This window comes from Streptomyces sp. NPDC051172 (genome assembly GCF_040682555.1).
Taxonomy (GTDB): domain Bacteria; phylum Actinomycetota; class Actinomycetes; order Streptomycetales; family Streptomycetaceae; genus Streptomyces.
On record NZ_JBFBBE010000018.1, the window covers coordinates 1 to 56,800 of the forward strand.

The 56,800-nt window shown below is 67.5% G+C and carries 63 protein-coding genes, 1 tRNA gene and 2 pseudogenes (1 of these 66 cut by a window edge); 56 read left to right on the forward strand and 10 right to left on the reverse strand.

Going from position 1 to position 56,800, the window contains the following annotated elements:
• Nucleotides 1-120 precede the first annotated feature (120 nt).
• The 8 genes from AB0N07_RS13510 to AB0N07_RS13545 all read left to right on the forward strand — a co-directional run bounded on the left by AB0N07_RS13510 (nt 121) and on the right by AB0N07_RS13545 (nt 5,753).
• Nucleotides 121-645, forward strand: coding sequence for a hypothetical protein (locus tag AB0N07_RS13510; RefSeq protein ID WP_365834395.1), 525 nt, complete (start codon nt 121-123; stop codon nt 643-645).
• 145 nt (nt 646-790) lie between these two features.
• Nucleotides 791-1,159: a hypothetical protein gene (locus tag AB0N07_RS13515; protein ID WP_365834397.1), complete on the forward strand. Its 369-nt coding sequence runs from the start codon at nt 791-793 to the stop codon at nt 1,157-1,159.
• Complete coding sequence (locus AB0N07_RS13520; protein ID WP_365834399.1) at nt 1,152-1,574, forward strand: DUF6093 family protein; 423 nt, start codon at nt 1,152-1,154, stop codon at nt 1,572-1,574. The genes AB0N07_RS13515 and AB0N07_RS13520 overlap by 8 nt, the downstream gene beginning before the upstream one ends.
• A complete protein-coding gene (locus AB0N07_RS13525) occupies nt 1,571-1,972 on the forward strand; it encodes an HK97 gp10 family phage protein (RefSeq protein WP_365834401.1) in 402 nt (133 codons plus the stop codon). Before AB0N07_RS13520 ends, AB0N07_RS13525 begins: the two co-directional genes overlap by 4 nt.
• Nucleotides 1,969-2,208 (forward strand): hypothetical protein, encoded by a 240-nt coding sequence (locus tag AB0N07_RS13530; RefSeq protein ID WP_365834403.1) that lies wholly within the window; start codon nt 1,969-1,971, stop codon nt 2,206-2,208. The genes AB0N07_RS13525 and AB0N07_RS13530 overlap by 4 nt, the downstream gene beginning before the upstream one ends.
• 14 nt (nt 2,209-2,222) lie before the next feature.
• Nucleotides 2,223-2,630: a hypothetical protein gene (locus AB0N07_RS13535; RefSeq protein WP_365834405.1), complete on the forward strand. Its 408-nt coding sequence runs from the start codon at nt 2,223-2,225 to the stop codon at nt 2,628-2,630.
• Between the two features lie 70 nt (nt 2,631-2,700).
• Nucleotides 2,701-4,656 (forward strand): ATP-binding protein, encoded by a 1,956-nt coding sequence (locus AB0N07_RS13540; RefSeq protein ID WP_365834407.1) that lies wholly within the window; start codon nt 2,701-2,703, stop codon nt 4,654-4,656.
• 221 nt (nt 4,657-4,877) lie between these two features.
• A complete protein-coding gene (locus tag AB0N07_RS13545) occupies nt 4,878-5,753 on the forward strand; it encodes a hypothetical protein (RefSeq protein WP_365834409.1) in 876 nt (291 codons plus the stop codon).
• 195 nt (nt 5,754-5,948) lie between these two features.
• On the opposite strand, the gene AB0N07_RS13550 is transcribed toward AB0N07_RS13545, so the two are convergent.
• From AB0N07_RS13550 to AB0N07_RS13560, 3 genes are all read right to left on the reverse strand, one after another.
• Entirely contained in the window at nt 5,949-6,692 is a 744-nt protein-coding gene (locus AB0N07_RS13550) for a ComF family protein (protein ID WP_365834411.1), read from the reverse strand.
• Entirely contained in the window at nt 6,689-7,654 is a 966-nt protein-coding gene (locus AB0N07_RS13555; RefSeq protein WP_365834413.1) for a DNA-processing protein DprA, read from the reverse strand. The genes AB0N07_RS13550 and AB0N07_RS13555 overlap by 4 nt, the downstream gene beginning before the upstream one ends.
• Before the next feature lie 174 nt (nt 7,655-7,828).
• Nucleotides 7,829-9,079, reverse strand: a complete 1,251-nt coding sequence (locus AB0N07_RS13560) for a phosphoribosyltransferase (RefSeq protein WP_365834415.1) — start codon at nt 9,077-9,079, stop codon at nt 7,829-7,831.
• Nucleotides 9,080-9,604: 525 nt separating this feature from the next.
• Here AB0N07_RS13560 and AB0N07_RS13565 point away from each other — a divergent pair.
• The 9 genes from AB0N07_RS13565 (at nt 9,605) to AB0N07_RS13605 (ending at nt 22,646) form a co-directional block, all read left to right on the forward strand.
• Nucleotides 9,605-10,102 (forward strand): hypothetical protein, encoded by a 498-nt coding sequence (locus tag AB0N07_RS13565; RefSeq protein ID WP_365834417.1) that lies wholly within the window; start codon nt 9,605-9,607, stop codon nt 10,100-10,102.
• A gap of 5 nt (nt 10,103-10,107) precedes the next feature.
• The gene (locus AB0N07_RS13570) at nt 10,108-10,695 is read left to right on the forward strand and encodes a hypothetical protein (RefSeq protein ID WP_365834419.1); all 588 of its coding nucleotides are present in this window, start codon (nt 10,108-10,110) and stop codon (nt 10,693-10,695) included.
• A gap of 125 nt (nt 10,696-10,820) precedes the next feature.
• Nucleotides 10,821-11,027 carry a hypothetical protein gene (locus tag AB0N07_RS13575; RefSeq protein ID WP_365834421.1) on the forward strand — a complete coding sequence of 69 codons (207 nt, stop codon included), beginning with the start codon at nt 10,821-10,823 and terminating at the stop codon, nt 11,025-11,027.
• A 63-nt stretch (nt 11,028-11,090) separates the two neighbouring features.
• A complete protein-coding gene (locus tag AB0N07_RS13580; protein ID WP_365834423.1) occupies nt 11,091-16,055 on the forward strand; it encodes a phage tail tape measure protein in 4,965 nt (1,654 codons plus the stop codon).
• Nucleotides 16,052-16,963, forward strand: coding sequence for a hypothetical protein (locus AB0N07_RS13585; RefSeq protein WP_365834425.1), 912 nt, complete (start codon nt 16,052-16,054; stop codon nt 16,961-16,963). The genes AB0N07_RS13580 and AB0N07_RS13585 overlap by 4 nt, the downstream gene beginning before the upstream one ends.
• A gap of 62 nt (nt 16,964-17,025) precedes the next feature.
• The gene (locus AB0N07_RS13590; RefSeq protein ID WP_365834427.1) at nt 17,026-17,892 is read left to right on the forward strand and encodes a hypothetical protein; all 867 of its coding nucleotides are present in this window, start codon (nt 17,026-17,028) and stop codon (nt 17,890-17,892) included.
• 6 nt (nt 17,893-17,898) lie between these two features.
• Complete coding sequence (locus AB0N07_RS13595; RefSeq protein ID WP_365834429.1) at nt 17,899-18,993, forward strand: hypothetical protein; 1,095 nt, start codon at nt 17,899-17,901, stop codon at nt 18,991-18,993.
• 15 nt (nt 18,994-19,008) lie between these two features.
• A complete protein-coding gene (locus AB0N07_RS13600; RefSeq protein ID WP_365834431.1) occupies nt 19,009-21,294 on the forward strand; it encodes a hypothetical protein in 2,286 nt (761 codons plus the stop codon).
• Between the two features lie 20 nt (nt 21,295-21,314).
• On the forward strand, nt 21,315-22,646 hold the full coding sequence (locus AB0N07_RS13605; protein WP_365834433.1) for a glycoside hydrolase family 6 protein: 1,332 nt from the start codon (nt 21,315-21,317) through the stop codon (nt 22,644-22,646).
• Between the two features lie 86 nt (nt 22,647-22,732).
• Here AB0N07_RS13605 and AB0N07_RS13610 read toward each other — a convergent pair whose 3' ends face one another.
• Nucleotides 22,733-23,422, reverse strand: a complete 690-nt coding sequence (locus tag AB0N07_RS13610) for a hypothetical protein (RefSeq protein WP_365834435.1) — start codon at nt 23,420-23,422, stop codon at nt 22,733-22,735.
• A gap of 74 nt (nt 23,423-23,496) precedes the next feature.
• On the opposite strand from AB0N07_RS13610, the gene AB0N07_RS13615 reads away from it, so the two are divergent.
• From AB0N07_RS13615 to AB0N07_RS13630, 4 genes and pseudogenes are all read left to right on the forward strand, one after another.
• Nucleotides 23,497-23,856, forward strand: a complete 360-nt coding sequence (locus AB0N07_RS13615) for a hypothetical protein (RefSeq protein WP_365834437.1) — start codon at nt 23,497-23,499, stop codon at nt 23,854-23,856.
• Nucleotides 23,857-23,915: 59 nt separating this feature from the next.
• A pseudogene (locus AB0N07_RS13620) lies at nt 23,916-24,698 on the forward strand (N-acetylmuramoyl-L-alanine amidase); the annotation flags it as partial.
• Between the two features lie 278 nt (nt 24,699-24,976).
• A complete protein-coding gene (locus AB0N07_RS13625; protein ID WP_365834439.1) occupies nt 24,977-25,192 on the forward strand; it encodes a hypothetical protein in 216 nt (71 codons plus the stop codon).
• Between the two features lie 107 nt (nt 25,193-25,299).
• The gene (locus AB0N07_RS13630; protein WP_365834441.1) at nt 25,300-25,641 is read left to right on the forward strand and encodes an Lsr2 family protein; all 342 of its coding nucleotides are present in this window, start codon (nt 25,300-25,302) and stop codon (nt 25,639-25,641) included.
• 106 nt (nt 25,642-25,747) lie between these two features.
• On the opposite strand, the pseudogene AB0N07_RS13635 reads toward AB0N07_RS13630, so the two are convergent.
• Nucleotides 25,748-26,218, reverse strand: a pseudogene (locus AB0N07_RS13635) (NUDIX domain-containing protein).
• Between the two features lie 271 nt (nt 26,219-26,489).
• Here AB0N07_RS13635 and AB0N07_RS13640 point away from each other — a divergent pair.
• From AB0N07_RS13640 to AB0N07_RS13775, 28 genes are all read left to right on the forward strand, one after another.
• Entirely contained in the window at nt 26,490-26,990 is a 501-nt protein-coding gene (locus AB0N07_RS13640) for an ATP-binding protein (RefSeq protein WP_365834443.1), read from the forward strand.
• A gap of 39 nt (nt 26,991-27,029) precedes the next feature.
• Nucleotides 27,030-28,433 carry a hypothetical protein gene (locus AB0N07_RS13645; protein ID WP_365834445.1) on the forward strand — a complete coding sequence of 468 codons (1,404 nt, stop codon included), beginning with the start codon at nt 27,030-27,032 and terminating at the stop codon, nt 28,431-28,433.
• A 94-nt stretch (nt 28,434-28,527) separates the two neighbouring features.
• Complete coding sequence (locus AB0N07_RS13650; protein WP_365834447.1) at nt 28,528-29,091, forward strand: hypothetical protein; 564 nt, start codon at nt 28,528-28,530, stop codon at nt 29,089-29,091.
• Nucleotides 29,092-29,250: 159 nt separating this feature from the next.
• Nucleotides 29,251-29,589 (forward strand): hypothetical protein, encoded by a 339-nt coding sequence (locus tag AB0N07_RS13655; protein WP_365834449.1) that lies wholly within the window; start codon nt 29,251-29,253, stop codon nt 29,587-29,589.
• A 46-nt stretch (nt 29,590-29,635) separates the two neighbouring features.
• Entirely contained in the window at nt 29,636-30,748 is a 1,113-nt protein-coding gene (locus AB0N07_RS13660; RefSeq protein ID WP_365834451.1) for an AAA family ATPase, read from the forward strand.
• A 70-nt stretch (nt 30,749-30,818) separates the two neighbouring features.
• On the forward strand, nt 30,819-31,964 hold the full coding sequence (locus AB0N07_RS13665) for a hypothetical protein (protein ID WP_365834453.1): 1,146 nt from the start codon (nt 30,819-30,821) through the stop codon (nt 31,962-31,964).
• Nucleotides 31,965-32,055: 91 nt separating this feature from the next.
• Nucleotides 32,056-32,940, forward strand: coding sequence for a hypothetical protein (locus tag AB0N07_RS13670; RefSeq protein ID WP_365834455.1), 885 nt, complete (start codon nt 32,056-32,058; stop codon nt 32,938-32,940).
• A gap of 142 nt (nt 32,941-33,082) precedes the next feature.
• A complete protein-coding gene (locus AB0N07_RS13675) occupies nt 33,083-33,391 on the forward strand; it encodes a hypothetical protein (RefSeq protein WP_365834457.1) in 309 nt (102 codons plus the stop codon).
• Nucleotides 33,392-33,454: 63 nt separating this feature from the next.
• Nucleotides 33,455-33,883 (forward strand): hypothetical protein, encoded by a 429-nt coding sequence (locus AB0N07_RS13680; protein WP_365834459.1) that lies wholly within the window; start codon nt 33,455-33,457, stop codon nt 33,881-33,883.
• Nucleotides 33,880-34,404 (forward strand): hypothetical protein, encoded by a 525-nt coding sequence (locus AB0N07_RS13685; RefSeq protein WP_365834461.1) that lies wholly within the window; start codon nt 33,880-33,882, stop codon nt 34,402-34,404. The genes AB0N07_RS13680 and AB0N07_RS13685 overlap by 4 nt, the downstream gene beginning before the upstream one ends.
• 30 nt (nt 34,405-34,434) lie before the next feature.
• The gene (locus AB0N07_RS13690; RefSeq protein WP_365834462.1) at nt 34,435-34,899 is read left to right on the forward strand and encodes a hypothetical protein; all 465 of its coding nucleotides are present in this window, start codon (nt 34,435-34,437) and stop codon (nt 34,897-34,899) included.
• Nucleotides 34,900-35,044: 145 nt separating this feature from the next.
• Nucleotides 35,045-35,392, forward strand: a complete 348-nt coding sequence (locus AB0N07_RS13695; protein ID WP_365834464.1) for a hypothetical protein — start codon at nt 35,045-35,047, stop codon at nt 35,390-35,392.
• A 78-nt stretch (nt 35,393-35,470) separates the two neighbouring features.
• Entirely contained in the window at nt 35,471-35,779 is a 309-nt protein-coding gene (locus tag AB0N07_RS13700) for a hypothetical protein (protein WP_365834466.1), read from the forward strand.
• A gap of 82 nt (nt 35,780-35,861) precedes the next feature.
• Complete coding sequence (locus AB0N07_RS13705; protein ID WP_365834468.1) at nt 35,862-36,170, forward strand: hypothetical protein; 309 nt, start codon at nt 35,862-35,864, stop codon at nt 36,168-36,170.
• Complete coding sequence (locus tag AB0N07_RS13710; RefSeq protein WP_365834470.1) at nt 36,167-36,352, forward strand: hypothetical protein; 186 nt, start codon at nt 36,167-36,169, stop codon at nt 36,350-36,352. Before AB0N07_RS13705 ends, AB0N07_RS13710 begins: the two co-directional genes overlap by 4 nt.
• Nucleotides 36,349-37,041, forward strand: coding sequence for a hypothetical protein (locus tag AB0N07_RS13715; protein ID WP_365834472.1), 693 nt, complete (start codon nt 36,349-36,351; stop codon nt 37,039-37,041). The genes AB0N07_RS13710 and AB0N07_RS13715 overlap by 4 nt, the downstream gene beginning before the upstream one ends.
• Nucleotides 37,038-37,274, forward strand: coding sequence for a hypothetical protein (locus tag AB0N07_RS13720; protein ID WP_365834474.1), 237 nt, complete (start codon nt 37,038-37,040; stop codon nt 37,272-37,274). Before AB0N07_RS13715 ends, AB0N07_RS13720 begins: the two co-directional genes overlap by 4 nt.
• Nucleotides 37,271-38,275: a DUF3560 domain-containing protein gene (locus AB0N07_RS13725; RefSeq protein WP_365834476.1), complete on the forward strand. Its 1,005-nt coding sequence runs from the start codon at nt 37,271-37,273 to the stop codon at nt 38,273-38,275. Before AB0N07_RS13720 ends, AB0N07_RS13725 begins: the two co-directional genes overlap by 4 nt.
• A 171-nt stretch (nt 38,276-38,446) precedes the next feature.
• Nucleotides 38,447-39,241 carry a hypothetical protein gene (locus AB0N07_RS13730; protein WP_365834478.1) on the forward strand — a complete coding sequence of 265 codons (795 nt, stop codon included), beginning with the start codon at nt 38,447-38,449 and terminating at the stop codon, nt 39,239-39,241.
• A gap of 23 nt (nt 39,242-39,264) precedes the next feature.
• Nucleotides 39,265-39,786, forward strand: coding sequence for a hypothetical protein (locus AB0N07_RS13735; protein WP_365834480.1), 522 nt, complete (start codon nt 39,265-39,267; stop codon nt 39,784-39,786).
• Between the two features lie 26 nt (nt 39,787-39,812).
• Nucleotides 39,813-40,283 (forward strand): hypothetical protein, encoded by a 471-nt coding sequence (locus AB0N07_RS13740; protein WP_365834482.1) that lies wholly within the window; start codon nt 39,813-39,815, stop codon nt 40,281-40,283.
• Nucleotides 40,284-40,345: 62 nt separating this feature from the next.
• Nucleotides 40,346-40,915 carry a hypothetical protein gene (locus AB0N07_RS13745; RefSeq protein ID WP_365834484.1) on the forward strand — a complete coding sequence of 190 codons (570 nt, stop codon included), beginning with the start codon at nt 40,346-40,348 and terminating at the stop codon, nt 40,913-40,915.
• Between the two features lie 177 nt (nt 40,916-41,092).
• Nucleotides 41,093-42,163: an N-6 DNA methylase gene (locus AB0N07_RS13750; protein WP_365834486.1), complete on the forward strand. Its 1,071-nt coding sequence runs from the start codon at nt 41,093-41,095 to the stop codon at nt 42,161-42,163.
• Between the two features lie 113 nt (nt 42,164-42,276).
• Nucleotides 42,277-42,693 carry a hypothetical protein gene (locus tag AB0N07_RS13755; RefSeq protein ID WP_365834488.1) on the forward strand — a complete coding sequence of 139 codons (417 nt, stop codon included), beginning with the start codon at nt 42,277-42,279 and terminating at the stop codon, nt 42,691-42,693.
• A gap of 46 nt (nt 42,694-42,739) precedes the next feature.
• Entirely contained in the window at nt 42,740-43,357 is a 618-nt protein-coding gene (locus AB0N07_RS13760) for a hypothetical protein (protein WP_365834490.1), read from the forward strand.
• Nucleotides 43,358-43,429: 72 nt separating this feature from the next.
• Nucleotides 43,430-45,052: a ParB N-terminal domain-containing protein gene (locus tag AB0N07_RS13765; protein ID WP_365834492.1), complete on the forward strand. Its 1,623-nt coding sequence runs from the start codon at nt 43,430-43,432 to the stop codon at nt 45,050-45,052.
• A gap of 92 nt (nt 45,053-45,144) precedes the next feature.
• Nucleotides 45,145-45,747 (forward strand): hypothetical protein, encoded by a 603-nt coding sequence (locus tag AB0N07_RS13770; RefSeq protein WP_365834494.1) that lies wholly within the window; start codon nt 45,145-45,147, stop codon nt 45,745-45,747.
• A gap of 16 nt (nt 45,748-45,763) precedes the next feature.
• Nucleotides 45,764-46,579 (forward strand): hypothetical protein, encoded by an 816-nt coding sequence (locus AB0N07_RS13775; RefSeq protein ID WP_365834496.1) that lies wholly within the window; start codon nt 45,764-45,766, stop codon nt 46,577-46,579.
• A 335-nt stretch (nt 46,580-46,914) separates the two neighbouring features.
• Here AB0N07_RS13775 and AB0N07_RS13780 read toward each other — a convergent pair whose 3' ends face one another.
• Nucleotides 46,915-47,097: a hypothetical protein gene (locus tag AB0N07_RS13780; protein WP_365834498.1), complete on the reverse strand. Its 183-nt coding sequence runs from the start codon at nt 47,095-47,097 to the stop codon at nt 46,915-46,917.
• 45 nt (nt 47,098-47,142) lie between these two features.
• Here AB0N07_RS13780 and AB0N07_RS13785 point away from each other — a divergent pair, with 45 nt between their 5' ends.
• The 7 genes from AB0N07_RS13785 to AB0N07_RS13815 all read left to right on the forward strand — a co-directional run bounded on the left by AB0N07_RS13785 (nt 47,143) and on the right by AB0N07_RS13815 (nt 54,137).
• The gene (locus AB0N07_RS13785; RefSeq protein ID WP_365834500.1) at nt 47,143-48,186 is read left to right on the forward strand and encodes a YgjP-like metallopeptidase domain-containing protein; all 1,044 of its coding nucleotides are present in this window, start codon (nt 47,143-47,145) and stop codon (nt 48,184-48,186) included.
• A gap of 187 nt (nt 48,187-48,373) precedes the next feature.
• Nucleotides 48,374-49,753, forward strand: coding sequence for an NUDIX hydrolase (locus AB0N07_RS13790; protein ID WP_365834641.1), 1,380 nt, complete (start codon nt 48,374-48,376; stop codon nt 49,751-49,753).
• 314 nt (nt 49,754-50,067) lie between these two features.
• Nucleotides 50,068-50,140 (forward strand) — tRNA-Arg (locus AB0N07_RS13795).
• A 410-nt stretch (nt 50,141-50,550) separates the two neighbouring features.
• Nucleotides 50,551-50,829 carry a polyprenyl synthetase gene (locus AB0N07_RS13800; protein WP_365834502.1) on the forward strand — a complete coding sequence of 93 codons (279 nt, stop codon included), beginning with the start codon at nt 50,551-50,553 and terminating at the stop codon, nt 50,827-50,829.
• Nucleotides 50,819-51,874, forward strand: a complete 1,056-nt coding sequence (locus AB0N07_RS13805) for a polyprenyl synthetase family protein (protein WP_365834504.1) — start codon at nt 50,819-50,821, stop codon at nt 51,872-51,874. The genes AB0N07_RS13800 and AB0N07_RS13805 overlap by 11 nt, the downstream gene beginning before the upstream one ends.
• Nucleotides 51,875-51,906: 32 nt before the next feature.
• Nucleotides 51,907-53,067, forward strand: coding sequence for an oxygenase MpaB family protein (locus AB0N07_RS13810; protein ID WP_365834643.1), 1,161 nt, complete (start codon nt 51,907-51,909; stop codon nt 53,065-53,067).
• Between the two features lie 632 nt (nt 53,068-53,699).
• The gene (locus AB0N07_RS13815) at nt 53,700-54,137 is read left to right on the forward strand and encodes a hypothetical protein (RefSeq protein WP_365834506.1); all 438 of its coding nucleotides are present in this window, start codon (nt 53,700-53,702) and stop codon (nt 54,135-54,137) included.
• Nucleotides 54,138-54,178: 41 nt separating this feature from the next.
• Here the strand turns inward: AB0N07_RS13815 and AB0N07_RS13820 are convergent, their stop codons facing one another.
• The 4 genes from AB0N07_RS13820 to AB0N07_RS13835 all read right to left on the reverse strand — a co-directional run.
• On the reverse strand, nt 54,179-54,817 hold the full coding sequence (locus tag AB0N07_RS13820; RefSeq protein ID WP_365834508.1) for a hypothetical protein: 639 nt from the start codon (nt 54,815-54,817) through the stop codon (nt 54,179-54,181).
• A gap of 118 nt (nt 54,818-54,935) precedes the next feature.
• Nucleotides 54,936-55,181: a ferredoxin gene (locus AB0N07_RS13825; protein ID WP_365834510.1), complete on the reverse strand. Its 246-nt coding sequence runs from the start codon at nt 55,179-55,181 to the stop codon at nt 54,936-54,938.
• A gap of 5 nt (nt 55,182-55,186) precedes the next feature.
• Complete coding sequence (locus AB0N07_RS13830) at nt 55,187-56,542, reverse strand: NADH-ubiquinone oxidoreductase-F iron-sulfur binding region domain-containing protein (RefSeq protein WP_365834512.1); 1,356 nt, start codon at nt 56,540-56,542, stop codon at nt 55,187-55,189.
• Nucleotides 56,539-56,800, reverse strand: the end of a protein-coding gene (locus AB0N07_RS13835; RefSeq protein ID WP_365834514.1) for a ferric reductase-like transmembrane domain-containing protein. The gene runs 479 nt beyond the window's last position; only the last 262 of its 741 coding nucleotides appear in the window; the start codon falls outside the window, past its right edge; it ends in the stop codon at nt 56,539-56,541. The genes AB0N07_RS13830 and AB0N07_RS13835 overlap by 4 nt, the downstream gene beginning before the upstream one ends.

Here is a 56,800-nt window from a genome sequence, read left to right on the forward strand (position 1 = left end):
CACGACCTCAACCCCCTGACCGTGCTCCGCGACCTCTTCGCCGGAAACCCCTGGCTGCCACCCGCTCACGCGTAATCAACGACCTGAGCAGTCACCGCTGGCGCTTCCATCCTGGCCTCGGTGGCCTTCATGGAGGCATCGGTCAATGAGTTGGTCGCATCCTCCTCGCATTCCAACCTGGAACTGGGAGGTGCCCTCGGCGGACTGGGCCAGGATGAGCGGGAAGCGTTGACTGCCCTGATGAAGGCTTGGGGGGACAGAAGAGGGCCCTCGACTCTGGATCGAGTCCAGTTGGTGCTTCACCTGCTCCGGAGACAGCCCTTCGATACCGGAAAAGGCCCCTTCCAGAACGCGCCACAGGTCGTGAAACTACGCAATGCACTGGTGCACTACTCGCCTGAGTGGCAGATCGGTGTAGGGGCATCGGAGGACGAGGCCGTCAAGGGCATCGCTAGGCAACTGGAGGGGAAGTTCCCTGGGAATCCTTTCTTCCCGAAGGGAAACCCGTTCTTCCCTGACCGCTGCCTTGGCCACGGCTGCACCGAGTGGGCCTGGAACATTGTCTTCGACCTCATGGGAGAGTTCTTCAAACGGGTCGGAGTCACGCCGGTCTACAACGACGTGCGAGATCAGCTCAAGCCCTGAACTCTCCACCTGCCGTGCCGTGCGTCCCTGGCTGGTGATGCCCAGGATACGGAGTGCACCGCTCATGTTCGTGCCGCCGTGACCCGTACAGTACTCCCCTTTTCTCCTGGGAGTGGCTGAGCTTCGCGCACCTAAGGTCGGCTTCATGAGCACGTACCTGGAGCCCCGCCGCGTTCGGATTGCTGCCCGCCCCGAGGAGTCCGCGGTCATCGAGATCGACGGTCACGATGTCGCCTCGGCTGTAGAGGCGTACCGGATCACGCAGACCGTCGACGAGGGCCCCGAGGTCACCCTGTACGTGCAACAGGGCTGGAAGGGTGTGGAGTTCGACGGTCTGGCTGAGGTGACCGTGGAGCCGGCGGACGTTCGGCATGTGGTGATCGGCTTCCTTGATGCGGTGAACTGGCAGAAGCTCGACGAGGCCGTTCTCGACCGAGACGATCTGGATGGGCGCCCGGGTGAGCTGACCCGCGGCATGCTGGCGCAGCTGAGGGAGTGGGCTGAGGGTGCTTGATCAGTCCGGGCTCGTCCGCTTCGCGGAGCGCCATCTGATGCCGGACAAGGTGAAGGTCAGCCGGGGCAGAGGCGAGGACATCCTCGACCCGGGAACGGGTGACCTTGTGCCAGCCACACCAGTGGTCGTGTACGAGGACAAGGCCGGTCTGTACGCGCACCAGGAGCGGATCCGCAGCAAGGGGTCAGGGCAGGACGGCGCGTACGTCCAGGAGGCGCGTGCCGGGTACCGGATGCTGCTGCCTCTTGGGGCTCCGGAGGTGTGGGAGAACGACACCGTGTTGATCGTTGAGGCCCGTGACGAGCAGGCCGTCGGCCGTACGTATCGGGTGTCGGCGTTGGGTGAGGTGTCATCGTTCCCTGTGCTGCGCACGGTGTGGCTGGAGGAGCACAACCGGAAGCCTGTGGCGCGGTGAGCGGCGGCACGTTTCAGAGTCCAGCCCAGTTGGCGGCAGCGTTGAACCGTGGCGGCAAGGAAGCGGTGTCCGCGGCTGAGACCGCGATGCGGCACGGGGCGAAGACGCTGGTGGTCCAGGTACAGCGCAATGCGTCCGGTAGGCCCGGACCGCGGGTGATCACCGGCAAGTACCGGGCGTCGTGGCAGTCCGATGTGCACAGGGCAGGGACCGTGATCGTTGCCGAAGTCGGCACCAATGCTCCACAGGGCAGGCGGCTGGAGTTCGGGTTCGTCGGCGTCGACAGCCTCGGCCGCCACTACAACCAGCCGCCGTATCCGCACCTGGGACCGGCTGTTGAACAGACCGGGCCAGTACTGGTGCGCGCACTCGGGCACGCCGTGACGGAGGCGCTGTGAGTGCGCTGACCGTGGACATTGAGCAATCGCTCGCCGAGGTCCTGGCCGAGCACGAACGGGGCATGCTGGCCCGAGCTGTTGTCGTCGCCGAGCTTCTGGACGACGAAGGCGAGCGATCGCTGTCCGTGCTAACGACTCCCGGCATGCCGGAGTGGGATGCGCTGGGCCTGTGCCCCTACGGCGCGCTGTCCATCGACGGGCCCGCTGCCGCGTTCTTCACCGAGGCCGACGAATGATCGACCGTGCGCCAGTGTCCAAGGCGCTCCAGAGCCTGATCGTGAAGGCGACGGGCCGACCGTGCGGTCTGGGGTCTCTGCCTTCGGTGGACGGGGGGCCTGCCGATGTTCCGTACACCATCTTGTATCCGCTCGGCGGGCCGGTGGGCGGTGCACCGCTGGCTGATACGTCCGAGGATGCCGAGTTGGTCTACCAGTTGACGTCGGTTGCTGGACGTACTGATCAGGCGGAGTGGATGGCCGACCGGGGACGACGAGCAATCCTGGAGCGGACGGCCTCAGGTGACTGGCGCTACCCCCTCGACGTATCCAAGGTCGAGGTGTGGGCGCGAGAACTGGACTCCGATGAAGGCACCGATACAACCGCCAACGTGGCGACGAGCGTACAGCGGTACCGAATCAGCGCCACCTCGCGCGAGTAGGTCGCCGTGCTCTCGGAGACTTGTTGACGACTTCGTCCCTTGTCGTTCCCATTCGTGCGATGCTTGCCGGGTGCGGATCCCGGTCAAGGTAATGCCCGATTTCCTGGAGAACGTGGCAAGACGTCACGATCCCCTGGGGGCAGTCGAGGAACTCATCTGGAACGGCTTGGACGCCGACGCCAATGACGTGAGTGTCGACGTGGAACTGAACGAGTTCGACGGTGTCGAAGCTGTCGTGATCAAAGATAACGGGCACGGCATCCCCGGCGAATCCGTGGCAGCAGCGTTCAGCGGGATGGGAGGCTCCTGGAAACGCGGAGCCGCCGGCACCCACAGTGGTAGGCAGCTGCATGGACGCCACGGCTACGGGCGTTTTCGTGTGCTGGCCCTCGGGTCTACTGCCCAGTGGACCACTGTTGCTGACGGTTCGGCTGGACATCGAGAACGCACGGCCGTTCGGTTTACCGATGGCGCCACCGACTTCGAACAGGATCCTCAAGGGGCCACCACGGAGCCCGCCGGAACCGTCGTACGGGTCACAGGCGACGCCCCACGCAAGAACAGGCTGACCAAAGCGCGGGTTCACGACGAGATGACATGTCGGTTCGCCATCTACCTGAGCAAGTATCCCGACGTCACAGTCATCTGGCGAGGAAGCCCCCTCAACCCGTTGGAAGCCATTGAACACCAGGAGCAGCTTCCTCTAACCCTGGACGACGAAGTCGACGCCGCCGCTTCCCAGCCGCAACTGCGCATCGTTGAGTGGAAGATCAAGCCGCCCAAAAGGGAACTGCTGATCTGTGACGCCAACGGTGTCCATCGCATGACACTGAGCGCCGGTGTCCAGGCACCAGACTTCCACTTCAGCGCCTACCTGATGTGGGACAAGTTTGCCAATCTCACCGATCACGAAATGTTGGAGGGCGAGTTCGAGCACAGCGACTCTGCCCTCGGACGTGCCGTCACTGCCGCAAGGGAGCAGCTTCGGATCTATTTCCGCAAGCGCGAGCGAGAGATCACTCAAGACCAGGTCAGGCGCTGGATCGAAGAGGAAATCTACCCATACAGCGGAGAGCCCGCCAGTGAGACCGAGGCGGCAGAGCGAGAGACCTTTGATGATGTGGCGGTCACCGTCAGGCGGCATCTGAAAGGAACAAAGCTCAGTCGTAGAACCCAACTCACGCTCCTACGCGAAGCTCTCCGACGCCAGCCGGCTGCCATGCCTCGCATTTTGGATGAGCTGTTCCATCTCACCGTCTCCGACCGGGAGCGGCTAGAGGCTCTCGTCCACCAGACCACACTGCCTCACCTCATCTCCGCCAATGCTCTGGTGGTCGACCGAATCGACGCGCTTGCTCTATTCAAGCAGCTGTTGTTCGATCCGGAATCACGCCGTGGCATGCGCGAGAAGGACCAACTCCACCGCATGCTGGAGAAGGAGCTCTGGATCTTCGGTGATGAGTACGCGGAGGCCGTCTCCGAGACCGGCCTGACGGATGCCCTTAATCGCCACCTGGCTTTCCTCGATGGCCCAACCGTCCCTCGATCACGGCGCCCGGTCCGGCGTACTGACGGACGAAACGGACGCTTGGACCTAATGCTCTCCGGCACTATCGGCGCCGGATCCACCAAGCGCCATCTTGTCGTCGAGCTGAAGCGCCCTAGCGTTCGCCTCGGAGAGACAGAAGCCGGGCAAGTGCGCTCCTACGCCCGAGCCGTCATCAAGGACGACCGATTTCGGCACGACGAGGGCACACGCTGGGACTTCTGGCTCGTTGGCAACGAGATCGACGAGGACTTCGCCTGGACCATGGACAGTAACGGGCTGCCGCCGAACTGCATCCATGATGACGGGCGCATCCGCATCTGGGTCTACGAGTGGGGACAGATCATCGACGCCTGCGAACAACGACTCCAACGACAGCGTGAGCGACTTGACTACGCCTCGAGCCAGCGGCACCTGGCGAACTATGCCGAACGCGTACACGCTGACGCAGATGTCGTCGCTCTGCTTCCACCGGCGTGAGTCCTTCCTCACCTCAATCCGCAGCAATCCAGAATTCGGCACAAACGATAGGGATCAGGGTGGCAACAGAGATACCCCGGTACGACGAGACCCTCGACTCCCTGAGCAAGGACCTACCAGTCTTGTCGAGGGTGCTAAGCCGGGCTCACACACGCAGGACGGCGACTTCTGCTGCGCTCGCTGGGGATGCGCGTTTGAGCGGTGCCGATCAACTGCTACGCATGATGGCAGTGCTGATGCTGGCCTTCCACCGTGACCCCAAGTTGAGAACCCTGGCCCCACTAATCAAGCGTGCACTGGCCGACTTTGAAACTGCGCTGGAGGCCACATTCTCCGGCTATGTGGCCGTAGCACTCGATGCCATGCGCGATGTCATGGAGATCGAAAACCTGCTCCTGGACTTCTCTCGGGAGGCAGGACAGGCTGAGAGGTGGCTGGCAGCCGACGACCGTTTGCTACGGCGAGAGTTTTCGCCAGTGAATGTGCGCCAGCGACTCAAGGCAGCGGGACTTGGCCATTTCGATGAGAACGCAGGATCGCTCGATTACAAGGGCCACAGTATGTCGCTCCATGTCAGCCCACAGCAATCACTCATGCCGGAAAAGGGATTCCTTTCCGACGATCCAGTCCAAAGTGACATGGGTTTCTGGGAGATGTTTCAGCATGCGCGCAACCTGTGGTCGGCAATCGTGAAGCTCACATCCACATTGGCTCCCGGCAGTGCCGCCGCCGAGCTGGCAAAGAAGGAGCCTACGAAGCTGGCGCAGGCCTGGAGAGCGACGCAAGGCGCTCAGGGTCTTTTTACTGCATACTTCGAAGGCAGAGTGAAGCGGCTGGAGGGTGACATTGAGGGAGCAGTGGAGGTACTGACTCGTGCGCTCTTGCGGACCGGCTCGCTCCAAGGGACTTCCAGTGCTGGCACTGGTGAGGTGGTCGACCAGTTGAGGCGCCTTGCTGAGGCGAAGGAAGATCCTTCTCACCAGGTCGCAGGTGAACTGCTCTCAATCCTCGAGGACTCCGATACTGCCGGGGAGCCCCTCACAGTCGAATCGCCGCGAGGACAAAGCTCTGCCGACGCGAGCGACGACCAGGCTTAGGTCCTTCCGGCGGATCATGTGACTGCCTCAGTCGTTGGCATGTCCATGGAGTTGGGAGATCTCACGGACGCCCCGGCAGGTCCAGAGCCTGTGTTGGTTCGGGCTCCTTGGTCTCCAGGCAGACCGCTTCCGCGGCCCGTACGGGCACCGCTGGCCTCCATGCCGACCCCTGTCGGGAGCGATGTTCGACCAGGGTCATCCGCCCCAGGGGACGCGCGCGAGGACAAGCCCGCGGACCTCGGCGGCTCCGGACGCCTGGAGCCGGAGAGCGACGTGCTGGAGCTGGGACCCGCTGGTGAAGACATCGTCGACAAGCAGGATCGTGGCCCCTTTGATGTCGGCCCTGTCCCCGGTCCACGTCAGCGCAGTTGCGTGCGCGGTCGCGGCGGCGCGTTTGTCGTCCAGGCTCTTGTTGGCCGAGCGGGGCGTCTCGGTCTTCTTGATCAGACGGTGCGCGCCCGGCGGACTGAGCGGGAAGGCGCGGGTGACGTCCTCGGTGTAAGCGGCGTCCATGATCGCCTCGATGTGCTGGATCGGCTGACGGCCCGGAGCGGTCGGGTTGCCGACGACGTGGTCGACGCCCTCCATCTGCTCGGGGTGGCTCTCCATCCAGCCGACGAGGAGCCTGCCAAAAATGAGCGCCCAGCCATGCGCTCCATCGTATTTGAGTCTGTGGATCTTGTCGCGGAGGGCTCCGGAGTACACGGCCACCGCGTCGACGCGGGAGAACCCCCGCTGAGAGACCGGCAGCGCACATAGCCGGTTGCCGCACGGTCTGCCGGGCGCGACGGCCTGGGAGCAGACCGGGCAGCGGCTGTCGGCGACGGGCCGGAGAGTGCGCCCGGCGCAGTCGGAGCACAGGCGTGCGGTGCCGGTGACGGCGTAGGCGCACACCGGGCAGTCGGGGAAACCTGCCGGGTCGGGAAGACCTGCGGTCACAGATCGGCCAGGGCGAGCTGCTGACGTTGTTGGCCGGCGCGCTGGATGTCCTCGGCCTGGCCGAGGCGGTCGGTGATGTCGCTGGAGGCGGTAACCAGGATCGCCCGGCCCTCGTCCAGCATCTTCTTGGCCCAGGGCTGGGTGTCGGCGAGGGAGCGGATCAGGAAGACGAGCTTGCCGTGCTCGGCGGCCAGGCGGGCCTGCATCTTGGCACCGGAGGTGCTGGAAGCTTCGATGACGACGCTGCCCAGGGTGGTGCCGGACGTGACGACGTTGCGGCGCGGGAAGGTGTATTTCGCCGGCGGGCTGGTGGGCCAGAACTGGCTCAGCAGAGCCCCGCCCGCGCCCAGGATGGCTTTTGCGAGCGGGCGATTCTCCGCCGGGTAGATGGCGGCGGCGATGCCGGTGCCCATGACGGCGAAGGTCCGGCCTCCGGCGGTGAGGGTGGCCTGATGGGCGGCGGCGTCGACGCCTTTCGCCAGACCGCTGGCGATCACGACGTCGTGCTTGGTGAGCTCGCGGGCCATCCGGGCGGCCCGGCGCAGGCCGTCCTCGGATGCCTGGCGGGTGCCGACGACTGCGATGGAGCGGGCATCGCGCTCATCGAGCTCGCCGCGGTAGAAGAGGAACGGCGGCAGGTTGCCGATCACGCGGAGGTTCGCCGGGTAGTCCTCGTCGAGGACCGTGACCAGGCGCGCGCCAGCCTTGCCTGCTGTTGCCAGCTCGTCGTCGACGCGGGCACGGGCGTCGTCCAGGCCCGCGGCCAGGGCCTGCTGCAGCAGGGGGCGGTTCTTGGTCGCGGCACGCGAGTCCTCACGCAGCTGTCCGTCCATGAGCGCGGCCAGGCCCTCGGGGCTCTGGGCGCTACGGGCGAGCAGGCTCCAGTCGAGGGTGGCGTCGCCGGTGCGTAGCGCGCACAGTGTCAGCAAATCGTGCTGGTCAGCGGTGATATCGAGGTCCATTAGGTGTCCTTCTACTCGTGGCCCCGGGATGTTCGAAGGATGAAGCGGTGTCTCGGGCCACTTCCATCATGGCGTATACGGACCTCGTACGGGCGGGAAGGGTGCGGCCGGGTGGATGGTCGCTCCGGCTTCCCTGGTCGGGCGACGACTCCGAAGGCCGGATGGCCCGCAGGATCAGTTGGTGCTCTGCGCGGCGGCGATGAAGTGGGACATCGTGACCTTCAGAGCGTCGTCGGGGCCCGGGCCCGCGGCTCCCGTGACGGGCGTCGTCACAAAGTTCGTGGCTGCTAGGTGGTAGTTGACCTTGTAGGGGTCGATCGTCGTGCCGGGGCGCAGCTGGTAGGCGGTGTGGCGGGAGGCGCCGTACTTGCCGATGGTCAGGGCGATGACCTGTTCCGCTTGGGCGCTGGCCAGGAGAGTGCGGGCCCACTCGATGGACTTGCCCTCGGTGGTGAAATCGTCGAAGACGATCACCGTCTTGCCCTTGAGCTTGCCCCGGTACTTGGGGTTGATCCGGACAGTGCGGGCCTGGACGCCGATCGAGATGTCCGCCGTGCTCGCCTCGCCCCTGCTCCTCCTCCACCGCTCCAGGCTGGTGTCCGGGGCCTGCCCGGCGCGCTCGAGGAGATCTTCGCGGTAGTAGGAGCCGACCATCACCTTCGCTTTGGTGAGGAAGCCAGCGAGCTGCTGGCTGACCTGGCCCGGGGAGCTGCTGGGGTAGACGCAGAAGAGGCTGCGGTGGGGCAGGGTGCCGTCGAGGTAGGCGGAGGAGAGCAGGCGCAGCATCAGGATGTCGCGGGCGTCCTGGGTGCCGACGGTGACGGTGCGGCCGCGGGTGAAGACGTCCTGGAGCTCGAAGGTCCGGCCGGAGGCCTGGGGGAACCGCACGTTGGGAGGCAGCAGCGAGCGGATCTTGAAGGAGCGGGCGGCGTCGTCGTGGCGGAAGGCCCAGCGGGGCTCGTCCAACAGGAAGTGCTCCAGGAGCTCACCGACGTCGTCCGGCTCATCGGCCGCCAGGGTGATCATGCCCTTCGCGTTCCGCACATGATTGGCCCAGCGGGCGAGGACGTGGACGACGCCAGCGTTGATGCCTGTGCGCCAGTCCAGCTCCGAGGTGCCGATGAGCACGATCTGGTTCAGGCGCAGCTTGAGGCGCTCGGCGACCGTCTGGAGCCACGCGCCGCTGCCGCGGTTCGGCGTGCCGGGGATGTCGTCGCGGGACAGGTGGAGGACGGGTGCGGGCAGGCCGGCGGCCGTCATGGCGGCCTCGGCGTCGATCGGGTCGGTCGTGAGCAGCACGAAGGAGATGTCGTGCTCGTCGAGCCACTGGAGGAAGTCGGGGATGCCGTTGTGGGCGCGCCCGGGCGAGCGCAAGACCGCCTTGTGGTCGATCGCGACCGCGCGCACCGTGCTGCTGTCGTCCATCCCCGCCCCTTATGCCGCGCCGTAGTCATGGTCTGACCCTCTTGCCATGATCTCAGCCTGTCTGACCGTGCACCTGAGGTTTCGGCTTCTCTGTGAGGTTCCGGGCGGGGTACGCGGGTTGCCGTCGTCGCTCGGCTGGAGCGTCGGTGACTGTCGGTAGCAGAAGTCCCGGCTAGTCCAGCTGCGTTGGCAGATGGCCCTCCGCCGGCCACGTTGGCATAACGCCGCCGTGAGCTTCGCGCGGTGCAGGTCCCGCATCTCCCGACGCCTGATCTCCGATTTTCAGGCGGGCTGACTGCGGCCTCACAGAGGGGGCTGCCTACGCCACACCGGACGAGCGTCGCGTAGGCGACAGTATCGTGATCACCATGTAGCAGCCCTCCCTGTGAGGGCTCCTGCATCCTCACCGTGGAGGCCCCGCGCGGACGCCCAACCAGCCACTGGTTTGGGCCGGTTCCCCGACAGTCGTCGAGGGACGGGGCCTCTCGGATGTGTGGCTGCCGTCCCGGAATCGGACAGCAGACCTTGCAGGTAAAGAAGTTCTCCCGGCGCGGAGTGACCCGCGTCCTGTGGCTTAAGACCGTCGCCGACACCGGACACGTCCCTACCCGCGCCGAGCTCACGGCCGGCACCGACCTGACGGATGCGATCGCGGCGATCGACGGCTGGACGCTGTCGAATCAGGCCATCGAAACACCCGACCTCGGCTCGACGTTCGAGTCGAAGATCCCCGGCACCGATCAGGCCGACGACTCCTCCCTCGGCTTCTACGAGGACAAGGTGTCCGACGAGATCGAGCAGCTGCTGAAGAAGGACGACACCGGCTGGGTCGTCTTCCTCCGCAAGGGCGACGTGGCGGGCTCCCGGTCCATGGACGTGTTCCCGGTCCGTATCGGCTCGCGGTCGCCGAACTATTCGACGGACAACGAGGCCGCCAAGTTCACCGTGAACTTCTCGATCACGGAGAAGCCGACCCAGGACGCCGCTGTGCCGGTCGCCTCGGCGCCGAAGGTCGAGAAGTGATGCCGGTGGCCACGGAGACCAAGACCGCGCCTGCCCCGCCGGCCAAGGCTGTTGCCCGTGATGCGCACTGGGCGGCCAAGCTGGCCCGGCTGCGTGCCCGTCAGCTGCCCGAGTACACGCTGGTGATCTGCGACGACCAGGACGCCAAGCGGCACCTGGACGAGACGCTGCGAGATCTTGCCCGTTGCCGTATGGCGGATGCAGAGAACGGTCGCGAGTACGGCGATGCGACGGCGAAGGCCGAGGCTGAGGTCGAGACCGCGCAGGAGATGTTCGACTGCGTCGCGGTGGAGTTGACGTTCAGGGCACTGCCGCGGCCGATCTTGGACGGGCTGATCAAGAGGTTTCCTCCGACCGAGGCGCAGGCTGAGGACGGGGACGCGTGGAATCCGGAGACGTTCCCTGCGGCTCTGATCGCTGCCGCGCACATTGAGCGCGACGACGAGTACAACGTCGTGGAGGGCATGAGCGAGGAGGACGCACAGGATCTGCTCGACTCGTGGCCGGTTGCCGAGTCGAACGCGCTGTTTGCGGCGGCGTGGCAGGCCCAGCAGATCGTGCGCACCAGCACCGTGGAGCTGGGAAAAGGCTGATCACGGACACACAGCTCCGCACTGAGTTGGAGCTGTGCGACCGCTGGGGCATTCCGCACTCGCAGTTCCTTGGTGCGGGTGATGGCCGCTGGACGGAGCTGGATAGGGCGAAGGCGCTGGCGTTCGTGGCCTATCAGCGGACGGTGTGCGATCAGTGCGGGACTCGGGCCGCGGAGTGGGACGAGGAGCAGGGCGGTGACCGGTTCGCGTACGTCACCACGAGTGTGCGCTGCACCGGCTGTGAGCTGATCGCGCACGAGCAGGATCAGGTGCCGGACGGCCCGGACGGGTACGGGGTGCGGATCGGCCTGGTGCCCCGCGACGTGCCGTAGCGGGTGGTTGAGGGTGGCAGGGGGCTAGGAGGAAGGGGCGCGGGGAGGTAGGGGCACCGGCAGGTGTCGTCGTACACGCTCAGCGTTCAGGCGCGAGCGGACTTCTCCCATCTCCTGTCGGAGATCCGGCAGGCCTCCCGCGCCATGCGCGGCCTTGGCAGCGACACCGCCACCCTCAACCGGCACCTCACCCAGATCGGGACCGGCGCCCGCGGATCGTCCACGGGTCTGCGTGCGCTGACTCGTGACTCGGATCGTGCCCGTGCCGGGCTGCGCCGTGTCGGCGCGGACGGGCACGCGTCGATGCGGCAGCTCCGCCACGGGCTGCTCGGCGCCCGCCAGGAAGCCCACCACCTGCGCGGCCTCCTGGTCGGCGGCGGCATCGTCGCCGGTCTCGCCGAGATCGCGAAGGAAGGCAACGAGTACCAGCGGGCCATCAACAAATGGGGCGCGGTCACAGGCGCGTCCGGCCTGGAGATGGTGCAGGCCGCGGCGAAGGCCCGCGAGCTCGGCGCCGACCTCAAGATCCCCGGTACGTCTGCGGCGAAGGCCGCGGACTCGATGCTGGAGCTGGCCAAAGCCGGCCAGACCAGTACGTCGTCCATCGCGAACGCGCGGGCTGCGATGCAGCTCGCCGCAGCCGACAACCTCTCGGCCGCGGACGCCGCCCGGTATCTGGGCGACGTCATGGACCAGTTCGGGCTCAGCTCGAACAACGCCGGGCGTGCCGCAGACGTGCTCGCGGCGTCGGCGAACGCCGCCTCGGGCGGGCTGCAGGACATCTACTACGCGATGTCCTACACCGGGCCGGTCGCCGCCCAGCTCGGCATCTCCATCGAGGACACGTCGGCGGCGGTGGCGATGCTGGCCCGCTCCGGCATCCTCGGCTCCAAAGCAGGAACGTCCCTGCGCGGGATGCTCACCAACCTGTCCCGCCCGACCGCGCGAATGAAGCAGGGCCTGGCCGAGCTGGGCATCGAGGCGTGGGACGCGCAGGGCAACTTCAAGGGCCTGCGCACGGTCATCGAGGGCTTCGAGCAGGCCCAGCACCGCATGTCCCAGAAGGACTTCCTGGGTTCCCTCGCCGACGTGGTCGGCAAGCCTGCGCTCGCGGGTGCGTCGGCGCTGGCGCATCAGGGTGTCGAGTCTTTCGACCAGATGCACACGGCGATCGCCCGTACCGGCGCGGCCGGGGAGATCGCCGCTTCGCAGACCAAGGGCCTTGCGGGTGCGGTCACGCAGCTCAAGACGCAGGCGTCGAACACCGGGCAGGTCTTGTACACGGCGGCCGCGCCCGGGCTGGAGAAGGTCACGCGGCTGATGACCTCCGGGATGGCTGCGGCCACGCCCGGCATGGCAGCTGCCATCGACTACGTGCATGACCTGTACACGTTGGCCCGCCCGTCCGTGTCCAAGGCCGTCTCGGCGGGCTTTGACGAGGTCGGTGATTCGCTCGGCGGTTTGGGCGGGCCGCTGAAGGATCTTGCCTTCGACACCGCGGCAGCGGGGTTCAACGTCCTCATCAACGGCGGCCGCGCTCTCATCGACATCCTGCGCAACGTCGGCTCCGCCGTCTCGCCCGTCGCTGACGCCATCAGCGATGTGGCCGAGGAGGCTGATGCGGGCGGAACTGCACTCGACATCATCGTCACCGCGCTGAACCTGGTCTCCGCCGCCGCGGGCACCGTGTCGGGCGCGCTGGTCCCGATCGGGCATGTGGTGGCCGGTCTGGTGCGCGGGTTCGGGGCGCTGCCGGGGCCTGTGCAGACGGCGGTCATCGCGATGCTCATGGCACGTCGTGTCGCGCCCATGATGTCGCGGCTCGGTCAGACGGTGTCCGGGCCTGTTGTGGGCGCGTACCGGTCTCTCGGTGACCAGATGCGTCTCCAGCAGCACCTTGCGGCTGCGCAAGGGCAGTCGATTGGCCGGATCGGTCAGGCCCTCGCGGTGGTGCAGACCCGCATTCCGGTGGTGGGGCAGATGGCGTCCGCGTTCCGCAACGCGAACGGGCCGATCACCGGAGTAGCGCGTGCGATCGGTACCGGAGTCGGTGGCGCGGCCCGCGGACTGATGGGTGCACTCGGCGGGCCGTGGGGTGTGGCCTTGGCGGCTGCTGGTGTTGGTCTGTCGATGCTCGCCTCCCACCAGCAGAAGGCCGCCCAGGCTGCGGCCGAGCATCAGTCGCGGATCAGCAGTCTCACCCAGGCGCTGCGCGAGTCGAACGGTGCCGTGACAGAGAGCGTTCGTACGGCAGCCGCCCAGCAGTTGATGGACACCAAGGTCCTGGATGGCAAAGAGCGCCTGGTCGACGTCATGAAGAACGCGGGAGTGCCGATCAAGCAGCTCACCGACGCATACCTCAGCCAGGACGACGGGCTCGGGAAGCTCCAAAAGCGTATGGAGGACGTTGCCGCGATCAACCTGAAGCCGGTGCGCGGCGGCGGCGTCATGTACACCGACATAGGGCAGCGGGCGCACGATGCTGCTGAGGCGCTCGGGTCCGTCAAGGGTGAGATGTCCCAGGCGGTGCAGGATGCCCGCGATCTTGCCGACGTGAACGGGTCCGCCGGCCGGTCCGCAGCCGATGCGGTGGGGCCGTTCGGGAAGTTCTCCGACGCGATGCGCCGCCTATCGGACACGACCGCGGACGCCGACTCCCGGGCCCGCGCCTTGCATGACGCGCTGAACATCCTGGCCGGCGGCTCGGTGAACCTGTCGGCCGCGGAGGCGCGGCTGAACCGGTCCGTGTCGGACGCCGCCGAGTCGCTGAAGGGCGGCGTCGACGAGGCCCAAGGCTTCAACAAGTCCCTTCTCAACATGGACGGTTCGCTGTCCACGGTCACCCGCAATGGGCAGAAGCTGTACGACCTGCTGCAGGGTCTGTCGACGAACTCCGCGGACGCGGCGCTCGCTGCCTACCAGTACGCGGAGGCGAGCGGGAAGTCCGTTCCGGAGGCGCTGCAGGCCGCGCAGAAGCAGATGGAGACGGCCCGGGATTCGGCGATCTCCACGGCCGAGGGCTTCGGCCTGTCCGCCGAGCAGGCGGCGAAGCTCGCCGACAATGCCGGTCTGGTCCCCTCGCAGGTGTCGATCCTGCTGCAGACGGCCGGCATGGATGAGGCGATGGCTGAACTCATCGCGGTTCAGCAGGCGTTGAAGGCTCAGCCGGACCAGAAGACCATCAAGATCTCCACTCTGTCGAACGATGCTCGCGAGGATCTGGAGAAGCTCGGCTTCAAGATCAAGGACTTGAAGGACCGCCGTGTGGAGGTCACTGCCCCGACTGATCTGGCGCGCACGGATCTGGATGCGCTGATCTCGAAGATCGCTCAGACTCCGGGCGGCAAGCACGTCAACGTCACTGCGTCGACGCGGGCGACGATCGACAGCCTGGAGGCGGTCAAGCAGAAGATCGCCGGGGTACCCGGCGGCAAGACCGTGACGCTCAGCGCGCCCACTGGCGAGGCTCGGCAGCAGCTCGAAGCTCTGGGCATCAAGGTCGCCGACATCCCGGGCAGCAAGAACGTCACCGTCACGGTGCCCACCAGCGGGCCCGTCTCGGCGGCGGGGAGTATTCAGAGCGCGATCAACGGGATCACGGGCCGGACCGTCGGCGTCGGCGTGTCCCTCAGAGCCACGAGTTGGGATCGGGACGGCAACGGTGTCCCGGACGCGATCCAGGCCCCACAGGCGCGCGGGTCGGTGATCGACTACTACGCGAACGGTGGCGTCCGCGAGAACCACATCGCGCAAATCGCACCGGCCGGATCGTGGCGTGTGTGGGGTGAGCCCGAGACGCACGGCGAGGGCTATGTGCCTCTTCGCAGGTCGAAGCGGCCCCGGTCGAGGGCGATCACCGAGGAGATCGTGCGGCGGCTGGGCGGTGACCCGTCCGGCATCGAGTGGTACGCGGATGGCGGTCTGTCGAACTGGTCGTACCAGCCACTCGGCGGCTCCGGGTTCTCGGTGTCCGATGTCGTCTCCAAGTCGCAGCGCAAGGGCAAGGGCGGCAAGGAGCACTTCGACCTCGGCATGTTCGAACGAAACCTGCGTAAGTCCGTCCGCACCGCCTCGGCCTGGCGCAACGACTTGGCGACCGTGTCGCGGCGGGCTGGCACCGATGTCGCCAAGGCACTGGAGGAGATGGGCGAGGACGGTGTCGCGCTCACCCGCAAGATGGCGCGCGGCTCCAACAAGTACGTGAAGTCGATGGCTGCGCAGCTCACGAAGCTCGCCGGCACCGCGAAGGCCACGCTGGCCGACTACACAGGCCAGTTGAAGAATGCGGTCAAGGACTCCACGACGTTCCAGAACAACCTCGCCAAGCTGGCCTCCAGCGGGTACGGGGCTTTGGCCACGCGGCTGGCGGAGCAGGGCGATGAGAACGCTGAGGCGCTCGCCGCCCAGGCCGTACGCGACAAGAAGAAGGCGAAGCAGGCCAACAGCGCGGCCCAGTCAGCGGGCAAAACCCTCGACTCGGATCAGCTCGGCGACTTCGTGAAGCTCATCGGCGCCCTGGCCAAGGGTCGCGGCATCCACGCGGTGGCCGAGAAGGCAGGGCTCGACGAGGACCGGATCATCGAGATCGCCAACCGCGGCAAGGGCCAGATCAAGGCCACGGGCAGTAAGGCGGACCGGTTCCTTGCCGACCTGGTGAAGGCGAATGCCGGGAAGGCGTACGCGAACGGCGGCATCTGGGAGCCGGGGGTGTACTCCTCGAGGAACGGGCTGATCAAGTTCGCCGAGCCGGAGACTCGCGCCGAGTCATACATCCCGCACGCGGTCGCGAAACGCGGCCGGGCTACCGCAGTGCTGTCCGAGACCGCGGACCGTTTCGGATACGGGCTCACCCCCAAGCGCCTCGTGGATGCCGGGGCGGGTCGGTCGCAGGTCGTGGTGGTGCATCAGGCGCCGGCGATCGGCCAGCAGACCATCCACGTCACCCGTGCCGGAGCAACTGCGAACGACATCGCCTCCGCCGTCTCGTATCAGATGCGCCGGGCCCGCCGCGGAGGTGTTCTGCGGTGAGCACGGAACTCAGGGACTTTCAGCTGGAGTTCGCCGGGATACGACTCGGCCACGGCACCAGCATCCCCATCGCCCGGATCGAAGGGCTGGCCCGCCCCGGTGTGCGCGGGGAGGTCGTCGAGCGTCCCGCTGCGGATGGCGTGTGGATGAGCCCGGACTGGTACGAGGCTCGCACCTTGCGCATCGACTGCGGCGTGAAGACGCCCGGTGATCCGGCTGCTGCGGCCCGCATCGTGGCCCAGATCGAGGATGCCGCAGACGATCCTCGGGTGCGCACGGTCGGCGGGGCGGTGATGCCGTTGCGGATCAAGTGGCCTGGCGCACCGGTCCGTGTCCTGTACGGGCGGCTCCGTAAGGCCGAGGCGTCGTGGGAGGAAGCAGTCTTCGGGTGGGTGCCGCTCGACGTCGAGTTCACTGCTGATCCGCGCTACTACGCGGACGCCGAGCAGAGCATGGAGCTGAAACTCGGGTGGCTGTCCGGTGGCGGCTTCACCGCCCCGGTGCAGGCCCCCATCCACGTGAGCGACGGCAGCCTGTCCGGTCAGAACCGGCCGGGCTGGGTCACCAACAACGGGAACATCGACGCCCACCCGGTGATCACCATCTACGGGCCGTGCGCGAACCCGGTGATCACGCATGTGGAGACCGGCCGGCAGATCGACCTCGGCATCACCATCCCCGCCGGCGAGCACGTCACGGTCGACACCCGCCCCGGCCAGCGAACCGTGACCAGGAAGAACGGCGGCACCTTCGCCACCACGTCCCCGCTGGGCGACTTCCGCCTGCCCCCGGGACGTTCGGAAATCCGCTGGACCGCTTCCGATCCGACCGCATCCGCCCGCCTGAAGGTGGCGTGGCGTGACGCCTTCAAGACCCTGGTTGACCCGAAGGAGACCCCCGTCCGATGACGCTTGCCCAGGCCCCGCTGCTCGTGAACGGTGCCACCCACTCCGCCCAGACCTTCCGGCAGATGATCAAGGATCTGTCGCATGGCTCTGAAGGCGTCACCGAAGCCACAGACCTGAAGGTGACACCTCTGGCAGTGCCCGGCGGCGGTGTGCAGATCGCTGACGGATCCGCTGTGATCCGGGGCAAGGCGTCGACGTGGCAGGGTTCGTACACGGCGTACAACATCGGCGCCGCGACCGTCCCGATCGCTCCCACCGGTGCGACGCCGCGATCCGATCTGATCGTGCTGCGGGTGCAGGACCCCGAGTTCGAGGGTGGGCTGGATCCGGCGACGGATGCGATCAACTTCTTCGACGTCATCCCCAACGTGTCCTCCACCGTGTCGTCGGCGCCCAAGGGTGTGACGGGTGTGGCGTTGGCCCGAGTCGACCTGCCGGCGAGCACGGGCACGGTGACGGCCGGGATGATCCGCGACGTGCGGCGGGTGGCGAACCCTCGCCGGGAGCGCACCTTGTACACGGCGTATCCGTCGAAGTTGACGAAGGCGTGGAAGGACGACGACAAGTGGCACGACTGGCCGTCTGAGGCGCGCTGGCAGATACCAGTGCCCGACTGGGCGACGAAGCTGATCCTTACGATCACGCTCGCTGGTCTACGGATGGACTTCGATTCGCTGTACGGCAGGCTGCAGCCGGTGTTCGGCACGATCGAGGGTCAGGACACTGTCGTTGACGACAATCAGGGCAAGGTGGTGCGGCGCTCGACAGCTGTGGTCGCCGACACCATCACGATGCCGGCCTCGTACCGGGGCACGACGCAGACGCTGTACATGCAGGCGAAGATGTCGAAGGATTGGAAGGGCGACCTCGGCGTCGACGGCGGTACGTCGATCATCGCGGACATCGAGTTCACCGAAGGCCCGGTGTGACCTGCTGTGGCGTACCGGTACCTGATCCAGCACGCCCTCACGGGGCAGTGGCTGTCGCACGATCTCCCGTTGAAGAACGTCGAGTTCGGGCCCGAGCTGAATGGGCCGGGAGAGCTGCGCGGCACGCTGTCGCCCCGGCTCGCGTCGTCGTTGCCCGAGCTCACCCAGAACCCTGGCAACGCCCTGCTGTACGTGGAGCGAGACGGGCTGCTGCGGTGGGGCGGGCTCATCTGGCAGGCCGAACCCGAGGGCAACAAGTTGCCGGTGGAGGCCGCGGGTTGGACCTCGTACCTGCACAAGCGCCACGACCTGGACGGTGAGCTCGGCGGTCGCGGGCCGTACGTGAACACCGACCCGTGCCGGGTGATGCGGGACATCGTGTCGTATGCGCAGTCGATCCCCGATGGCAGCCTGGGCATCACTGTGGACTCCACCACGTCGAAGGCGACGGTGGGCACACCCGCGGAGCCGTGGCACTCGCACTGGTGGGAAACCCCGGTCCTCGGTGACCTGCTCGATGATCTGGTGAAGGCCCCGGACTCCCCGGACTACACCTGCACCACTTGGTGGGATGCGAACCGGCGCCCGGTGCGCCGTATCCGGGTCGGCTATCCGCGCCTTGGGGCACGCCGTACGGACATCGCATTCTCCACCGACACCAACATCACCGACTCCACTCCCGTCACGTACAGCGCCGACGAGTACGCGCAGGTCGTCATCGCCACCGGAGCCGGCGAAGGCCGAGCCCAACAGCGCGCCATGGACGCCGTACGCAACAAGCGGCTCCGCCTGGAGCACGTCCTCGAGCTTCCCGACGTACGTGGCCGTGACGTTCTCGCACAGCGGGCGCGCGCCGAGCGGGCGTGGCGACAGAACCTCGGCCACCTCGGAGAGATCACCGTCCGCAATCATCCGGCCGCGCCGATCGGGTCGTGGCAGATCGGCGACGACGTCCACGTCTTCGTCCGCGATGAGTGGGGCACGTGGTCCGGCTGGTGCCGCATCACCGGCTACACCATCCGCCCCGACACCGACGCCGGGGAGACCGCCACCCTCCGACTCGAACCGTCCGGCGCCCACCAGTACGCCACCGCCGCCTGAACAAGGACCCATCTCTTGCCCACCGACATAGGCACTCGTCTCGCCCGCCTGGAGAAGCTGCTCCGCACCACGATCCGCGCCCCGAAGCTGGCGAACGCCAGCTTGGAGAACGGCTCCGTCGACGTATACGACGAGAGCGGCTCCCTGCGCGCGGTCATCGGCCAGCAGCCAGACGGGACCAGCGGCGTCATCGCAGTGAACGGCCCGCGTCCACCTGCCCCATCCGTACCGGAGGTGGAACCGGTGCTCGGAGGGCTCAGAGTCACCTGGGACGGCGCCTTTACCTATGCGGAAGCGGCCCCCTTGGATCTGTCGCGCGTCCAGGTTCATGTGCTGAGGTCGGCGAGCATGCAGGCGGATCCTCGGTGGCCGACCGCGACTATCGAGGCCGCCTCCGGCGCCTCGGTCACCATCTCGGTGAACCACTACGCGCCGCTGTGGGTGCGGCTGGTCGCAGTGAATACCTCCGGCATCCCCAGCGTCGCCTCGGATGCCGTGCGTACGTCGGCCCGGCGCGCGGTGTCGGGGGATCTCGGGGAGCAGGTGATCCAGCAGGGGCACATCGCGGTCGGCGCCATCGCGACCCCGCATCTGGCCGTCGGCTCCGTCACCCCCGACCACATTGCGGTCGGCCAGGGCACGAACTTGGTGCCGGATCCTGGGTTCGAGGGCGCGGCCACGGCGAACACTGTCGCGGCGGGCGGCACGGCGTGGTCGTTCGCTCCCGGTAACCGGACCGGGGTCGGGATTCGGCTCGACTGCACTGGCGCAGCCGAAACGTACTGGACGCTGCCGTTGGCGACTGTGCCGGTGCTGGCCGCCTCGCAGCTGTTCCTGGGCATCGATGTGCTGGTGTCCGACGATCTTGCCGCGAAGGCCGTGAAGATCCTAGCCCGCTGGGAAAACAGCACCGGCGAGATCCTCGGCTACGGAGTCGCCGAAGCCACCAGCTACGCGCCGGGGGTGTGGCAGCGCATCACGGGTCAGGTGGCCGCACCGCAGGGCACGACCCGCGCGGTGCTGTGCCTGGAGGCCTCCGCCGCGACCGCGGGGTGGGTGGTGTTCGACAACGCGCAGGCCCACACGATCTTCGGGGATGTCACCGGCGGGGCCCGGGCTGAACTCGGTCCCCAGGGACTGAGGTTGTACGACGAGGACGGTGAAGAGGTCGTTTCGCTCGTCTCCGGGCAAGCCAACTACCTGACCCTGCAGGACGGCAGCACCAGGGTCGCCGCGATCGGCTCGACCGGAGACGCCTCATTCCAGGACCTGAACGTCGCGGGGAAGGTCACTATCGGCGGCGACGACCTCACCGACCTGTATGACGGGCCACGCGGCATCGTCGCCATGGACTGGATGGCCACCGGCGTGAAGACCACCACCGGTACCGAAATGGGCTACGTCGAGTTGGCCTTCGACGCCGAAGAGGGCCGCATGTACCGCGTGGTCTACAACGGCACCGCGGAATGCTCCCAGACCGGCGGCTCCCTGGTGTTGCGGCTGCGCAGCGGCTACGCCTCTGCACCGTTGATCAGTTCCACGCAGCTGCAAGAGGCCCGCCATCCGCTCACGTCGACGCGCCGCGAAGCACGGCTGGAGTTGATCAGTGCGTGCGCACCGAGTGATCTGATCCGGCCCGGGCGGAATCGGCTGCTGCTCACGTTCACCAGCGACAGCGGCGCTCCTGCAGGCCAGCAGGTCACCCTCACTGGCGCGAAGGGCCGTATGGGGCATCTGAGTGTGGAGGACATCGGTGAGCAGGCACCGGACACGGGCGTCTACAACACCGGTGGCGCCGTCGTCCCTGACCCTCCGGTGAAGGTGAAGCGGGAGTACAGCGCGTCCTGGTCGGGGAGCTACGCGAACCGGTCCGGATACAACTCGTACTACGGCAACCGCATGGTGGCCGGCTACTTCTCGGCGAACAACGGCACCCAGGCCGCGCTCGTGGGGTTCGGTGGGAGCCTCGCCAAGGACCTCGCCGAGGCGAAGCTCCTCAAGGTCGAGGTGTATCTGTACGCCAACCACTGGTACTACGCCTCCGGCGGCACCGCCGTCCTCAAGGTCCACGGCCACGCTTCACGTCCGAGCAAGTTCTCGGCGGACCAGACCGGCTCGAAGACCGTCACCAAGTGGGCGCGCGCAAGCGGTCAGTGGGTGGACATCACCTCGATCTTCGATTCAACGAAGTTCCGGGGCATTGCGATCGACCCGAACACCACCAACAAGACCTCGTACGGCATGTTCGACGGCATCGGCCAAGGTCATCCGCCGCGACTGCGCGTCACCTACATCAAGTAACCCAAGGAGCAGAGCTACTCGTGGCCGCACTGTACGGAGACCTCGTCATCAACGGCACCTTCACCGAGGACACCACCGGCTGGTGGTCCGGCGACCCGGCCATGGTCACCCTGGCCGCGCCCGGCGACGGCTTGGAGGCCACCGCCACCACTGATGCCGCCAATCTCTGGGATGCCCCCTTCGGGCAGGACAACATCATCCTGCGGTCCGGCTGTACGTACACGCTGAGTTTCACCGCCCGCGCCAGCCAGTCCGGGACTACCCTCCGGGCGCAGGTCGGGCTCGGGGCAGACCCGTGGACCGCTGCCCTGGACAGGACCGTGACGCTGCCCACGGTCGACACTCATGTCGTATTCCCCTTCACCTCGAGAATCGACACCACGGCCGGGCAGGTGAGTTTCCAGTTCGGCCAGGGGACAGCGGTCACCGTGCACCTCAGCGACGTGCGGCTCACCTCGTCCACGGCCCGCGAGGGCTTCTACGTTGATCCGGACTCCAATGCTGCGAAGTGGGTGGCCGCCAACTCGAACGATCCGCTGTCGGCGAAGATCACCCAGGCTCTGGTGCGACGTCCTGCCGCGAAGTGGTTCGGCGACTGGAACAAGGGTGTCCAGGGTGATGTCGACGCCTATGTGACTGCGGCCGCCGCTGTGGGGCGGCTGCCCATCCTGACGGCGTACAACATGTTCAACCGGGACAACGGCGGCCACTCCAGCGGCGGCGCCAAGTCTCCGGAGGAATACCGGGCTTGGGTTGACGGCTTCGTTGCGGGCATCGGCGACCGGCCTGCTCTCGTGATCGTGGAACCAGACTCGCTCAGCCAGATCGGCAGCCTCCCGACCGCGGCGATGCGCGCCGAGCGCACGCAACTGGTCGCCTACGCTGCGGACGCCCTGGCCTCGTGCCCACTGGTGCGCTCCTATCTCGATGGCGGCAACGCCACTTGGATCCGGGCCGACGAGATGGCGGCCCGGCTCGCCGCAGCAGGGGTAGCCCGTACGGCAGGCTTCGCGATCGGGGTGGCGAACTACGACTCCACGGACGTCTCCTGCACGTACGGGCATCAGGTTGCCCGGGAGCTGGCAGCACGCGGCGCTCCGGGCGTCCGCTTCGTCATCGATACCTCACGCAACGGCAACGGTGCGATGGACGGAAGCGGGCAGCACGTCGACTACTGCAACCCGGGCGGGCGTCGCCTCGGTGTCCCCTCCTCGATCGGCGTTGGTGGCGCCGAATACCTGCTGTGGATCAAAGTCCCCGGCGACTCCGACGGCATGTGCGGCGTGGCCCCCGACGTTCCTGCCGGCACGTTCTCCCCTTTCCTCGCCGCGCACCTCATCGACGGCCAGTAGAGCCGGTACGAGGGCGGCTCCGTGCCACTTCCCGCTTCAGGCACATTCGATCCACCGAGCATGGCGATGCATCTGTGGGTGGGGGTTCATCCCATCCAGCCAAAGCTCAGAGGATGGCGGCGGGCCCGGAAATCCGCGCGCATCCGAGTAACCCACTGCTCCAGTTCGGCGACGCAGTCCTGCCTGTCACGGTCCGTGGTGTCGAGGATGTGGGTCTGCCACCGCGGATCGTTGGCCGTCCACGACGTCCACCGATGCCAAGCCATATTGGGTGCGCCCGTGTCGATGATGACCTCGGGGCGGTGCTCGGGATCTTGTGCGTGCCCCCGATGCCAGGCCGCCCAATTGATGTACGCATCGATGGCGGCTTCCGACCAGCGTCCCGGATCACGATCATCCAGACGCCTACGTCGTTCAGCATCGGCCACGTCGATCAGGCACATCGCGATACCGTCCAGCAGAGGCGCGGACGGCGAGGCCAGGATCTCGCCGAGCGGAGTCTGGGCAGTCAGCAAGAGGTCCATGCCGTCGGCCTGGTACTCGAGCGCGCGCTGAATCCACTTCTCGGTGATGTGGTTTCGCCAGTACCGGGGAGGGGCTTGCGGGACCCCGCTCTCGTCCATCTCGTGGACAGCGAGCCGGTCAAACCGTTCCCCGACGGGGAAGGCGAGCGTGGACTTACCCGAGCAGCTCGATCCCGTAAGTATCAGCAGCATCCAGACAAGCTGGCAGGAAGGCGGCGCGCGCTGCCACCGGATTTCGTCGCTGGCGATCACCTCGGCTGAGAATCGCAGGCTTCTTGGGCCCCGTACGATCGAAGCAGGGCACGGGGCCGCCGGGAGTGATTGCGGTGTCCGTGCCGCCGAGTGCCGAGCCCACCCTGTGGGAGCTGCACCGTGCTGTCTCGCAGCTGCGCGAGGATCTCCGCGGCGACCTCGCCCAGCTCGCCGCGCGCCTCGATCAGGTCGTCACGCAGGACGTATACCGGGCTGATCAGCGGGCGGTCGATCAGCGCATCAGTCAAGTCGAGGCAGGGCTCTCCGGGCTGCGCGGTGAGCACGACCAGGGTCTGGATCGGGCCGAGCAGCAGCGCCGGGAGGACCAGACGCAGGCTGCGGCGACGAGGCGTCTGGTGATCTCTTCTTTCGTGGCTCCGCTGCTCCTCATGGCCTTGCAGCTGTGGATCGTCTCGCGCGGGGCATCGCCGTAAGCCGAGGGCGAGCAGGTTCAACATCAAGTTCGGGGCGCGGGGAGATTTCGAGCGCCGAGTTGGCAACACCTCTTACTCCTGACCGGCTGGTAGCGGCACTGCACGCTGAAGGCGTACGTGTCGTCGAGCGTTCCGGCTGGCGGTCCCACAATCGAAACCACAAGGGCCCCTGGGGGCCTGTCCGTGGCGTGATGATCCACCACACGGTGACGTCCGGCACGAGCAACACCGTCAGCATCTGCGAGCGCGGATATGCGGGGCTGCCAGGCCCGCTCTGCCATGGCGTGATCGCGAAGGACGGCACGGTCCATCTGGTCGGGAACGGCCGCGCCAACCATGCCGGCCGTGGTGACGGAGACGTGCTCCGTGCGGTCACCGCAGAGCGACCCCTTCCTTCGCCAAACCAGGCCGACACCGACGGCAACACGTCGTTCTACGGCTTCGAGTGCGAGAACCTCGGCGACGGTCATGACCCTTGGCCTGCCACCCAGTTGGAGGCGATCGAGCGAGTCTCGGCCGCCCTGTGCCGCGCGCACGGCTGGGGCTCGGCGAGCGTGATCGGGCACAAGGAATGGCAGCCCGGAAAGGTCGACCCCAAGGGCTTCACCATGGGCTGGCTCCGCGACCGGGTCGCCGCGCGCCTGAAGTCGAAGCCTTCCGGCGGCAGTTCAGATACGGGATCGAAGGATGGCGGGGCAGCAACGTACGCCGTCAAGAGCGGCGACACGCTCTCCAGCATCGGGAAGAAGCTCGGTGTCAGCTGGGAGCACCTTGCCCAGGCCAACAAGATTACGGCCCCGTACGTCATCACGGCTGGGCAGAAGCTCACGATCCCCGGGAAGCCCGCCGGTGGGACGTACACGCCGCCTCCGTTTCCGAATGGTCTTGCTCCGGGCAGCTCGTCACCGTCTGCGAAGGGTCTTCAGCAGGTGCTGAAGGACACCGGCTGGTTCGACCGCTCGGTGCCGCTCTCCGACAACTACGGCCCGCAGAGCCAGAAGGCTGTGGCCAGCTTCAACCGCAAGCACAACCTCTTCACCACCGGCCGCCCCAACGATCCTTCGATCGGACGCCGCGGCTGGGACCTCCTGCACCGACTCGCATACGGGAACTGATCACTTTGATCGACTTCATTCACGCCCACAGCACCCGCCTGTACGCCATCGCCGCCGCGGCACTGTCACTGATCGCCTACTACGTTCAGGACCTGCCGACCGGACTGATCCTCGCCCTGGTCGCCGCGGTCCTTGGCACCGGTGAAGCCATTCAGCGCGTCGAGGATCGAAAGACCCGCCAAGCTCTACTGCTCGATCCTCCTTACGCCGACAAGGGCTGAAGACTCAGGGCCTCGACGTCTCTGCGGCAGCCCTGAGAAATTGCCGCACCGCGGCCTTATCGCTCGCGAATTCCGGATGCGCCTGAACGTGCCCTACGATCCCCCTCATGGTCCAGAAGGTAGTCACAACATATGTCGACGATTTGACTGGCGAGGAATCGTCGGAGATCGCCACGCACAGCATCCTCATCGACGGAGCCGGGGTCGAGATCGACCTCACAGATGAGAACTACGAAAGGCTCCTGGAGATCCTGAACCCCTATCTCCACGCTGGCGGTGCTCGCAGGGTTCGAGGTGCAGCGAAGGCGAAGGGGAAGCCCAAGGCATCGGGTGGTAGCAAGGACGAATCGTCAGCGATCCGGGCTTGGGCGAAGGACAACGGCATCGAGGTCAACGATCGCGGTCGCGTGTCGGCGTCTGTGCGCGAAGCCTACGAAAAGGCCCACTGACTCTCGCCGAATCGATGGTGACCCCCGCATCGCGGGGGTCACTTCGCATCCTCGAAGACCAAAGCGACGACCCGGAGGGCTGGTGATCTCAACGCCGAGCGGGTGCTCAGTCCACGTGTGGGTAGGCGCCGTCGAGGTAGTGGGCGATCTGGCGACGCATGGAGGGGTGGACGTCGAAAGCGTCGAGTCTGCCGGGCAGTACCCATTCGACTCCGTCAGCTTCGTCGTTGATCGTTGGCTCGCCGCCAACTGGCCTGCCGAGGACAGTGACCTCGTACGCCTGCCTGATTTCACCGTCGTCCTAGGCGACGACATGTTCAGGAAGTGAGTAGACGCCCAGCAGCCCGGTTGCTTCAGCTCTGATTCCTGTCTCCTCGAAGCACTCCCTCACGGCACACTCCACTGGGGTTTCACCGATGTCCTGCGCACCGCCCGGGAGCGCCCACTGACCGGTGTCCCGTCGCCGCTGCAGGAGAATCGCACCGTCTTCTTCGCGGACGACGAGCATGTTGGACGCTGGGATGAGGGTGTTGGGAGTCGGGGCGTTGAGATCGTTCCAGAATTCGGTGCGCGGCACTTCGAGATCCAATGCGGGTCGGGGCCTGGAGCCTGATGATGCTACGGCTCATCCGGCAAGCAGCCTCCGGCCGCGTCTGCACGCGAGTGATCACGCATGATCCGGCAGCCCCACCGCGTCGTGGATCACGCCAGTGATATCACCGATGAAATGGCACGTCGTCTCCCAGGCTGACAAATTGAGGTCCCGCCACCGGCTGACCACGCTCGGCCGGTAACGGAGCCCGCGCGGCCTGACACCAAGGCGGCCGCAGCCACTCCGAGGAGGTCTCATGACGCTGCGCCTCACCCTCCGCAAGCTGCCTTATGCGTTCAAGGTCGCTGCCGACGCTCAGGCTGTGAGGCCAGCGCGTCGCCTCGTACGCGAGGGAGTGGAGAGCCTGGATCTAGGAAAGCAGACCCCGCCGCTGGACGACCTTGAGTTGCTCACTGCCGAGCTGGTCACCAATGCTGTGGTGCACACGATGGCGCCGTGCGTGGTGTGCATTCGCTGGACGGGCCGACGGATTCGCGTTGAGGTAACGGACACCGACACACGAGACGTGGAGGCCAAGGTCCCGCCGACGAACGACGAACACGGCCGCGGCCTGTTCCTCGTGGACGTCCTGGCGGCTGCTTGGGGCAGTTACCGGGAGCCGGCAGGCAAGACGACCTGGTTCGAGCTGGCTGCGACCTCGGAAGATCCTCTGCCATCTGGTGCCGCGCAGCCCTCCGCTGACTGCCGGAAAGGGCAGGCGACCAGAGGCACGGTAGAGGCCACCTACTCCGGGTGAAGCTGGCCTCTCTGTAGGCGAGTTGGGTCAGAATGCAGCATGGTCGCGATCATCAAGTGCGAGAGCTACGAGTACGAAGACGTCAGGGCATTCGAGGAGATCCACCGGTCTCGGCGCCTCGAATGGGAGTGGACACTCATACGCAAGGAGGAACTGGACTTCAAGGGTCGGCACTTGGCCCTGATCGCAGCCCAAGACGAGTACGGACGCTACGAGGTCAAGTACGTCGGCAAGTGCGTTCGCGGCCGCAAGGCAGCAGACTCGGTGAAGCAGTTGCGAGTCACGCATGTCCGTCGCTTGCAACATCCGGTGCCGTTGTCTGAACTGCTCGATGCTGTGCCGAGACATCTGCAGCGTCACCTTGTTGCAGAGGGGCAGCAGACCAAGACCGCGGGCTCAGAGTTGCGACGCCTCCTTCTGGAGCGTCGTCCTGATGTCCGCGACGCCGTCGACGAGATCGAAGGCGCCATTTCGTCCTGGGACTTCGGCCCCTCACGCGCCGGCCAAGCGGTCTCCCTGCAGCGCGACGGCACCTTGGTATCTGCGCGCATGGCGGGCTTCCGGGCCCTCGATCTGGCCGAGTGGGACCCTCCTGCGGAGGAGCTCTACGACGACAGGGTGCCGCCGCTCTTCCTTGATTTGGTCACGGAGTCATCGCCTTCGGAGGGCCGGGGTCAGTCTGAGCCTCAGAACCGAGCTGGCCGTCCGGAGACGATGGCTGCCCAGCCGGCGCTTGAGGATCACCTCATCGCCCATGACACGCACACGATGCGGGGATGGCTGAGTGAGGCCACTGATCACGTCGCATGGCGAGAATTCCGCGAGCACGGACGAACGCTGCTCGTCGGGAACGCTAACCGAGCAACAGCGGAACGGTTGTTGGGGTGCGATGTCATCTTCTACAACGTCGCGCGGAACAGCATGGTCCTAGTTCAGTACAAGAAGCTCGATGCGGAGAAGGGCGGCTTCTACTACCCGAACAGCGACGGGAACCTTGCGAAGGAGCTCCGGCGCATGAGGGCCTTGGATCGGTATGCGGCGAGAGTGGCAGATGGAAATGGTGAGCAGCGGCTCGACGCGAACCCGAGCTGGATCAAGCTCTGTCACCCGAGGTCGGTACTGCCGCACACCTCGGAGATGATTCACGGCATGTACTTCTCCCGGCGCCAGTTCGAGTCGCTGCGTCAGGATGCCCGCCTGAAGGACGGACGGCAGGGCGCGGTCCGGTTCGGCTACAAGAACGTGCCCGGATACCTCGACAACACCCTGTTCACGCGCCTGGTCGAGACGGGGCAGATCGGCACGACCGGAATCAGCAGCGATCTTGTACGCCAGCAGGTCTTTCGGACCTTCCGCGGGCGGCGCGACCTGGTGATCGCTGCGCTCTACGGCGATGAGCCACCGCAGGCGGAACGGAACGCGCGACGACGCACGAGCAAGTGAGCGCCTTGCCGGCGCCGCCCCTCGCGTGCGGGATTCGCCACTGTAGCGGCTATTCTGCTATGCCCAGGCTGTGGATAGAAGATAGGAGGCCGTCGTGGCGAAGCCGCTCATCGTGGGTCGCAAGGAGTTCGCGAAGATCTATAACGTTGCGCCGACGGCGGTCAGCGACCGGTGGATCCCGGCCGGGATCGTCTCCTATGAGGATGCCGTGATCGTCTCGGGTAAGCCGTACTGGCCTGGTGGTCTGGCTGTGGACTTCGCGCTGCCGCCGGGCAGTCGCGGCCGGCAGTTGGATGAGTCGCTCCTTGCCCAGTTGGAGGAGGAGCAGCAGGCGACGGTCCGTCCGATGAAGAAGGGTGAGCTGCCGCCGCTGGTGGGGCTGCAGGAGTACGCGGCGCTGTTCGGCATCAGCCAGCATCAGGCGGCGAACGCCCGCAACCGTGGCAACGGAATGCTGCCGGCGGAGGACTACCTTCTGGGCGGCTCCCCTGTGTGGCTGTTGTCGACCGTCCTCGAGGGCGCGGAGCACACGATGACGCAGAGCCGTGGTGGCGTGTGGCAGCTGCAGGAGGATGTTGCTGCGGCTTTGCGGGAGGGCCGCTACGACGGGCCCGGGTCGGCTATCGCCGCGCGAGGCAAGGCCGCAGCGGGGTCGTAGCGTCGTCGCGTCCGTCGGATTCGCTGTCTTGGAGCGGTTCGGCGGAGTTGCCCACCCCTCGATACATAGTAGAATTAACCTCATCCACTAAGGGTGCATGCGCGAGTCGCAGCGACCGCATGCAAAATAGGCTGCGATACATCGAACGAGGAGGGGCAAGTGACCGTGCAGCTAGAGCTGCCCATCGCGGCCATACAGCAACCCGAGAATCCAGGCGGCAAGCTGACGATCCAGGAGCGATTCGAGGCATTCGACCAGCTCAACCCCTGGATCCTCAAGCACCTGGAGAGCCTCACCGTCGACTGCATCGAGCGCGGACTCAGGCGCATCGGCATAGGGATGCTGTTCGAGGTCCTGCGCTGGCAGTACGGACTCGCCACCCGCGGGGAGCCCTGGAAGCTCAACAATGACTTCCGGAGCCGCTACGTGAGACGCCTCATCGACCTGCACCCCGAGTGGTCCCCCCTGTTCGAGGTCAGGAAGATCCACACTGCCTAGAAATAGGCCAGTGTCTAACTTCCTGTGAGTCTCTTGGAGATGTTCTGTGTCCAGCACGACCGTGCCACGCCTGCGCACCCGCAAGCCGACCGGCGTCATCCCTTGGCCGATCGTCCTGATCGAGGGCGAAGAGAAGAGCGGCAAAAGCCACCAGGCTGCGGCGTTCACCGGCTCCGAGCAGACCGGCCAGGCGTACTGGCTGGAGCTCGGCGAAGACACAGCCGATGAGTACGCGAACGTGCCGGGTGCGGACTACCTGCTGATCGAGCACAACGGCAGCTACCGCGACATCCTTGGCCAGATCGAAGCCGTGCACGCCGAGGCTCGGCGCGCTGCCGCGGCGAAGGAGAAGCCGGTCGTCCTGGTGATCGACTCGGTGTCGATGCTGTGGCGGATGCTCGTGAACTGGACCAACGAGCGCGCCCACCGCACACCGAAGAACGAGGCGAAGCTACGCCAGGACCCGGATGCCGAGATCAGGCCCTCCATGAACCTGTGGAACGACGCATCCGAACGGTGGCAGCGGGTCATGTATCTCGTGCGCACCATGCCGGGCATCGTGATCCTGCTCGCCCGAGGCAAGGAAGTGGCTGCCGTGGACGGCAACGGCGATCCGATCCCGAAGACAAAGGACTGGCGGGTGGAGGGCCACAAGTCCCTCGCCTACGACGCGACGGTGTGGGTGCGGCTTCAGCGTGACAGCGATCCGCAGGTCATCGGTGCCCGATCGCTGAAGTTCGAGGTGCCGCGCAGCGGCAAGCCGAAGACCCTGCCGGGCTTCACCATCGAGAGGCTGGTGTTCGGTCTGATGGGCTGCTCGATCCACAACCAGCCCAAGGTCGCCCCGGAGCTGACCGGGGATCTGGCGCAGCAGTGGATGCCGAAGGTCCACAAGGCTGCCGAGCAGGGCGTCGACGGCTTGAAGGAGCTGTGGCGTCAGGTCGAATCGGACGAGGATCTCAGCCGCACCGAGGTGCTCGTGGTGCGCGCCGCCATCGAGCGCATGGCCGCCGAGGTCAAGAACCCGAAGAAGTTCAGCGACCCCACGAGCGATGACGTGGCGCGGCTTCGGGCGGCGGCAGCTGAGCAGCAGGACCGGGCCGCCGAGGACCCGGGCGACTTCGAGGAGTTGCCACCCGACGAGTTCGCCGCCGCCTGACCTTCACACCCTGCGTCGCCGGGGCCCGCTGTGACGGGTCGGGCCCCGGCGTGCCCTCCTGGAGACTGCTGTGACCGCCACCACCTTCAGTGCGCCTGCTTCCCTGTCGATCTGGGATGCCGCGCACTCCGCTGATGCCCGCCGACCCCGTTCTGTCCAGACACAGTTGGGGGCGTCGGACACGATCTGCTCACGCCGCGCCGGATACATCCTGGCCGGCACGGAGCGCACGAACGCCGGGGACAAGCGCGCCGCGATCCTCGGCACGTACATCCACCAAGGGCTGCTCGAAGATGCCCGCCGGGAGTACGGGTGGCTCATCGAGCGCACCGTTGCGGACGGGACCTTGCGCGGGCACATCGATGTCGTACAGCTCGATGCTGCCACTGCCGCGCGGCTGCCCAAGCGGCATCGTCCTGCCCAGCCTGCCGCGCACCTGACGGTGGAGGACGTGAAGACGAAGTCGAGCCGCGTGTGGGACCGGGTCGTGAGGTTCGGTCCGACGGCAGCAGAGATGCGGCAAGTCCTGCTGTACGCCGACCTGTTGCGCACGGTCGGGTTCGCGGATGTTCCTGGTCAGCGGTACCTGCACAGGCTCGGCCCGATCGATGTGCAGCGCATCCGGTTCCGCTTTGTGTGCCGGGATACGGGCGAGGAGCACATCGAGGAGTTCGTCTTCGATGAGTGGCTGGCTGCTCAGGCGCGTTGGTGGGTGGACCGTGTCGTGGAGACGGACTCGCCGGAGGAGCTGCGGCGCGACCATGACGGTCCCGGCCTGTCGGTGATCTGCGACAACTGCCCGTTTGTTCATGCCTGCTGGCCGGGTGTGCCGCCGGGGCGGCCCGCGCAGACGATTCTCGTCCACGACGACGAAGACCGCGCGAAGGCGCTCGCCGACTACGTGCGCGCTCATGAGCGATACCGGGACGCGAAGCGGGTCAAGGAGATGGCGAGGGCGATGCTCGACGACTCCCCCGAGGGCAACTACGGGGACAACCATCTGGGGTGGGGCGGCGGCAACGACAAGGAGGAGCCGGATGTCGCTGCGATGGTCGAGCAGTTCGAGGACGCCGACTTGGTCGTGCCGATGGTCCCGGACGAGAAGGCCATGATCCAGATTCTGCGCCGGGCCGGCATGGTCGTGCCCCGGCGTAAAGCAGCCGGGCAGAAGACTGCCCGCAGCATCAAGGTCAGCCGGGCTCGCAAGACCTCCTGACGGCCTCTGTGGCGCCCCCGCACGGACGGTGTGGGGTTCGCCTTCTCTTTTGATCTTTCGAAGCCCTACTGCCGCCTTGGAGGCATGTTCCGTGTCGATTCTGCGCCGCCACCTCAGCACCGGGTTCACGGTGCTGCCGACGGCCACCCTTGAGGACTCCCGTCTGTCGTTTCGGGCTCGGGGCGTGCTGGCGTTCCTGATCTCGAAGCCGGATGAGTGGAGGGTGCGTGCCGAGTCGATCGCGAGCGCGGGCAAGGAGGGCAAGGAGGCGATCAAGACGGCGCTGCGCGAGCTGAAGGACTTCGGCTACTACCGGGTGGTGACCGAGCGGCTGGCGGACGGGACGCTGAGCCGGATCACCGAGGTGTACGACACGGCGCAGGAGTGGGCGGCCGAAGAGTACCGCAAGTTGGAGGCGCGGCGAGTAGCGCGCAGGCTCAAGAAGCAGCTGGATCAGGGGGATCCGGCGCCCAGTGGGGAGGCGTCCGGAGGCGGGCTGGGCGATGACGGGGAGGCGGCCGACGGGACCGAAGGCGGGTTTTCGGGCGCCGGTTTTCCGGACGCCGGTTCACCGGACGCCGGATCTTCGGGCGTTCTAGTTAGTAACCAGAGCCAATATCCAGAGAAGAACCCCCCTACCCCCACAGCTGACGCTGCAGGGGAGCCGGTTGGCGCTCCGCTCGACGCAACGGCGGCGGGTTCGTGTCCGACGCATCCGGATGAGCCGGGCCGTTCGTGCCGGGGCTGTGGCACGAGTCCGAGGCAGCAGCGGGCGTCGCAGCAACGGGCAGAGAAGGAGCGGTTCAAGGCCCGTGAGCGGGAGGCGAATGAGCGGGTGTTGGCGCAGGTGCGGCGTAAGCCGGGGGTGGAGGGGCTGTCGGAGGTGGCGCGGCAGCAGCTTGCTGCCATGCGGAGTGGGAGGCGGGAAGCTGCGGCTGGTGGCGGGGAGGTAGAGTCACCGTCAGAAATAGGCTGATGTATAAATGTGCTGCGATCCACACACGGCCGATTTGCCACTCCTGCCACACATAGTAGAATTAACCATATGAGCAGGAAGGGCCCACTCACTTTGGGAGGCACACATGAAGTATGGCTCCATCTGCCGCGGGATCGCTTACATGCCCGACGATGAACTCATTGGCGCATTCACCAGGGCGAGCATGTTCCAGGTGGCCTGCCGGGGCGACGAGGTGCGAGTGATCGCCTATCACGGAGAGAGCTCCGTTGAGGCTCAGCGCCGGCCGGGCGGCAAGGGGTGGGAGGCGCTGGCGCTCACACAGCAGCCCAAGGGTGATCCGCCGTTGACGGGGGTGCTCTTCATGGACATCCCGCAGAGCGCATGGGACACGCTGGACCTGGCGGTCGGCGTGCTGCGGAGCCGGTTCGGCGACCACTTCACCAAGCGCGTGGCGCTGAAGGTCAAGTAATTGAAGCTGGTTGTGCACTGGAAAAATAGGCCAGTGCACAACCAGCGTGGAGGATGGATGGACATGCTTGATGTGACTGCCGAGGTGGCCGCGATCCGCGCCGACTACGGGCCGGACGAGCGCCGCACTCTCGCCGTGTACAGCGACGTGCACGTCGCCCTGGAAGAGGCCGGACTACAGCCGTACGTAGAGACCCGCGGCGGCCTGGCCGTATGCGCCTTTGCCGACGACGGCACGCTGTTCGTGGTCGCCGGCGAAGACGCCCTGCCGTTCAACCGCTGGACCCCCGGGACGCTCGCGGGCTGGCACCTGAGCCACGTGCCCGAGGACGGGCCGGCGCCCGCCTGGCGGTGCGTGGTCTATGACAGCCTGCCGCCTCATCCGTGCCGCTACGAGGCAGGGGACCTGGACCTGAGGCCGCTCGTCGATGCTGCGACGGCTCACCTCGCCGCCTGCTCTCATCTCCGCGAACCCGCCGGGGCCGAGGCGTGAACCTCAACGAGGACGACATGCAGATGGCGGTGCGTGACTTCTTCTCACCGGCGTTGCTCCTGGAGTTCATCGACCTGCCGGATCTTCGCGCTCGCATCCAGTGGGGCGAGAAGCAGTTCGACGAGGGGCAGCGCACCCGTAGCGTCCGCCGGCTCGAGGGGGAACCGGATGCCGGATGCCTGACGCGCTGGTCGGCCATGCCCAGCGGGTGCGGGTTTCGCTACGACGTCGATGCTCGTGGCGGTGCACGGTCCGGAATCGTGTACTGGCAGGACGTGCATCGGACGGTGAACTCCCGTCTGACGCCCGTCCGTTACGGATATCTGCGTGCGGCGGTTGAGGCCGTCGCAGCGCACGATGCCGCGTACGTTCCGGGCCCGGCCCCCTTCCGTACGCCTGAGTTGTGGACGTCCCTGTTCTACCGCCCGTGGGCACGCCGGGCCAGCGGCCTGGAGCTGAAGGCGTCGGCCGCCCTGGATGCCTTCTGCCCGCCCGCCAAGGCGCAGCCCGCCTTGTTCTGATTCCACGCGACAACGAGAAGGCCCTTCCCCGTGATCACCTCCACTACTTCCGCTGCCTGGACTGCCGCCGCGCCGTGCGCCGGCCTCGACGGGTACGTGCCCAGCGAGGAGCTGGTCCGCAGCAGGCCCAGTGACGTCATGAAGGCCTGCGGGCCGCTCATGGAGGGCTGCGCGCAGCTGTGTCCGTTCGTGCTGGAGTGCTACGAGCGGGTGCGGCCGGAGGCGAACCGGTTCGACGGGGTGTGCGCGGCGCGTACGTGGGTCAACGGACGGGCCGTCGCTGTGGCCGAGGGGGCGCCCGCGCTGTCGAAGCTGGCCTCGCAGGCGGGAACGTGCGGGACGAGCAGCGGGGTGAAGGCGCACCAGCGGCTCGGGGAGCCGTTGTGCGGGCTGTGCCGGGTGACGTCACAGCGGGCCGAGGTGCGGCGCGCGGGCGCGGCGAGCATCCGCAAGCGTGCCTCTCGCACCGGCCGCGAGGCACGCGCGGCAGCGTAGAGGCGCGCCGCGAGGCGCCTTCCAGGGCCGTGACCTGCACTAATGCAATTGACACCCCCTCTAGGCATAGTAGAATTAATCTCAGTTGGGGAGGGGGAACTACGCCCAGCTCCCGCTTGAAAGACGAGAAAAGGAAGCATCGCTCATGCCCACGATGACGCCGGACCCGCTCGCCGTTCTGCAGGTCGCCACCATGCACAACATCACCGAGGAGCAGGCCGCGACCGCCATCACCTGGGCCGCGCACATGACCGTGCACGCCTGGGAGGCCTACGCGGACACGCTGGGCCTGGTGAAGAAGGACGGCGCCGCGATGGAGGCATGGTTCAGCACGCTCGGCCCGGACCTGCGCAGCTCCGTACTCGAGGACGCGGTCACCGCGGTGGTCGGCGCTGACCGTGTGCTCGCCGAGATCTACAGCAAGCAGGACGGCCAGCAGCCTGCCCGCGCACGAGTCATGCGCACCAACCGGCCTCGCGTTCACATCCACTGACGCTCCGCGACTTCGGCCCGCCTCGTTCCGGGGCGGGCCGCGCCATGCCGTCATCTCAACGCACTGAAAGGGCTCCTGATGGGCTCCGTCGACTTCTACACCACCGCCACCGGCACCGACATAGAAGCGGCGTTCAACGCCGCCCGCGAGCAAGCCCGGTGGGAGTACGGGGCTTCCGGCTTCACCGGAACGATCGCCGAGAAGGACGGGGTGACGCTGCTCGACGAGCCGAAGCGCAGCGAGCAGGACGCCGTGGTGCGCGCGAAGCAACTGCTCGACGGCGACGATCCGCGGGTCAGCGCCAAGTACGGGCCCGCCGGCGCACTGCCTGTCACCACCGACGACGAAACAGACGGCTGGCTGTTCTTCGGCCTGGCCGCGTACTGACACCCGTTGAGGGGCTGCGCCATAGCGCAGCCCCGGACAGCAGCGCCCCCTATCTCCGGATCCCCGAAAGACGACGACCACCGTGCTCGACAAGCACCTGCCGCTTGAGGCGGCCGCCGAGATCATCAGCAGCCTCGGCCTCAACAGCACCCAGACCCGCCGGGCCAATCACACGATGCAGCGCATCGTCTACCGCGCCTGGACCCGACGCGGCCGGGCCAAACAGGCTGTGACGTTCGAGGAGTTCGCCGACGAGGTTCCGGCCTGTCACTGGTCTTTGATGTTCGAAGTGTGCGGGCTGGTCCTGCTCGGCCGTGACGCGGAGGCATGCACGCTGATCGCCGCGGCCCGTCATCTTGAAGCCGCGCGCGCCGCAGGGGGCGCGACGTGATCCTCACCTCGCGGGAGATCGGCCGTATTGGGCTGCGCGATCGCAGCCGCAGCGACGACTTTCCCACCCGCCAGGCGGCGCGACGAGCCCGCCGCGCATTCAAACGCCGTGCAAGGCACCGGCTCCGCACCGAGATCATCGCCTGCCACGCACACGGCCTCGGCGAATCGGAGCTCCTGTGACGGGCCATCCCCTGCCGATCGGCACGCGGGTCTCGCACATCAACCAGCAGTGGGCCCGCAGTCTCCCGGACGGCACCGCCACGGTCATCGGCCGCGAAGGCCCGTGGCCGGACGGCTCGTGGGAGTACCAGGTGCGCGCGGCCCGCGACTTCTCGCGCCAGCCCGGCCCCGACAACCCCGAATCCCGCACCACGTGGTGGCCGTCCTGGGCCACCACACCCTCACTCACGAAGGAGAAGCCCATGAACGACAACATCAGCAACAGCGAGAGCGAGGACGGCGAGCAGGAGATCCTCTCGCTCTACCGCCTCCTGGCCCAGGCCATAGCCGCTGTGGACAACAACATGGAGGAGGCGTTCGTCGTCTTCGGCCTGCCCAGCCTGTGGTCTCTGACCAGCCCGGAAGTGCGACGGCAGGTGCTTCTCCTCGCCGCGTGGGAAGCCCGCTCCGCCACGGCGGCCGAGCTCGAATCTCCGACGTCCGCAGGCCAGTACGCGTGGGCTTTCACCCAGTACGCGTCCTCGTGGGCCGAGCAGCACCCGGACGGGGACGCGAAAGCGTTCTGCGCCGGGCCGCACTCGGCGCGCCATGCCGCGTCGTCCCTCGCCTTCGACCGCGACGACTTCTTGGTGTCCCTGGAGACGGCTCTTCTCCTGTGCTCCCGCGCGAAGACGCCGGAGGAGTCGTGAGACCCGGCGGTTACGTGTGGCTGCGCGGCCACGGCAACAAGCCGTTGGGCGACGCGCGCGGTGAGGCGATCGCGTTCCGCATTGCTGCGTCCAAAGCCATTGCTGGCCACGGCACTTGGTATCAGCTGTGCACCGCTCACCGGGCGGCGCAGGACATCTTCGGCGGCTGGCACACCGGTCTTGCCCTCATCCCCTTCACCCTGCCTGAACTCGCAGAAGGACCCCGACAGTGACCATCGAGATCATCCACACACGCAGCGAGGGAACCCTCATAGAGGGCAGCGCGAAGGGTGATGGTGTCTACGAAATCGTCCGCCGGCACGGCTTCCGATATTTCCCCTCCATCGGTCAGCTCGGCATCCGGCAGTCCCGCGACCGTGCCGCCAAGACCTGGTACATCAACGCGGCCGCGGCCGCCCTGCGCGAGGCCGGCTTCGAGGTCAACGTGAAGGTCGACGAAAGCGACCGGCGTAGCTTCGCCGAAGCCGAGGCGGACCGTGTCGAGCGTGCCGAGGGGCGGGCCGAACGGTTCAGCGGCTACGCCGACAATGCGGCTGCCCGCTCCGAGTCCGCGTACCAGCGTGGCCACCAGATCGCCGACGGCATCCCCATGGGGCAGCCGATTTTGGTCGGGCACCACTCCGAGCGTCGCGCCCGCCGCGACGTCGAACGCATGGACCATGCGATGCGGACCAGCATCAGCGAAAGCGGCAAGGCTTCCTACTGGTCCGGACGTCAGAAGGCAGCTGAAGGGTACGAGCAGTTCCGTAAAGCGCCCCGGCGGACCCTGCGCCGTATCGAGAAGCTTCAGGCCGACCTGCGGCGGGTTCAGAAGTGGCAGCGCGGAGAGTCGGCAGGGGGCTACTGCCGGGACATCACCAACCCCGACACCGTGCAGGAGCTCGTGATCCGGCACGAGGAGCTCACCGAGGAAATCGCCTACTGGGAAGCGGTCATCGCCGAGGCCGAGAAGAACGGCTTCAAGGTGTGGTCCAAGGCCGACTTCAAGAAGGGCGACTTCGCGCTCCGAGGCCGGACCTGGTTCGAGGTCCTTCGCGTGAACGCAAAGTCGGTGACGATCCCGCACATCCACAACGGCATCGGCGGGGGCGTCGTACGCGCCTCGGACAACAAGCTCGACGGCTGGACGTGGCTGCTCACCTACGACGAGGTGTTCGGACGCCGTAGCGCCGAGGAGATGGAAGCCGCACTCGCCGCCTCCACCACACAGTAACCCCCCTTCTGACCTGGTCTTTCGCAGTTGACCCTACCCCTGACCATAGTAGAATAGTTAGTAACGAGGAGGTGCTGGACAGATTTCACCAGCACCCCCTTCACCACGCCCACAGTCGTCCGTTCACCGCAATCAGGGGATGCGGAACGGCACTTCGGAAGAAGGCACTCCATGCCCTACGACACTCAGCTCGTCGCTCCAGGCCTGCTCACTCTGACCGAGCAGACCGCCACCGCGCTCGGACCGGAATGGGCCGTGACCGGGCTGCTCGGCACGGCGATCGTGACCCACCCCCTCGGCCTGCGCTGCAGCCTCCAGGCCCGCGATGGCCTGCTCAGCGTCAGCGCCTTCGCCTCCCAGGGCAGCGAGCCGCGCCAGCCCGCAAAGCCGTTCACCGCAACCACCCCGATGGAGAGCGCGAACGGCGGGAAGATCGCAGAGCTGATCCAGGGCCAGGTGCTGCCGCACTTCGGTCGCCGGGACGCTCTGGCGGCTCTGCGGCTGCTGAGCCTCCCGCTGCGCGACGCCCGGCTGCCCGCCGTGGCGCAAGGAACAGCCGCACGCTCAGAGCTCGTACTGGAGGGCGGGGACAGCACCAACCCGGCCCTCTGCGTCCACATGCGCTCGCCACGCCCCGGTGCCGTGAGCGTGAACGTTCGGATGAACCGGCTCACAGCCGAGCGGGCCATCCACTGCGGACGCGCCGCGCTGACCACGCCCTCGTCCCACGCCGAAGGCGAGGCAGACCCCTTCCCGCCGGAGGTACGCGCAGTCCTCGACGCCCTCCCCGAAATCAACGGTGCACCGCCCCGGGACGGGTTCACGAACCTCTACCCGACATACGGGCCGCTCGAGATCCTCCACGATGCGAACGCCGCCGAGCCGAGTGCGCCGTTTGCAGTGCGTACCAGCGACACCTCGATCGCCGCCGCGTACGCCGTCCTGCGCGCCTACACCGCCGCATGATCCGGCCCGAGGAGACCGCGACCGTGATCAGCAAGACACGCTTGGCGGGCACCGTCTGCGGAGCCGTAGGTGATGAGCTCGGCGTCTATCTGTCGGGGCTGGGGCCCACGCTCCGCAACGTCACTTCCGCCGCCCTCGCTGTCGCCCGTATCGACGAGCTCGGTTGGGTGCCGCTTGGCGGGTATCCGGGCAGCGACGTGCTGTGGCCCGTCGCCTGCTTGATGTGCGGCCAGCCCGTCTTGCGCTTCTACAGCCATCTGCGCCGTGCGCGGCCCGCGATGCGTCATCGCGGTTGCGTCCCGCAGGACCAGCACTCGTATCTGCTCGCGGCGCTGTCCGCGTACAGGGCAGACAGCTGCCCGTGCCGGCGGGGACACGCCACCAGCGTGGACGACGTGGCACAGGGCATCGAGGGGCTGCAGCGCGCCGTCCGCCAGGACGACCACGGTCAGGTCGTCGCCCACGTGCGGGCACTTACCGGCCCTTGCCCGGCCACAGCAGCTCGCGCCGAGGCTGTCCGCACCCTTCGGCACGCATCGAAGTAGCCGCTACAGAACAGGAGTTGCCTCACATGAGTGAGTACGAACGCGGTGATCGCGTCGCCGTCCTCTATCTGTCGAAGACGAACGGAACGTGTCTGGCCTACAACCGCACCGTCATCGATGTCGAACCGCATGCTGAGCACGGTCAACGCGTCTGGGTGAACATGCCGCACGACGCGGCGGTCGGCAGTCCGCACGACTTCTTCGCCGACGACGCCGAGGGCATTTGCCCCATGGAGGACGAGCCGGTCGAAGACCAGCTTCCCGTGCGGCTGGCCGCGAACCTCGACTGGTACATCGCGGCTGCCGCACCGGACTCCAGCCGCCTGACGTGGCCGTCAGGCCGGGGGCACCTTCCGGTGCGGGTTCCGTTCACCGACAAGGCCCGCGCCCTGCACGCCCGCATGGCCGGGCTCTACATCCAGCAGCTGCGCACCGTCGACCCGCGCGCTTTCGAGGACTGGGTGACCCAGCGCAAGGCCGCGCCGGTGCCCCAGTAGACGTGCCGGCCGAACACCGACACCAGTCAGAACAGCACGACCAGCAAGGAGACACGACGCACATGCGGGGCCTGTGGAAGGTGACGTACGCGCACCCGGAGCACACCAACACGACGTGGAACTACCTCGTCCCCGTGTGGGATGCCCGGACCGAGAACGCGGCACGGGAGCGCGCCCAGGCGCGACATGACGCGAACGCGGCCCACATGGGGGCGCGGATCCGGACGGACGACACCGCTGAACTCCAGGTGATGGAAGTGATGTTCCGGCCTGCGGTGCTCTCGCGTGAGCGGGCGGCGGCCTGGATCGCGCTGCAGCAGAACGGGGCGATCACCGAGCGGGGGTGGCCGCTGTCGTACGAGCGCCACGAGCGCCGTCGTGACGAGTTCTGGCGCACCGAGGTTGCCGAGCTGCACATGAGTCTGCGTGAACGGGTCCACGGTTTCGGGGAGTCGGTTGCCGAGATCCTGCGGGCGCCGGAGGCGGCAGCGTCGGCCGCCTGGGCCATCGAGGCACACACCGACCGCTTCGGGCGGGTGTGGTGGGACAGGGCCCGAGCGGAGATCCACAAGGCGGGACTGTCCTGGCTGTGGCAGACCCCGTACGGCATGGTCTGGGTCGATCAGGCCTAACCCCCCCTCCTGAGCTGGGCATCCGTGGTTGATCCCACCCTTAACCGTAGTAGAATTAACTATCAATAGGAGGGGGAAGCCCGGACTCCCCACTCACAGCATCCTCAGCGCCGCGACCCGCCCCGCCCGGGGCGGGTCGCCTTATGCCCAACTCCACCCACGGAAGGCGGCTTCGCCGTGACCCAGCAACTCGATCTGTTCACAGAGATCACCGCCGACCCCGAGCCGGTACCCGCCACCTTTGCCGCGGCGGCGAAGCCTGCACGCTCCGCCCCCTCGGCGCCGTCGCCGACGCAGCCGGCCGCACCCTCCGCTCCGCGCTCCCGGCGGGCGCCTCGCCCACACCCCGTGCGCGATCCACATCGGCGCGCCCTGGAGATCGGTGAAGCGGTGGCCGAGCGGTGGCACAACCGGCACGGCGGCTCGGCCATCGAGGTGCCGATCGGCGTCCTTGCCGCCCTCTCGCTGATCCGCGAGAAGGACCCGAACGGCCCGGACCTCAAGGCACAGATCCTCGCCCAGGACGGCCCGCAGTTGATCGAGATGCTGCGCGAGATCTGGTCGATGCACTGGATGCACCGCCCCGACCTGATCGAACGTGCGCGGATCCTCCACGAGTGGCTGAACGACGAGGTCGACGAGTACCGCGTGCAGGCCGTGCAGGCCGTTGCCGAAACCGCCCTCAAGCGGGGCCTGTTCGACCTGACCGCGCACGAGGACCCGTTCCTGCGCTCGGCGACAGACGTCCTGTCGCCCGTGATGACGTGCCTGCGCTCCCACGGTGCCCGACAGGGGCTCGGCGAGTATCACACCCCTCCGCCGGTCGCCGACGCCATCGCCGAGGCGAACCTCCATGTCATCGCCGACATCGGCCTCGGCGTACGCGAGCCGAAGCGCGGTGAGCACATCCACGACCCGTGCGCCGGCAGCGGGGGCCTGCTGCGCTCGGCCGCACGGTACATCCGTGAACACGGCCTCGATCCTGCCGACTTCCAGTGGTCGATGGTTGACATAGATCCGATCGCAGCCTCCTGCGCCGCAGTGAACTCGATCATCTGGCAGCTCGGTCCGCGGGTCACCGTGGCCTGCGCCGACACCCTGGCGAACCCGAACGCCGTCGAAGACGCCATGAGGGAGGCACGCGCCGTGTTCGACCATCGCGACGAGGTACTGGGCAAGGCTCGGATCATCGCCGCCCTGCGGCAGGCCGAGCACCTGGTGGAGCAAGCCCTCTCGCCTGCGGCGTAGACCCACCTCACCCCACCTGGCCTGCATAAACGCAGTTGACCCACCCCTCATCAATAGTAGAATTAACTTAGATGTTGGGGGGTGCTTCAACGACTACAGACAGAAAGGTCGTCATGCCCGACACCGTTCACGCCCTGCTCGTCGCCACCGACGGCACGATCACCGACCTGCACCTGAGCACCAACGACACCGTCCAGCGCACCCAGGTCCACCACGCACTCGGCGACGACGCCGAGGCTCTCCGCTACATACACGGCGCAGACAGCTCGCGCACCGTCGCGCTGGCTCCGGAAGTCCGTGAAGACCAGCGGCCGAACCCGTACGCGGCCCTCGCCTTGTATCTCCTCCTTGACGAAGCAGCCCTCATCGCCGACGTCCAAGGGCCCGTCATCTTCGCCGGGTTCACCCAGCAGGACCTCCTCACTGACCTGAGCGAAAAGGCGGTGAACACGATCCGCATCGTCGAGCCGGATGCCCCAGGAGGTGTCCCGTCCATCGTCCGCACAGGCGGCAAGCCCTCTGCCCGCTAGCGGCAACGCCCTTGTCTCACACATCTCTTGGACCAGGAGCACTCCCGTGACCAGCACCATCACCGCCGGACAAGACGCCGTCGGAATCAGTAGCCCCGACACCGGGCCTGCCGAAGCACCGGAGCCGGCCGTCCTCAGTGAGATCGACCTGTACCTGCTACCTCGCTCTCTGGTCGAGGCCCTCGGTGACGGGTGGAGTGAGGACACCGGCGACCATCCTGCGGGCTTCGCAGACAGGTCGATCTGCCTCACCCACCCCGACGGACGGGCCATCGGCATCCGTCACCTGTGGCAGGGCCGGGCCGTGCAGACCTTCGCCGTCGGCGGCCCCGCCCCCGAGCAGGCGGCAGACTCCGACGGTGCGGCTGGTGAGAACACCCGGCTGCCCAAGGGAGTGCGCTACAGCACCGGGGTCCGCTTCACCACGGCCGAGCCGCTGGAGGAGATCCTCACCGCGATCCGCACCGTGCTGCTGCCCGCCTTCGACGGGACTCGGCTACGGCTGCGCGCGAACGGCACGCCGATCCCTCCCGCCGTCCAGCCTCCGGCCGAAGACAGCACCGACGCCCCGGCCGCGAAGACCAAGACCAAGCCGAAGAGCACAGCACGCCGCTCGGCCTCGGGCAAGCGCACGACCAGGCGCCGCACCCCGGCAGCCGCCTGAGCCCGGCCCCGCACCACACCAGGCGGGCGCACTTCATCTCGCGCCCGCCCCGTCACTTGAAGGACCACCACCATGAGCACCACCACCGACGCACGCCCGGAAGCCGTCGAGGGATTCGCCGGCCGCTTCGTCTGGGTCGATCCCCACGACCTTGTTGTCGACCCGTACAACCACCGCAAGGACCGCGCCGAGACGGACGGCGAGGACACCACCCAGCCCGACCCTGAACTCCAGGCCAGCGTCGATGAACTCGGTGTCCTCACCCCGCTCGTGCTGCGCCCGCAGGAAGGCGAGAGCGAAGGCAAGCTCGGGATCATCTTCGGCCAGCGCCGCAACAACGCGGCCCTGGCCGCCGCGAAGAAGGCCCTGTCGAAGAAGAAGCCGTACCGGCTCGTTCCCGCGATCGTCCGCGACGACCTTGCCGGGGTTGACGATGCGGCACTGACGGTGTCGTTCATCGAGAACAAGCACCGCCGCCAGGCCACCGTCCGCGACGACATCGAAGCCGCCCGGCAGCTCTCCCTCATGACCATCCCCAAGGCCCGCAAGATGCGCAACGCGCGCGCCATGGGCTTCAAGCCTGCTGAGCTCGGCGCCGCCAGCAAGGCCGCCCAACTCTCCGACGCGTCACTGGCCGAGGCGATCGAGGAAGACTTCAACCTCATCGAACTTGCCGAGTTCCAGGAAGTCGAAAGCGTCGAGGACGCCCTGTGGACGCTGACGCGGGCAAAGGCGCGTGACCAGCGGGAGAACAACGCCAAGCGCGGCCACTGGAAGCACGCCCTTGCCGGCCTGCGTGCCGAGAAGGAACTCACCGACAAGTGCGCCCAGCAGGCCGCCGAGCTGACCGCCGCGGAGGTCACGGTCGTCGACTGGCGCTGGAACTGGTCCGCCACCACCACGAGGCCGCTCACCGACCTCCTCACCGAGGACGGCGCCCCGCAGACCTCGCAGACCCACCACGCCTGCCCCGGTCATGCGGCGTGCGTCTCCCCGAACGACGCCGAAGTGATCTGGCTGTGCACCGCCTGGCACCGCCATGGCCACCCGCTCACCACCGAGGCCGCCCAGAAGGACACCGCCCAGGCAGGCCCGGACAAGGAGGCGGCCAAAGCGGAGCGGCGCCTGGTCATCGCGAACAACAAGGCGTGGAGGCAGGCCCGCGAGGTCCGCGCGGACTTCATCAAGGATCTGTGCCAGCAGCCCGAGGCGAGCACCCGCGTATGGCCGCTGATCCTCTCGATGATCACAGGCACCAGCTACGCGTACGAGAACTACGTCAGCCGTAAGAGGACCGACCTGACCGCACGCTTCCTCGGCGTCGAGGACCCCAACGAAGGCAACAGTCAGTGGACTCGAGTGGGCGACCCGTTCGGCGCGGTCATCTCACGCACCAGCCCGGCGCGCTCCTGGAGGATCCTGCTCGCCCATGTCGCTGGCGCCTACGAGGTGGAGCACATGGACGACGCCGCCTGGCGCAACCGCATCAACGAGCAGACCGTCGCGTGGCTGACGTTCCTGCACGCGGAGGGCTACGCGCTCAGCACCGTCGAAGCGGAGACCGTGGCCAAGGGCCGCGCCCAGCAGGAGGAAGAGAAGGCGGACGCACGGGGGGACGACGAGCCGGAGCAGAACGAGGACTCCGAGGACCTTGAGGACAGCCGGGAGCACGAGCCGGTTGCGGCCGCAGCCTGACCTCCTCAGGCGGAGGCCCGCTCCTCTTCGGGCCTCCCGCCTCCCTCCAGCCCACCATCCCCCTCGTCCCACCGCTTCGAAGGAACCGCTCCATGCGCACCGCTCGATCCGCGCTCGACTACACCCGCATCCTCGCTGCCCTTCTGGGACCCGACTGGACAGCAGACAGCTGCGGGCACAGCGACCTCGCCCTCCTCAACGGCCCCGCCATGTCACTGGAAGTTGCCACCCCGACGCCAGTACGCGCGCCCGGCGCCGTCAAGGTCTCCCTGTCCCATACGCACGCCTTCATCTGGCCCCGCCGCAGCGACCACCGCCACGAAGTGACCGGCACGATCGGGGATCCGCACGCCGTCGCCGACGCCATCATCACCACGGGCCTGCCCGCGTGGACCAGGCTCCTCGCCAATCTCAGCGTGCGCACCGACCGTACGCGCAGCGCACTCAAGGCGTTCATGACCATGGCCGAGCAACTGGCCGGCCCCGAGGCGCAGATGGCCTACGGGTCCGTGCCCGGCGTCGCAGATCTGCGCTGGCCCGGCGGCAGGGCCACCATCCACGCCGACGACGAAGGCGGCATCCGCATCGCCCACCTCGACCTGTCCGACCTGACTGCCAGCACCTTCGTGAACGTGCTCCGCACCGTGACCGGCACCGAAGTCCTCGCCAACGCTGCCACCACCACCGCTTCCTGATCGGCACAAGACACTCATGAAGATCAACCGCCGCAAGGCCATCTGGTACCCGAAAGTCTCCAAGCACCTCTCGCAGGTCGTCACAACCAGCGGCGCCTGGACCGAGCGCACCGAGGGGGACGAGCTGGTCCCCACTGAATTCGCCCAGCGCAACCCGCACATCGTCGCCCCCCTGCCCAACGAGCAGGACTACGTGCGCTTCCTCCGTCTGCACACCGTTCACGACGGCCGCGAACTGATCACCGAGATGACTCCCGGCTACGCCGAGGACCTTGGATACGCGCTCATCGACAAGGGTGCGCGGACCAGGATGGCCAACTGCGAGCAGCAGGACGGCTTCACCACCGACAGAGAGCCGTGGGAAGCGGCGGTCGCCTCGCACAAGAGGGCACAGACCGCTGCCGTCGACCGGACGGTGGAACTGATCCAGATGGTGTGGCCTGCACTGCAGGCCCGCTACGGGAACATTCTCAGTTTCGACAGCGAGGTGCTCGGCCGCTGGTACATCGTGGTCGACAACGAGGGGGCGACCGCGAGGGTCGAAGCCGCACGTGTGCCGGGCCGCGCTTGGGGCAGGTTTGTCGAGGCGGCCATGGATCGCAGCTGGTTTCAGAAGGGGCGCTTTCACGGCGCCGAGGACTGGGCGCGTGCCAGGCCAGGGCACTACGAGGCGAAGTCGCTGCGGGCCCAGTACAGCGACCGCCTTCATGTCGGCGCTGACGGGCAAGCCGTCGAGCTCGTTCTGTACAGCAGCGAAGTCCGCAAGGTCGCCCGAGGGCTCGCTCTGATGCTCGCCACCATCGAGCGGTATCCGGACAGCGCGACGGTCTGACCGGAAGCCGCATCCCACCCCTGTGACCTGCATTAACGGGCTTTGACAACCCCTTTATACATAGTAGAATTAACCTAACGGGAAGAGGGTGCCACGCTCCACGCCTACGCGGCCGCCGACAGAAGGCGCCGCCGGAGCGGGCGCCCCCTCCACCCGCCTGCCCCACCCACCGAAATCAAGGAACCGTCATCACCACCGCGTCGAACGGCTTCATCGTCACCGCCGAACAGACCCCGACCATCCCCGCCACTGCCCTGAAAGAAGGCGACACCTTCACCCTCATCGGCAACGACAGCCCGCTGACCATCCGCGCGAAGCAGCGTCACCTTCAGCCGCTATGGCTCCTCGACCTCGAAGGCCACGATTCGCCGATCACGCTTCGCGACGACGAGCCGATACGCCCACTGCGCATGCTGTGCGCCTTCGACCTCGCCTGCCAGCTCTGCACCCGCACCGGCCGACACGTCCTCGACCTTCCAGTCCGCGGCATCCCGCAGACCTGGGTCTGCGACCAGCACTAGCTGTCAGCCAGCCAATCCTGCACACCTCTAGGATCCGCGACCATGCCCACCAGCGACCGCACCATACGCGTCGGCACCATCGACGTCACCGTTCGCACCAGCAACAGAACTACGCTGACCGTCACTGTCACCCAGAGCGGCAACATCATCGTCCGCGGCCCGTACTCCACCACCGACACCGACGCCGCCACCCTCGTCGAACGACGCCATTCATGGATCTACCGCCAGCTCTCACGCCTCGCCGAGACCACACCCGACAACCCTCGAAGGGAACTCATCCGCGGCGCAGGATTCGACGTTCTCGGCCGACCTCACCGCCTGCACATCGTCGCCGATGACGACCAGGACGAGCCGCTCATCCAGTACCGGAGCACCCCTACCGGCGGTTGGCTCCACATCCGTCGCAGCACAACCCTGAAACTGGATGAAGCCAGACGAAACATAATCAACTTCTACGCCGAAACCGGACGCGAATGGCTGAAACTCAACTTTCCACAGATCGCTAGATACACCCCAAATAGCTCGATACCGGTCACCTACTCCACCCGCATGCGCACCACCTGGACCCGCAACCACCCAACCCGCGGGCTCGCCCTGCACTGGGCCACAGCGCAACTCCCGCCCACACTCCTGCATGAACTCATCCACCGCGCCCTGAACCTCCACACCATCGCCCCCGGCCGCGACCTCAACAACGCCCTCCGCGCACTCTGGCTCGGCCGACTCTCCACCCCCACCAACGCCGCCGACCAGCGACTCCACCCCAACCCGGCACCCACAGACCACTGCCCAGACTGCTCCGCCCCACCAGGCACCCTGCACGCAGACCGATGCGACATCGCCCGCTGCGCCATCACCGGCTTCCAGCGCGCCCACTGCCACCCCGGCAACACCTGCAACACCGTCTGGACCGGCGAACTCCCCGGCGGGCTCGAATGCACCGAGTACGGCTACTACTGCCGCCCCACCCCAGACGGCTACGAGCCCTGCAACGCCGACGACCCGGGCGCCATGCACGACTTCAACCGCCTGTACCGCGAATGCCACTGGGACACCGCTGCGCAGCGCATGACTCTGCCCACCTGAGCAGCCACTACAAGGAACACTCCTTGCCCGCCCGCATGCCTTTCGGCGAACTCGCTCACAACGCCTCATGCAGTAGATCGCCTGAAGGACAATCGCCTCGGACAGATCTACAGCCGTCTGAAGAGCATCCTGAACATCCGTGAACGGCCTGCCGGGTGAGGCCATTCCAGAACACCACGGAGGACGTGTGGGCCACGCAAGGGCAGCAGTTGTGGTCATCGACGACCAGGGCCGTGTACTGCTACACCGTCGCCAGTCCAGTCCACACGAGATGAGTCCCTGGTGCGTCTTCCAGAGCGAGGCACGAAACGGCGAGGACCTGGTCGACGCCTTGGGGATCGCCATCGCCAAGGAGCTGGGCGTGACAGGCTTCGATCTCACCGAGGTCCTCGCCGTTCCCGATGCCGAAGCGGCAGGCCAGCAGATAAGGATGTTCGCCGGACAGTGGAGCGGCGATCTCTCCGCCCTCAACAGTGATGCACAGTGGGAGTTGCGTTTCGTCGATCCGGCTCGGCTGCACGAGCTGGAAATGTCCCCGGCCCTCCGGGACGCCATCCTGCACACCGCGTACGAGCAGCGATGGTGGACGTACAACAAGCGAATGGATCCCCGGCTCGCACTTGTCGTCCTCACCAACCAGATCGGGAGGCTGCTGCTACACCGGCGCCCTGACACAGCTGCCACATGGCCGGGGGTCTGGTCGATGTTCGGCGCAGCAGCCAGGCCAGGCGAGACGATGAGCTCCGCACTCGAACGCGAGCTAAGGGCGGAAGGGATAGAGGCCACCGACCTGCGAGACCTCTTTCTCGTTCGTGACGAGACAACCGGTCGAAACGTCGCTGTCTTCTCTGGCCGCTGGACCGGCCACGATCCCGCCGTACTGCCCGGTCATGCGGCGGGGGACGTGACGCTGGTGGACGTCGAATCCGTAGGCAATCTCCCCATGCCACCCCAGGCCAGGGAAGCTCTCCTGCGAGCTCTGGCACTGCATGGGCCCACATCTGGATGGGACGTGTGGGACCGGCAATCCAGCCTCGCTGTTATCCCCTTCCCACCAGCTCCATCAGAGAAGGCGTTCGCCGATCGGATACTGGATCATCTGGCTCCGCACTTCCATGTCGAACGCGAAGTCGCCGGCATACATTGCAGCGGTCGCCCCATGCGAATAGATGCCGTCCTCAAGCCACGAGCCCCATCCGGCTGGAAGGACGACGCCCCAGTCTTTGGGATCGAGTTCAAGATCCCACCGAGCCCGTACGGATACGGGCTCGACCCAGCATCAATCGCCCAGGCGATCGACTACACGCACACGGACTGGGTCGGCTACGGACGCCTCATGGTCGCGTTGTGCCCACCGCCCATCATGCGCACGAAAGCGGACGGCGGGCACGGACACAGGGTGCTGCTCACGCTCCTGGCCCATCTTGGACTCGCAGAGTTGCTCTGGCTCAACGGCTACGGTCTATCGCTCGTCAAGCACGACAACCGCCTGCTCTGGACCGAACGAACCGGAGTCCACGAGGGCCGACGGTGGACCATTGAGCCTGGCCTAGGCAACCGCCACTGATCCCGGAGGGTCCCCCTCACACCGCGAACCCTAAGCGGTAGTCCGTCGTTCCCTTAGCGGCCCGTCACCTGCGGCTTTGATCAGCCGTCTCCGCCTGGGCAGACGTACCTGTCCGATGGGTACACGGTGGGGACAGGGTGGGGACAGAAGGGCGGGGACAGGCGAGGGAAGACAAGGAAAGAAGGGGTACGTTCGCCCGCTCCGTGAGCCACTCACCGGGCCCGGCAGACCCGCTCTGACCTGGGAAAACAGGAACCTTGCCAGGCGGGAGCCCGTATCCGCTAGGCTATACGTCGGATCACACAGATCTCCCCGCCTTCGTAGCTCAGGGGATAGAGCACCGCTCTCCTAAAGCGGGTGTCGCAGGTTCGAATCCTGCCGGGGGCACAGCCTGCGTAGCAGGTCAGCGGATTGACGGCCTCTCGTTCCATCGAACGGGGGGCCGCTTTCATGGTCCAAGGCCGCATGGATGCCACATAGTCAAATGATCTTCCACTGGATGGGCACGCGCCTGGGGCCACCGGCCATGTTCCAGCGCCTCGCCCGCGTGGGGGGCCGGCTGAGTATCTGCAGTGAGGACGGCGGAGCGATCGTGCAGGCGTGTGCGGCGGAACCGCCACAGTGATCAGCCCGGCGCCAGACTGACGAGTGCGGGGCCACGCAACGGCGATCCGCACGCTCGATCGATGTGATCACCCGATCGTGAGTTCTTGCGGACTCCCACCCGGTATGACGCGATGCTCAAAGGGACGGCGCGTGACCGGCGTCGCTCGTACGGGCTGCGGGTGGGGAAGAGCATGACGCGAGAAACGGGACGGCGCGAAAGCCTGGACGAACAGGCGTTGCTGTTGGTGGCCGGGCTGGCTGATCTGGCCGTGAGCGCGCTGGGGTCGGCCGTCGGCACGGTGCGGGGGCTGCTGCGCCGCTCGGACGCCGCGGAGCTCGCCGCGCAGGCCGAGCACGACCTCGCGGCGCGTGGGCGGCTGGCGCTGGACCGGTACGCGGCGGTGCCCCCGGCTCACCTGGAGATCCTCGCCCGGCACGTGTCGGCTCGGAAGAGCGCCGATGATGACTGACCGGTGGGAGCCGGTCGCGTTCAAGGTCCGCATCGACGAGGTGCTGCGCCGGTTCGTCGCCCAGGAAGCCGATCAGTTCGCCGCGATCGATCCGCTCCTGGGCCCGGTGGCCGAGCAGTTGGAGGCCGCGGTCGCGGAGGGAAAACGCCTCCGCGCGGCGTTCTGCTACTGGGGCTGGCGCGCGGTGGGCCAGCCGGACAGCAACGCGCTGGTGCGGGCGGCGGCGTCCATGGAGCTGGTGCACGCCGCCGCTGTCGTTCACGACGACCTCATCGACGACAGTCCGCTGCGGCACGGGCGCGCCACGGCCCACGTCGCCCTGCGCGATGCCGTACGGCGTCGCCCGCGCGGCGCGGCGGCGGCGAGGTCGCTGGCGATGCTGATGGGAGACCTGCTGATGGCGCTGGCCGGGCAGTTGTTCGCCACCAGCGGCCTGCCCGCCGCGTACCTCGCCCGTGCCCGCCCCCTGTGGTCGGTGATGGCCCGGGAACTGATCGCGGGCGAGTGCCTGGAGATCCTCCGTACCGGAGCCGGTCCGGACACCGAGGCGTCGCTGAAGGTGATCCGGTACAAGACCGCCAAGTACACCGTCGAGCAGCCCCTGCTGATCGGCGGCGCCCTGGCCGGGGCCGGCACACGGCTGCGCGAGGGGTACTCCGCGTACGGGCTGCCACTGGGCGAGGCGTTCCAGCTGCGGGACGACCTGCTCGGTCTGTTCGGAGACCCGGGGCGCACCGGCAAGGCCAACGCCGACGATGTGGAGGGCCACCGGCCCACAGCCCTGCTGGCAGAGACCTGGCGCCTGGCCGACGAGGACGACCGCGCGCGGTTGCGCGCCCTGCTGGGCCGGCGCTGCCTGGACTCGGATGCCCTGGACACGGTCCGCGAGGTGATGCGCGTGGTGAGGGCACCCGACCGCATCGAGGACATGATCGGCGTCCGGGTGGAGGAGGCGCTCGGCGCTCTCGACGAGCTGGGCGCGCCGGCCCCTGCCCACACCGCCCTGACCGCACTGGCCCGCTCCGCAGCGGACCGCCAGTTCTGAGAATCCAGCCCCAACGGAGCCCTGCCATGACGATGACGTACACCGACGCGTCGATGGACGCCCTGCGGCAGGCCGGTGACGAACTCGCCGACGCCACCGTCGCCACGCTCTTCGAACGCGGCCAGGTGGGCACGTTCAACGCCCTGATGCGCTACGTCTCCACCGCCGGCGCTCCCCTGCCGGACGGGCTGCCCGACGTCGCGCGGGAGTACCTTGCGGCCACCCGTGTCCCGCCGGCCTGGGTGGACTGGTCGGAGATGGAGAAGGCCCGGCTGTTCTTCATCGACAACAACGTGCACATCTCCACCGCGCTGTCCTTCGCCTCCATGCCCGCCTGCTACGTCGTGCCGCACGTGGCGAAGCTGCTGTCGGCCACCCACGGGCTGGAGTACCCCTCCAAACGGATGGCGGAGACAGGCCAGTTCACCGTCTACCTGATGCAGCCCGACGCCTTCGACGCCGGCGGCCGCTTCGTCCCCGCCGCCCAGAAGGTCCGTCTCCTGCACGCCTCCATCCGCCACCACCTGCGGCGCGAGAACCGCTGGGACGCCGACGCGCTGGGAGTGCCGATCTGCCAGGAGGACATGATCGGCGGCCAGATGTTCTTCTCCCTGCTCGTGCTGGACAGCCTGCACCGCCTCGGCATCCACATGTCACAGGAAGGCGCGGAGGCCTACTACTACGCGTGGCGGGTGGTCGGGGCCATGCTCGGCGTCGACCAGGACGCGGTTCCCCAGAGCCTCGACGAGGCCCGCCAGTTCCTCGACCTGTACATGATCCGGCACATGGGGCCTTCCGAAGAGGGCGCGCAGCTGACCCGGCAGCTCATCGACCTCTACGAGGAGGTCGTGCCCGGCACCTTCTTCGACCCGATCGTCTCCGCTCTGATCCGCCACCTCGTCGGCGACACCTGCGCCGGCTGGCTCGACGTACCGCACACCCCGTGGGACACCGTCGTCAAAGCCGTGCCCCACCTCCTCGGCGTCCTGGAGACCGTCGAGGACCGCTCCCCCCTCGGCGCCTGGGCCCTGGACCGCCTCGGCCACCTCACCACCGTCTTCGAACTGTCCTCCCTCACCCGCGGGCGCGTCATGCACTACGCCATCCCCGAACAGCTCAAGAAGGACTACGGCATCTCCCATCCGGTGCCCCGCACCCGCCGATGGGATCCGCCGGCGGCCACAGTCTGTTGATCACGCACATACCCGGGCTGCTCCCGGCGCAAAGGACGATGTGCGCGGGAGCGGAGGATGCGTTTTCGGCCAGGCCTGCCGGCGTCGCCTCGGCCGGGGCACGAGGCTGGAGCTTTCGAGCGACGGCACCGCGTGCTGTCCGCACGGAACGCGGCGGGCGAGCCCGTGGACGTCTCCGCACGTCGTCCTCAGCCCCGACGACCTCCCGGCCGATCCCACGGTCTGCTCGCCATCGACCGCCGGGACGAGGCGCGGCTGATGCCGGCGCGACACGCCATCGCTGTCGGCCAACGCCGTTTCGGCGACAGGCACGCGCGTCAGCCACATCCGCTTGTCCCGCAGGCCCACCTGACGGCAGCCCCACGACAACGGCGCCTGCATGCAATTCGAATCGATGACCTGCATGGGCTGCCTCTGCGGCCCACCCAGGAAGAAGGAGAGCCGCCTCTCCCTCACGCTCTGAAGACAGCCGTGGTCGGTCACACCCGCCTCGACCAGAAGTTGGGGCGTACATGACAGATTTCGGCCTTGTGGCACCGATCCCGGCTCGGGACGATGTGCCCACACTCCGCACCACCACTCGAACCACAGCGTTCTGTACCCGAACCCCCCACGAAGGAAGGACGTCGGCCATGGCGATTCGCACCGAAGTCGCCGCGTCCCGGGCCATCGAGCCCAGCCGCCAGGACGAACCTGCGCGACGCGCGGTCACGGCACTCGGTCTCCTGGGCATCGCCCTGATCCACTTGCTGGACCTGCCCGGCAAGCTCAAGGAGACCCCCTACCTCGGAGCCGCGTACATCCTGCTCATCATCGCGAGCGTGGCGGTCGCGGAGTACCTGATGCGGCGTCATGACCGCCGGGCCTGGCTGGCCGCGACCGCACTCGCCGCCGCCGTACTCCTCGGCTACGTGGTCAACCGGAGCGTCGGCCTTCCGGGGGCCATGGACGACATCGGCAACTGGCTGGAACCGCTGGGGCTGGCTTCCATGTTCGTCGAAGCGGTCGTGGTGGTGCTGGGGCTGTCGGGCCTCGTGGACTCGATGGCGCGCGGGTCCACCGACGCCTGAGCACCGGCCTGGCGCGCTGTCGGTTCCCCGGCCCGGCGGCGCTACCCGGACCAGGCGGAGACCAGGTGGACTCCGGCCAGTGCCACGACCAGGCCGGCGCCGAGCGCGACCACCAGCAGCGACCAGCGTCCGGCGCGCCGCGCGGCGGTCATCCCGTGGCGCGCCGGACGGCGGCGCAGGTCGGCACCGATGAGGCTCGGAAGGCGCCAGACGTAGGCGAGGACGTGCACGGCCATGACGGCCGCCCAGCAGATGAAGGCGGCCTTGTGCAGCAGGAGCACCGGAACCGGACCGGTGTCGCGTCCGAGCAGGGCCAGGGCCACCCCCGTGCCGAGGACGGCGACGCTTGTGGCGACGACCAGCGGACCCAGCACACGCAGCAGCGGTGCGGGCGGCCCCTTGCGGCGGTACGCGGGCGAGCCCGTGTAGTAGCGGTAGAAGCGGTAGCCGGTCGAGCCGATCTTCAGGCAGACCGGGCCGGTCAGCAGCAGTCCGATGAAGAAGTGCAGGGTGAGGAGTTGCCCGAGGAAGAGGATGGTGACGCCCTCGATGGCGAAGAGGACCAGCAGGACCGCACCGGTCGCGGCGGTCAGCCGCTCGTTGCCCTCCGGGCCACCGGATGTCGTGCCGGGCCCCTCGTACGGGACGTCCGTCGGTGTCCTGCCGCCGATCACGGTCACGCGTCCGTCCTCCTGGTGATCAGGCCCCGCCCAGCCCGGATGGCAGTGCTGTCCTGCCTGCTCCGCGCCGTGCGCCGGAGCAGGCAGAAGTATGTCCGACGTGGGGTTGAGAACTCGTTCACGACCGTTGGGCCGGCTTCCGGTCCGGTGCGCGCTCCGGTGCCCGGTCCAGGCGCAGTGCCAGCGCTGGGCACGCGGCCACCGCGCGCCGTGCGTGCCGGAGTGCTTCACCCGTGAGAGGGGCCGATCCCACGACCGGGTAGCCCCACTCGTCCAACTCGATCAATTCCGGGAGCAGTTCGGCGCACAGGCCGTAGCCGTCGCATGCGATGCGGTCGATTCCGACGGTGTGTGTACGGGCCATGCCGTTCACCTCCAATCCCGGTCGGCGGGTACCGGTGTGTCCGGGACCGGCAGTACGGGCTCGTGCCCGGCTGCGGCACACGGGCCGCGGCTCAGGTGGTGTCGTACGTCGTCGGCGAAGACGCGAAGGGCGGTCGCCGCGAAGCGTGAGGCGCCGTCGGGGTGCCGGCAGGCGCCGCGTCCGGCGAGCAGCCCCGTACGGCCTTCCAGACGCCGCATCAGCTCCGGGGTGGGGTCCCCCCAGGCGAGGTCCGCGAAGTCCGCGGCGACGGCCGGCAGGCCGAGTCGGCACGGTCCGCACTGTCGTGCGCTCTGCGCCGCGAGGTAGCCGAGAACCCTGGCCGTCTCGGCCAGACCGCAGGCGCGGGCGGGAAGCGCCACGATCACTCCGGCACCGGGCCCCGCTCCGAGGGGCGCCAGGTCCTGCTTGGCGAACGGGACGTGCAGCGCCTGCCCCACCGGCAGCCAACTGCCGAAGAAGCCCCCCACCAGGACGGCTGCGAGCGGTTCCGCGGCTCCTCCGGCGACGTCAAGTGCCTCACCGAGCGGCCGGCCCATCGGCACTTCGTAGACACCCGGTGTGCGCAGCGCACCGGAGAGGGTCACCAGTGTGGTGCCCGCGGCGTCGGGGCGCCCGGCACCGCGGAACCAGCCGGGACCGTAGCGCGCGATCAGTGCGAGGTGGGCGAGGGTCTCGACGTTGTCGATCAGGGTCGGACGCCTGCCGACCCCCTTCTCGAAGGGGCGCGGCGGGGTGGCCAGCGGGCGGGCGTCGCCGCCGTTCAGCCATCGCACCAGCGACGTCTCCTCGCTGGAGACGTAGTGGTGGGGCAGTTCATGCACCTGGACCGGGAACAGGTCGGTGCCGACCCTCTGGCGTTCCCCGACGGCTTCGCGGAGGGCGTCCGCCTGGTCCTGCCTGGTGCGCGGCAGGCACAGATGCGCCACATCGGCGCCCACCGCGGCGGCGGCCAGTGCGGCGCCGTCCAGGACCAGGTGCGGGGCGAGGTCCAGCAGGGTCTCGTCCTTGCGGCTGGCCGGTTCGCTCTCCATGCCGTTGGCGACCACCACCGCGGTGCCCCGGCCCCCCGCGACGGTCCGCAGCTTGCGTCCGGTGGGGAAGGCGGCGCCGCCCCTGCCGGTCAGTCCGGCGTCCTCCACCGCACGTATCAGTCGGTCGGCCTCGTCCGCGGTGCGCGGAAGAGGGGGCGGACCGTATCGGCCGAGGTGCTCGTCCAGGCCGGCCGGGCCGCCGGTGGCGTACCAGCCGTGCAGCAGCCGTGAGCCGTACGGGCCGGGCACGCCCGCGCGCCCGTCGTCGGCCGCCAGGGCCGTCCGTCCGTTCGTCATCGCCTCGGTCATTCGGACCCTCCCTCGTCGTCATCGGTCGGTGCGGGCGTCGAGTGGACAGTGCCCGTGCCGGTGCTCGTGCCCGCTGCCGCGCGCTGCGCCCAACCGGGTTGCAACGGCCCGGAGTTCATGAACGCCGCCAGCACCACGGGCACCGTCGCCGCGGTGACTCCCGCCCAGAGCCGCACCGCGACCCGCCCCGGCCCCGCCCGGTACAGCCGCCACCAGACGGCCGCGACGACGAGGGTGGCGCATGCGGCGTACAAGGCG

Excerpts from the sequence above, each read along its gene's own strand:
- AB0N07_RS13515 (WP_365834397.1), top strand. The coding sequence starts at position 791 with ATGAGCACGTACCTGGAGCCCCGCCGCGTTCGGATTGCTGCCCGCCCC.
- AB0N07_RS13545 (WP_365834409.1), top strand. The coding sequence starts at position 4,878 with ATGATGGCAGTGCTGATGCTGGCCTTCCACCGTGACCCCAAGTTGAGA.
- AB0N07_RS13555 (WP_365834413.1), bottom strand. The coding sequence starts at position 7,654 with ATGGACCTCGATATCACCGCTGACCAGCACGATTTGCTGACACTGTGC.
- AB0N07_RS13560 (WP_365834415.1), bottom strand. The coding sequence starts at position 9,079 with ATGGACGACAGCAGCACGGTGCGCGCGGTCGCGATCGACCACAAGGCG.
- AB0N07_RS13590 (WP_365834427.1), top strand. The coding sequence starts at position 17,026 with ATGATCAAGGATCTGTCGCATGGCTCTGAAGGCGTCACCGAAGCCACA.
- AB0N07_RS13630 (WP_365834441.1), top strand. The coding sequence starts at position 25,300 with ATGGTCCAGAAGGTAGTCACAACATATGTCGACGATTTGACTGGCGAG.
- AB0N07_RS13640 (WP_365834443.1), top strand. The coding sequence starts at position 26,490 with ATGACGCTGCGCCTCACCCTCCGCAAGCTGCCTTATGCGTTCAAGGTC.
- AB0N07_RS13645 (WP_365834445.1), top strand. The coding sequence starts at position 27,030 with ATGGTCGCGATCATCAAGTGCGAGAGCTACGAGTACGAAGACGTCAGG.
- AB0N07_RS13675 (WP_365834457.1), top strand. The coding sequence starts at position 33,083 with ATGCCCGACGATGAACTCATTGGCGCATTCACCAGGGCGAGCATGTTC.
- AB0N07_RS13680 (WP_365834459.1), top strand. The coding sequence starts at position 33,455 with ATGCTTGATGTGACTGCCGAGGTGGCCGCGATCCGCGCCGACTACGGG.
- AB0N07_RS13695 (WP_365834464.1), top strand. The coding sequence starts at position 35,045 with ATGCCCACGATGACGCCGGACCCGCTCGCCGTTCTGCAGGTCGCCACC.
- AB0N07_RS13700 (WP_365834466.1), top strand. The coding sequence starts at position 35,471 with ATGGGCTCCGTCGACTTCTACACCACCGCCACCGGCACCGACATAGAA.
- AB0N07_RS13730 (WP_365834478.1), top strand. The coding sequence starts at position 38,447 with ATGCCCTACGACACTCAGCTCGTCGCTCCAGGCCTGCTCACTCTGACC.
- AB0N07_RS13740 (WP_365834482.1), top strand. The coding sequence starts at position 39,813 with ATGAGTGAGTACGAACGCGGTGATCGCGTCGCCGTCCTCTATCTGTCG.
- AB0N07_RS13745 (WP_365834484.1), top strand. The coding sequence starts at position 40,346 with ATGCGGGGCCTGTGGAAGGTGACGTACGCGCACCCGGAGCACACCAAC.
- AB0N07_RS13755 (WP_365834488.1), top strand. The coding sequence starts at position 42,277 with ATGCCCGACACCGTTCACGCCCTGCTCGTCGCCACCGACGGCACGATC.
- AB0N07_RS13765 (WP_365834492.1), top strand. The coding sequence starts at position 43,430 with ATGAGCACCACCACCGACGCACGCCCGGAAGCCGTCGAGGGATTCGCC.
- AB0N07_RS13770 (WP_365834494.1), top strand. The coding sequence starts at position 45,145 with ATGCGCACCGCTCGATCCGCGCTCGACTACACCCGCATCCTCGCTGCC.
- AB0N07_RS13775 (WP_365834496.1), top strand. The coding sequence starts at position 45,764 with ATGAAGATCAACCGCCGCAAGGCCATCTGGTACCCGAAAGTCTCCAAG.
- AB0N07_RS13785 (WP_365834500.1), top strand. The coding sequence starts at position 47,143 with ATGCCCACCAGCGACCGCACCATACGCGTCGGCACCATCGACGTCACC.
- AB0N07_RS13800 (WP_365834502.1), top strand. The coding sequence starts at position 50,551 with ATGACGCGAGAAACGGGACGGCGCGAAAGCCTGGACGAACAGGCGTTG.
- AB0N07_RS13805 (WP_365834504.1), top strand. The coding sequence starts at position 50,819 with ATGATGACTGACCGGTGGGAGCCGGTCGCGTTCAAGGTCCGCATCGAC.
- AB0N07_RS13810 (WP_365834643.1), top strand. The coding sequence starts at position 51,907 with ATGACGTACACCGACGCGTCGATGGACGCCCTGCGGCAGGCCGGTGAC.
- AB0N07_RS13815 (WP_365834506.1), top strand. The coding sequence starts at position 53,700 with ATGGCGATTCGCACCGAAGTCGCCGCGTCCCGGGCCATCGAGCCCAGC.
- AB0N07_RS13825 (WP_365834510.1), bottom strand. The coding sequence starts at position 55,181 with ATGGCCCGTACACACACCGTCGGAATCGACCGCATCGCATGCGACGGC.
- AB0N07_RS13830 (WP_365834512.1), bottom strand. The coding sequence starts at position 56,542 with ATGACCGAGGCGATGACGAACGGACGGACGGCCCTGGCGGCCGACGAC.